This window comes from Ornithinimicrobium jinqii, assembly GCF_045032595.1.
In the GTDB taxonomy this organism is placed as follows: domain Bacteria; phylum Actinomycetota; class Actinomycetes; order Actinomycetales; family Dermatophilaceae; genus Ornithinicoccus.
In genome coordinates this window covers 1-57,202 of record NZ_JBJFZS010000024.1, presented here as the reverse complement: position 1 = coordinate 57,202, position 57,202 = coordinate 1, and the positions used below count along the sequence as shown (strand labels likewise).

General features: G+C 73.1%; 50 protein-coding genes, 1 tRNA gene and 1 pseudogene (1 of these 52 cut by a window edge). 38 read left to right on the top strand and 14 right to left on the bottom strand.

Going from position 1 to position 57,202, the window contains the following annotated elements:
* The 8 genes from ACI3ET_RS11790 to ACI3ET_RS11755 form a co-directional block, all read left to right on the top strand.
* A protein-coding gene (locus ACI3ET_RS11790) for a cellobiose phosphorylase (protein WP_405033247.1) crosses the window boundary here: on the top strand, positions 1–2,137 show its 3' portion. Its footprint begins 1,223 nt before the window's first position; only the last 2,137 of its 3,360 coding nucleotides appear in the window; its start codon lies beyond the left edge, outside the window; the stop codon is at positions 2,135–2,137.
* Between the two features lie 96 nt (positions 2,138–2,233).
* Positions 2,234–4,708 carry a malto-oligosyltrehalose synthase gene (gene treY / locus ACI3ET_RS11785; RefSeq protein WP_405033246.1) on the top strand — a complete coding sequence of 825 codons (2,475 nt, stop codon included), beginning with the start codon at positions 2,234–2,236 and terminating at the stop codon, positions 4,706–4,708.
* Positions 4,705–6,480, top strand: coding sequence for a malto-oligosyltrehalose trehalohydrolase (gene treZ, locus ACI3ET_RS11780; RefSeq protein ID WP_405033245.1), 1,776 nt, complete (start codon positions 4,705–4,707; stop codon positions 6,478–6,480). The genes treY and treZ overlap by 4 nt, the downstream gene beginning before the upstream one ends.
* Complete coding sequence (locus ACI3ET_RS11775) at positions 6,477–7,100, top strand: hypothetical protein (RefSeq protein WP_405033244.1); 624 nt, start codon at positions 6,477–6,479, stop codon at positions 7,098–7,100. Before treZ ends, ACI3ET_RS11775 begins: the two co-directional genes overlap by 4 nt.
* A gap of 72 nt (positions 7,101–7,172) precedes the next feature.
* On the top strand, positions 7,173–9,869 hold the full coding sequence (locus ACI3ET_RS11770; RefSeq protein ID WP_405033243.1) for a cation-translocating P-type ATPase: 2,697 nt from the start codon (positions 7,173–7,175) through the stop codon (positions 9,867–9,869).
* 281 nt (positions 9,870–10,150) lie between these two features.
* Positions 10,151–10,771, top strand: coding sequence for a DUF47 family protein (locus tag ACI3ET_RS11765; protein ID WP_405033242.1), 621 nt, complete (start codon positions 10,151–10,153; stop codon positions 10,769–10,771).
* 4 nt (positions 10,772–10,775) lie between these two features.
* Positions 10,776–11,774, top strand: a complete 999-nt coding sequence (locus tag ACI3ET_RS11760; protein WP_405033241.1) for an inorganic phosphate transporter — start codon at positions 10,776–10,778, stop codon at positions 11,772–11,774.
* A 38-nt stretch (positions 11,775–11,812) separates the two neighbouring features.
* On the top strand, positions 11,813–12,496 hold the full coding sequence (locus tag ACI3ET_RS11755; protein WP_405033240.1) for an SRPBCC family protein: 684 nt from the start codon (positions 11,813–11,815) through the stop codon (positions 12,494–12,496).
* A gap of 12 nt (positions 12,497–12,508) precedes the next feature.
* Here ACI3ET_RS11755 and ACI3ET_RS11750 read toward each other — a convergent pair whose 3' ends face one another.
* The 3 genes from ACI3ET_RS11750 to ACI3ET_RS11740 are packed head-to-tail and all read right to left on the bottom strand — an operon-like array spanning position 12,509 to position 15,172.
* The gene (locus ACI3ET_RS11750; protein ID WP_405033239.1) at positions 12,509–13,456 is read right to left on the bottom strand and encodes an NUDIX hydrolase; all 948 of its coding nucleotides are present in this window, start codon (positions 13,454–13,456) and stop codon (positions 12,509–12,511) included.
* Positions 13,453–14,424: a mycothiol synthase gene (gene mshD, locus ACI3ET_RS11745; protein ID WP_405033238.1), complete on the bottom strand. Its 972-nt coding sequence runs from the start codon at positions 14,422–14,424 to the stop codon at positions 13,453–13,455. The genes ACI3ET_RS11750 and mshD overlap by 4 nt, the downstream gene beginning before the upstream one ends.
* A 22-nt stretch (positions 14,425–14,446) precedes the next feature.
* On the bottom strand, positions 14,447–15,172 hold the full coding sequence (locus ACI3ET_RS11740) for a winged helix-turn-helix transcriptional regulator (RefSeq protein WP_405033237.1): 726 nt from the start codon (positions 15,170–15,172) through the stop codon (positions 14,447–14,449).
* 39 nt (positions 15,173–15,211) lie between these two features.
* On the opposite strand from ACI3ET_RS11740, the gene ACI3ET_RS11735 reads away from it, so the two are divergent.
* A complete protein-coding gene (locus ACI3ET_RS11735) occupies positions 15,212–16,000 on the top strand; it encodes a hypothetical protein (RefSeq protein ID WP_405033236.1) in 789 nt (262 codons plus the stop codon).
* Positions 16,001–16,042: 42 nt separating this feature from the next.
* Complete coding sequence (locus ACI3ET_RS11730) at positions 16,043–16,537, top strand: heme-binding beta-barrel domain-containing protein (protein WP_405033235.1); 495 nt, start codon at positions 16,043–16,045, stop codon at positions 16,535–16,537.
* An 8-nt stretch (positions 16,538–16,545) separates the two neighbouring features.
* On the opposite strand, the gene ACI3ET_RS11725 is transcribed toward ACI3ET_RS11730, so the two are convergent.
* Complete coding sequence (locus tag ACI3ET_RS11725) at positions 16,546–17,820, bottom strand: LCP family protein (RefSeq protein ID WP_405033234.1); 1,275 nt, start codon at positions 17,818–17,820, stop codon at positions 16,546–16,548.
* A 69-nt stretch (positions 17,821–17,889) separates the two neighbouring features.
* Between ACI3ET_RS11725 and ygfZ the strand changes: the two genes are divergently transcribed.
* The 6 genes from ygfZ (at position 17,890) to ACI3ET_RS11695 (ending at position 22,195) form a co-directional block, all read left to right on the top strand.
* Positions 17,890–18,906, top strand: a complete 1,017-nt coding sequence (gene ygfZ / locus ACI3ET_RS11720) for a CAF17-like 4Fe-4S cluster assembly/insertion protein YgfZ (RefSeq protein ID WP_405033233.1) — start codon at positions 17,890–17,892, stop codon at positions 18,904–18,906.
* Positions 18,907–18,989: 83 nt separating this feature from the next.
* A complete protein-coding gene (locus tag ACI3ET_RS11715) occupies positions 18,990–19,835 on the top strand; it encodes a beta-keto acid cleavage family enzyme (protein WP_405033231.1) in 846 nt (281 codons plus the stop codon).
* Positions 19,832–20,857, top strand: a complete 1,026-nt coding sequence (locus ACI3ET_RS11710; RefSeq protein WP_405033230.1) for an asparaginase — start codon at positions 19,832–19,834, stop codon at positions 20,855–20,857. Before ACI3ET_RS11715 ends, ACI3ET_RS11710 begins: the two co-directional genes overlap by 4 nt.
* Complete coding sequence (gene dtd, locus ACI3ET_RS11705) at positions 20,854–21,279, top strand: D-aminoacyl-tRNA deacylase (RefSeq protein WP_405033229.1); 426 nt, start codon at positions 20,854–20,856, stop codon at positions 21,277–21,279. The genes ACI3ET_RS11710 and dtd overlap by 4 nt, the downstream gene beginning before the upstream one ends.
* Before the next feature lie 30 nt (positions 21,280–21,309).
* Positions 21,310–21,639, top strand: coding sequence for a DUF2516 family protein (locus ACI3ET_RS11700; RefSeq protein ID WP_405033228.1), 330 nt, complete (start codon positions 21,310–21,312; stop codon positions 21,637–21,639).
* A 172-nt stretch (positions 21,640–21,811) separates the two neighbouring features.
* Positions 21,812–22,195 (top strand): phosphomannose isomerase type II C-terminal cupin domain, encoded by a 384-nt coding sequence (locus ACI3ET_RS11695; RefSeq protein WP_405033227.1) that lies wholly within the window; start codon positions 21,812–21,814, stop codon positions 22,193–22,195.
* On the opposite strand, the gene ACI3ET_RS11690 is transcribed toward ACI3ET_RS11695, so the two are convergent.
* A complete protein-coding gene (locus ACI3ET_RS11690; RefSeq protein WP_405033226.1) occupies positions 22,183–23,013 on the bottom strand; it encodes a class I SAM-dependent methyltransferase in 831 nt (276 codons plus the stop codon). The two genes, ACI3ET_RS11695 and ACI3ET_RS11690, sit on opposite strands and share 13 nt — an antisense overlap.
* A gap of 34 nt (positions 23,014–23,047) precedes the next feature.
* Here ACI3ET_RS11690 and mshA point away from each other — a divergent pair, with 34 nt between their 5' ends.
* The 3 genes from mshA (at position 23,048) to ACI3ET_RS11675 (ending at position 25,740) form a co-directional block, all read left to right on the top strand.
* Positions 23,048–24,352, top strand: coding sequence for a D-inositol-3-phosphate glycosyltransferase (gene mshA / locus ACI3ET_RS11685; RefSeq protein WP_405033225.1), 1,305 nt, complete (start codon positions 23,048–23,050; stop codon positions 24,350–24,352).
* On the top strand, positions 24,349–24,918 hold the full coding sequence (locus ACI3ET_RS11680; protein WP_405033224.1) for a YbjN domain-containing protein: 570 nt from the start codon (positions 24,349–24,351) through the stop codon (positions 24,916–24,918). The genes mshA and ACI3ET_RS11680 overlap by 4 nt, the downstream gene beginning before the upstream one ends.
* Before the next feature lie 66 nt (positions 24,919–24,984).
* Complete coding sequence (locus ACI3ET_RS11675; protein WP_405033223.1) at positions 24,985–25,740, top strand: phosphoglyceromutase; 756 nt, start codon at positions 24,985–24,987, stop codon at positions 25,738–25,740.
* Between the two features lie 7 nt (positions 25,741–25,747).
* Here the strand turns inward: ACI3ET_RS11675 and ACI3ET_RS11670 are convergent, their stop codons facing one another.
* Both ACI3ET_RS11670 and ACI3ET_RS11665 read right to left on the bottom strand, forming a co-directional pair.
* Positions 25,748–26,431, bottom strand: coding sequence for a winged helix-turn-helix domain-containing protein (locus tag ACI3ET_RS11670; protein WP_405033222.1), 684 nt, complete (start codon positions 26,429–26,431; stop codon positions 25,748–25,750).
* Between the two features lie 4 nt (positions 26,432–26,435).
* A complete protein-coding gene (locus ACI3ET_RS11665; RefSeq protein ID WP_405033221.1) occupies positions 26,436–27,722 on the bottom strand; it encodes a sensor histidine kinase in 1,287 nt (428 codons plus the stop codon).
* A 200-nt stretch (positions 27,723–27,922) separates the two neighbouring features.
* Between ACI3ET_RS11665 and phoU the strand changes: the two genes are divergently transcribed.
* Positions 27,923–28,621 (top strand): phosphate signaling complex protein PhoU, encoded by a 699-nt coding sequence (phoU, locus tag ACI3ET_RS11660; RefSeq protein WP_405033220.1) that lies wholly within the window; start codon positions 27,923–27,925, stop codon positions 28,619–28,621.
* A 93-nt stretch (positions 28,622–28,714) separates the two neighbouring features.
* On the opposite strand, the gene ACI3ET_RS11655 is transcribed toward phoU, so the two are convergent.
* Entirely contained in the window at positions 28,715–29,257 is a 543-nt protein-coding gene (locus tag ACI3ET_RS11655) for a hypothetical protein (protein ID WP_405033219.1), read from the bottom strand.
* A gap of 221 nt (positions 29,258–29,478) precedes the next feature.
* Here ACI3ET_RS11655 and ACI3ET_RS11650 point away from each other — a divergent pair, with 221 nt between their 5' ends.
* The 6 genes from ACI3ET_RS11650 to ACI3ET_RS11625 all read left to right on the top strand — a co-directional run bounded on the left by ACI3ET_RS11650 (position 29,479) and on the right by ACI3ET_RS11625 (position 34,685).
* Entirely contained in the window at positions 29,479–29,961 is a 483-nt protein-coding gene (locus ACI3ET_RS11650) for a CarD family transcriptional regulator (protein WP_158061934.1), read from the top strand.
* A 123-nt stretch (positions 29,962–30,084) separates the two neighbouring features.
* On the top strand, positions 30,085–30,801 hold the full coding sequence (locus tag ACI3ET_RS11645; RefSeq protein WP_405033218.1) for an IspD/TarI family cytidylyltransferase: 717 nt from the start codon (positions 30,085–30,087) through the stop codon (positions 30,799–30,801).
* 65 nt (positions 30,802–30,866) lie between these two features.
* Positions 30,867–31,361 carry a 2-C-methyl-D-erythritol 2,4-cyclodiphosphate synthase gene (gene ispF, locus ACI3ET_RS11640; protein WP_405033350.1) on the top strand — a complete coding sequence of 165 codons (495 nt, stop codon included), beginning with the start codon at positions 30,867–30,869 and terminating at the stop codon, positions 31,359–31,361.
* 158 nt (positions 31,362–31,519) lie between these two features.
* Positions 31,520–32,707: a hypothetical protein gene (locus tag ACI3ET_RS11635; RefSeq protein ID WP_405033217.1), complete on the top strand. Its 1,188-nt coding sequence runs from the start codon at positions 31,520–31,522 to the stop codon at positions 32,705–32,707.
* A 212-nt stretch (positions 32,708–32,919) separates the two neighbouring features.
* A complete protein-coding gene (locus ACI3ET_RS11630; RefSeq protein ID WP_405033215.1) occupies positions 32,920–34,026 on the top strand; it encodes an S-(hydroxymethyl)mycothiol dehydrogenase in 1,107 nt (368 codons plus the stop codon).
* The gene (locus ACI3ET_RS11625) at positions 34,023–34,685 is read left to right on the top strand and encodes an MBL fold metallo-hydrolase (protein WP_405033214.1); all 663 of its coding nucleotides are present in this window, start codon (positions 34,023–34,025) and stop codon (positions 34,683–34,685) included. Before ACI3ET_RS11630 ends, ACI3ET_RS11625 begins: the two co-directional genes overlap by 4 nt.
* Positions 34,686–34,700: 15 nt before the next feature.
* Here ACI3ET_RS11625 and ACI3ET_RS11620 read toward each other — a convergent pair whose 3' ends face one another.
* Together ACI3ET_RS11620 and ACI3ET_RS11615 are read right to left on the bottom strand one after the other, a co-directional pair.
* A complete protein-coding gene (locus tag ACI3ET_RS11620; protein ID WP_405033213.1) occupies positions 34,701–36,998 on the bottom strand; it encodes a TIM-barrel domain-containing protein in 2,298 nt (765 codons plus the stop codon).
* A 52-nt stretch (positions 36,999–37,050) separates the two neighbouring features.
* Complete coding sequence (locus ACI3ET_RS11615; protein ID WP_405033212.1) at positions 37,051–37,710, bottom strand: GOLPH3/VPS74 family protein; 660 nt, start codon at positions 37,708–37,710, stop codon at positions 37,051–37,053.
* A gap of 62 nt (positions 37,711–37,772) precedes the next feature.
* On the opposite strand from ACI3ET_RS11615, the gene cysS reads away from it, so the two are divergent.
* Positions 37,773–39,245: a cysteine--tRNA ligase gene (cysS, locus tag ACI3ET_RS11610; protein WP_405033211.1), complete on the top strand. Its 1,473-nt coding sequence runs from the start codon at positions 37,773–37,775 to the stop codon at positions 39,243–39,245.
* A 3-nt stretch (positions 39,246–39,248) separates the two neighbouring features.
* On the top strand, positions 39,249–40,211 hold the full coding sequence (rlmB, locus tag ACI3ET_RS11605; protein WP_405033210.1) for a 23S rRNA (guanosine(2251)-2'-O)-methyltransferase RlmB: 963 nt from the start codon (positions 39,249–39,251) through the stop codon (positions 40,209–40,211).
* 25 nt (positions 40,212–40,236) lie between these two features.
* Here the strand turns inward: rlmB and ACI3ET_RS11600 are convergent, their stop codons facing one another.
* Complete coding sequence (locus tag ACI3ET_RS11600; RefSeq protein ID WP_405033209.1) at positions 40,237–41,484, bottom strand: DUF4032 domain-containing protein; 1,248 nt, start codon at positions 41,482–41,484, stop codon at positions 40,237–40,239.
* A 72-nt stretch (positions 41,485–41,556) separates the two neighbouring features.
* Positions 41,557–42,639 (bottom strand): ABC transporter ATP-binding protein, encoded by a 1,083-nt coding sequence (locus ACI3ET_RS11595; RefSeq protein ID WP_405033208.1) that lies wholly within the window; start codon positions 42,637–42,639, stop codon positions 41,557–41,559.
* Positions 42,640–42,953: 314 nt separating this feature from the next.
* Here ACI3ET_RS11595 and ACI3ET_RS11590 point away from each other — a divergent pair, with 314 nt between their 5' ends.
* The 5 genes from ACI3ET_RS11590 to ACI3ET_RS11570 all read left to right on the top strand — a co-directional run bounded on the left by ACI3ET_RS11590 (position 42,954) and on the right by ACI3ET_RS11570 (position 50,078).
* Positions 42,954–44,300, top strand: a complete 1,347-nt coding sequence (locus tag ACI3ET_RS11590) for a sugar ABC transporter substrate-binding protein (protein ID WP_405033207.1) — start codon at positions 42,954–42,956, stop codon at positions 44,298–44,300.
* 136 nt (positions 44,301–44,436) lie between these two features.
* Positions 44,437–46,077: an ABC transporter permease subunit gene (locus ACI3ET_RS11585; RefSeq protein WP_405033205.1), complete on the top strand. Its 1,641-nt coding sequence runs from the start codon at positions 44,437–44,439 to the stop codon at positions 46,075–46,077.
* A 1-nt stretch (position 46,078) separates the two neighbouring features.
* The gene (locus ACI3ET_RS11580; RefSeq protein ID WP_405033204.1) at positions 46,079–47,047 is read left to right on the top strand and encodes a sugar ABC transporter permease; all 969 of its coding nucleotides are present in this window, start codon (positions 46,079–46,081) and stop codon (positions 47,045–47,047) included.
* Positions 47,044–48,999 (top strand): glycoside hydrolase family 13 protein, encoded by a 1,956-nt coding sequence (locus ACI3ET_RS11575; protein ID WP_405033203.1) that lies wholly within the window; start codon positions 47,044–47,046, stop codon positions 48,997–48,999. Before ACI3ET_RS11580 ends, ACI3ET_RS11575 begins: the two co-directional genes overlap by 4 nt.
* Positions 48,996–50,078: a LacI family DNA-binding transcriptional regulator gene (locus tag ACI3ET_RS11570; RefSeq protein WP_405033201.1), complete on the top strand. Its 1,083-nt coding sequence runs from the start codon at positions 48,996–48,998 to the stop codon at positions 50,076–50,078. Before ACI3ET_RS11575 ends, ACI3ET_RS11570 begins: the two co-directional genes overlap by 4 nt.
* 23 nt (positions 50,079–50,101) lie before the next feature.
* Here the strand turns inward: ACI3ET_RS11570 and otsB are convergent, their stop codons facing one another.
* Together otsB and ACI3ET_RS11560 are read right to left on the bottom strand one after the other, a co-directional pair.
* Positions 50,102–50,884, bottom strand: a complete 783-nt coding sequence (otsB, locus tag ACI3ET_RS11565) for a trehalose-phosphatase (RefSeq protein WP_405033200.1) — start codon at positions 50,882–50,884, stop codon at positions 50,102–50,104.
* 83 nt (positions 50,885–50,967) lie between these two features.
* On the bottom strand, positions 50,968–52,431 hold the full coding sequence (locus ACI3ET_RS11560) for an alpha,alpha-trehalose-phosphate synthase (UDP-forming) (protein WP_405033199.1): 1,464 nt from the start codon (positions 52,429–52,431) through the stop codon (positions 50,968–50,970).
* Between the two features lie 112 nt (positions 52,432–52,543).
* Between ACI3ET_RS11560 and ACI3ET_RS11555 the strand changes: the two genes are divergently transcribed.
* From ACI3ET_RS11555 to ACI3ET_RS11535, 5 genes and pseudogenes are all read left to right on the top strand, one after another.
* A complete protein-coding gene (locus ACI3ET_RS11555) occupies positions 52,544–54,277 on the top strand; it encodes a serine/threonine-protein kinase (protein ID WP_405033198.1) in 1,734 nt (577 codons plus the stop codon).
* 213 nt (positions 54,278–54,490) lie between these two features.
* Positions 54,491–55,636, top strand: a complete 1,146-nt coding sequence (locus ACI3ET_RS11550; RefSeq protein WP_405033197.1) for a transglycosylase family protein — start codon at positions 54,491–54,493, stop codon at positions 55,634–55,636.
* Positions 55,637–55,687: 51 nt separating this feature from the next.
* Positions 55,688–55,760 (top strand) — tRNA-Thr (locus ACI3ET_RS11545).
* Between the two features lie 140 nt (positions 55,761–55,900).
* Positions 55,901–56,269, top strand: a pseudogene (locus ACI3ET_RS11540) (tyrosine-type recombinase/integrase); the annotation flags it as partial.
* A gap of 36 nt (positions 56,270–56,305) precedes the next feature.
* On the top strand, positions 56,306–57,142 hold the full coding sequence (locus tag ACI3ET_RS11535; RefSeq protein ID WP_405033349.1) for a tyrosine-type recombinase/integrase: 837 nt from the start codon (positions 56,306–56,308) through the stop codon (positions 57,140–57,142).
* Positions 57,143–57,202 lie beyond the last annotated feature (60 nt).

The following is a 57,202-nucleotide window of genomic DNA, read 5'->3' as shown; positions in this document are numbered from 1 at the left end:
GCGCGTGCACGGGCTGCGGGTCGCCGTGGACCTCGGGCGCGGCTGGCAGCTGCTCGGGACGCCCTCCTTGTGGCGCAGCGCCCTGAACTCCGCCACCTGGTGGTACGCGGTGGACGACCACCTGCTGCGCGTGCAGGCCGACGGACCGACCGCGCAGGGCCGCTGCCGGGTCGAGGTCGAGACGCTGCGGGGGGAGCCGGTCCCGTCGCTGCTGCTCCTCGCCCTCGACTGGAGCGGTGCCCCGGGCTCGACGGGTCGGGTCGACGTCGCCGACGGGACGCTCACCGTCCATGCCCCGGAGGGGGCGCTCCCCCGCTCGGACGGCGACGACTCTCGCCTGCAGGTGCGCGTCGACGGGTGCGACGTGGCGGAGGTGGGCGACGACTCGCTGATCTTCGCCGACGGGGGGACCCGGGGCGAGCCGGTGGTGACGCTGCGGCTCGGTACCTCCGGGTCGTGGTCGGTGGAGGTGACGCCGGGGACGACCGGACCGACGGCCGAGGCCGGCGGCTCGGACGCGGACGGCTGGGCCGAGGTCGACTCCGTCGTCGCGGTCGCGTCCGACGCCCCCGGGGAGGCGGGTCGCCTGCTGTCCCGCGTGGACGCCATCACCGGCTGGTACGCCCACGACGCGCTCGTCCACTACCTGTCGCCGCGTGGTCTGGAGCAGCACACCGGCGGGGCGTGGGGCACCCGCGACGTCTGCCAGGGGCCGGTCGGGCTGCTGAGGTCCTGGGGCGCGCACCGGGAGTGGCGCGAGCTGCTGCTGCTGATCTTCCGCGCGCAGCACGAGCGGGGAGACTGGCCCCAGTCCTTCGACTTCCTGCCGGCGTACCGCGTCGACCGTGTCGACACCGCCCACGGCGACGTCGTCTACTGGCCGCTGCTGGCGCTCGGGCAGTACCTCCTCGCCAGCGGGGACGCCTCCGTCCTCGACGTCGACGTCGCGTTCACCGGTGACGGGGCACCCGGCGCGTCGGCGCCGGTGGTGGGGCACGTGAGCCGGGCCCTGGACGCGGTCGAGGCCAGCTTCGTCGCCGGGCGCGCGCTGCCGGCCTACGGGCACGGCGACTGGAACGACTCCCTGCAGCCGGCCGACCCGGACCTCGCCCGACGGATGGTGTCCACGTGGACGGTCGTCCTGCAGGCAGAGGCCCTCCAGCGGCTGGCCGACGGCGTGGCGCCGAGCCTGCCGGAGCTGGCCGGGCGGGCCCGGACGCTGGCGGAGGCCGGGGTCCGGGACCTTCGGGCCCACCTGCTCGTGGACGGCGTCCTCAGCGGCTACGGCGTCGTGGGAGAGGACGGCGTGGCACCCCTGATCCACCCCCGCGACCACCGCACCGGGCTGCACTACTCGCTCCTGCCGATGATCCACGCCGTGGCCGGCGACCTGCTCACGCCCGAGGAGGCGCGCCACCACCTCTCGGTCGTCGCCGAGCACCTCACCGGACCGGACGGTGCCCGGCTCTTCGACCGCCCGGTCGCCTACCGGGGCGGTCCTGTCGAGGTGTTCCAACGGGCGGAGGCCAGCACCTTCTTCGGGCGTGAGATCGGCATCATGTACGTCCACGCCCACCTGCGGTACGCGGAGGCGCTGGCCCGGGTAGGCGAGGGCCCGGGACTGCTCCGGGCACTGGCGCAGGCGGTGCCGATCGGGATCGAGGACGTCGTGCCGAGCGCCGCCCCCCGGCAGGCCAACACCTACTCCTCGTCGTCCGACGCCGCGTTCGCCGACCGCTACGAGGCCTCGCGGGACTACGAGCGGGTGCTCAGCGGGGACGTGGCGCTGGAGGCCGGGTGGCGTGTCTACTCCAGCGGCCCCGGCCTGTTCCTCGAGATCCTGACCCAGCGGATGCTCGGCGTGCGGCACGCCGGCGAGGAGCTGGAGATCGACCCGGTCCTCGACCCGTCGCTGGGCACGGTGTCGGCGACCGTGCCGACGGCAGTGGGTCGAGTTCAGCTGCAGTTCCACTGCGGGACAGCGGGTGTCGGTCCGCTGTCCGTCGCGGTCGCCGGTCGGGAGCTGCCCGTCCGACGGCTGGACAACCCCTATCGCACCGGCGGCGTCGCCGTGCCGATGGGCGACATCGCGCAGGCCGTCGCGGACGGCGAGGTCGTCGGCGTCCAGCTCGCGTGACCGCAGCACCCGTGCTGTGGGTCGGTGCCCGGCCGCACCGCGGCGCGTCGCCACGAATGGTGGTCCGTCGGTCCTTGCTGGGACACTGGTGCTGCCATGAGCAACCACGCGCACAGTCTCGACCGCCGTCCCCTGACCGCCACCTACCGCATGCAGCTGCACGCCGGGTTCACCCTGACCGACGCGCTGCAGGTGCTGCCCTACGTGGAGGCGCTGGGGGTCAGCCACGTCTACCTGTCCCCGGTGCTGACGGCCGTGCCGGGGTCCGAGCACGGCTACGACGTGCTGGACCACACCACGGTCAGCGCCGAGCTCGGCGGCCGTGAGGCGCTCGTGGCCCTCGCCGCCGCCGCGCACGGTCGCGGCATGGGCGTGATCGTCGACGTCGTCCCCAACCACATGGCGCTGGTCGCCCAGCTGTGGCGCAACGCCCCCCTGTGGGAGGTGCTGCGCGAGGGTCGCAACGCCGCGCGCGCCCACTGGTTCGACGTCGACTGGGACCACCTCGGCGGCCGGTTCGGCCTCCCGGTCCTCGGTCAGCCGCTCGACGACGTCCTCGCGGCGGGGGAGATCACCGTCGGCACCGGCCGTGACGACGAGGGGCCGGCGGCGGGTCGGCCCGTCGTCCGCTACTACGAGCACGTCCTGCCGCTGGCCCCCGGCTCGCAGCACCTCGCCGACGACCTCCCGGCGATGCTCGCCGCCCAGCACTGGTTGCTCGGCCACTGGCAGGACGCCGCCGACGTCCTCAACTACCGCCGGTTCTTCGAGGTCGACGGCCTCATCGGCGTCCGCGTCGAGGAGACCGACGTCTTCGAGGCCACCCACGTCGAGCTGCTCGACCTGCACCACCGCGGCGTGGTCGACGGCTTCCGCATCGACCACCCGGACGGTCTGGCCGACCCGGCCGGCTACCTGGCGATGCTGCGCGACCGCCTGCGCCCCGACGCCCCGGTCTGGGTCGAGAAGATCCTGGAGGGTCCCGAGCGTCTTCCGTCCTCGTGGGCGTGCGAGGGCACCACGGGGTATGACGCCAACGCCGCCGTGCTCGGCGCCCTCGTCGACCCCACCACGGCCGAGGCCGTGAGCACCGCGTGGTTCGCCACCGGCGGCGAGCCGGACCTCGAGGTCGAGGTCGAGCGCTGCAAGCGGCAGGCCGTCGCCGCGCTCCTCCAGCCCGAGGTCGCCCGCCTCGTGCGCCGTGCCCGGGAGTCGCTGCCGCACGCCGACGAGCACCGGCTGCGCGCAGCGCTCGCCGAGCTGCTCGTCAACGTGCACGTCTACCGGGCCTACGTCCGGCCCGGCGACAGCAACCCCGGGGCCGAGGAGGCCGACCTCCAGCAGCCGCTGCTCGACGCGATCGAGCGCGCCCGCTCGACCCGCCCCGACCTGCACGCGGACCTCGACCAGCTCGGCGAGGTGCTGCTGCGCCCCGACTCCAACGCCGCCGACGCCGGCGCGGCCGCCGACCTGTGCGTCCGCTTCCAGCAGACCACGGGGCCGGTGATGGCCAAGGGGATCGAGGACACCGCCTTCTACCGCTGGCACCGTCTCGTCGCCCTCAACGAGGTCGGCGCCGACCCCTCCGTCGGCGAGCGGCCCGAGGAGGCCCCGGGCGCACTGCACACGTGGGCCTCGCACCAGGCCGAGCACTGGCCGCTGGGCCTGACCACCCTGTCCACCCACGACACGAAGCGCAGCGAGGACGTGCGGGCGCGCATCCTGGCCGTGGCCGGCGACGCCGACGCGTGGCGAGCGCTCTCCGCCGCCGGTGCCGCGGCCGCCCAGCGGCACGGCGTCGACGCCCCCACCGCCCACCTCGTCTGGCAGACGCTCGTCGGAGCCGGGCGGGTGTCGGAGGAGCGGCTCCACGACTACCTCACGAAGGCGATGCGCGAGGCCAAGCTGCACACCACCTGGGTCGAGCCGGACGAGGACTACGAGGGACGGGTGCTCGCGCTCGCGCAGGAGATGGTCACCGAGGGCGAGGTCAGCGAGGCCATCGGGGCGGCCGTGCGCGACAACGCGATGACGATCCGGACCCTGACCGTGACCCAGAAGCTCGTCCAGCTGACGCTGCCGGGCGTCCCGGACACCTACCAGGGCTCCGGCGTCGTCGACCTCTCGCTCGTGGACCCGGACAACCGGCGCCCTGTCGACTACGAGGAGCGGGTCGAGCGGCTCCGCCGGCTCGACGCCGAGGGCTGGCCGCAGGACCTGTCCGACGAGGTGCTGTGGGTGACCTCGCGCGTGCTCCGGCTGCGCGGCTGGCTGCCGCAGGCCTACGGGCCCGGCGGCTCCTACGAGCCGGTCGAGGCCGGACCGCACGTGCTCGGCTTCGTCCGGGGCGGGGTCGCGGCGACGCTGTCGATCCGCGCGCCGCGCGCGCTCGGCGCCGCCGGCGGGCTCGGGGACACCCGCATCCCGCTGCCGCAGGACCACTGGAGGGACGCCCTGTCCGGGGCCGACCACCACGTGGGGGAGGCCGGCGCGCTCGCCGTCGACGTCTTCGCGTCCGCGCCCGTCGCCCTGCTGGTGCGCGCCCGCGACCTGGAGGAAGGACCACGATGAGCCACACCTACCGTCTCTGGGCGCCGGACGCCTCCCGCGTCGAGCTGCGCCTCGGTGCCGACGGGTCGACGGCCGTGCCCATGCAGCAGGCCGACGGCGGCTGGTGGGAGACCGCGGCCGCACCCGGCGACGGCCGCTACGCCTACGCGGTCGACGGCGGCTCACCCGTCCCCGACCCCCGCTCCCGCTGGCAGCCCGACGGGGTCCACGGACCCAGCGCGCTCGTCGACACGTCAACGTTCGCCTGGACCGACCAGGACTGGCGCGGCGTGCCGCTCGAAGGGGCCGCCGTGTACGAGCTGCACGTCGGCACCTTCTCCCCGACCGGCACCTTCGACGGCGTCGTCGAGCACCTCGACCACCTCGTCGACCTCGGCGTCTCCGTGGTCGAGCTGATGCCCGTCTCCGCCTTCCCCGGCCGGCACGGCTGGGGTTACGACGGCGTCGCGCTGTATGCCGTGCACGAGCCCTACGGGGGCCCGGCCGGTCTGGCCCGTCTCGTGGACGCCGCCCACGCGCGGGGCCTGGCCGTCTGGCTCGACGTCGTCTACAACCACCTCGGCCCCAGCGGCAACTACCTGTCGCAGGCCGGCCCCTACTTCACCGACCGCCACCACACGCCGTGGGGCGAGGCGGTCAACCTCGACGGCCCCGGCAGCGACGAGGTCCGTGCGTTCCTGAGCGACAACGTCCGGATGTGGCTGCAGGACTACCACCTCGACGGCCTGCGCCTCGACGCCGTCCACGCCCTCCACGACGAGCGCGCCACCCACCTCCTCGAGGAGCTCGCCACCCTCGCGGACCAGATCTCCGGGCGCAGCGGCATACCCCGCACGCTCGTCGCCGAGTCCGACCGCAACGACCCCGGGACCGTCGCCCCGCGCGGACCCGGGGGGTCCGGCGGGACCGGGCTGCACGGGCAGTGGGCCGACGACGTGCACCACGCCCTCCACGTCGCGCTGACCGGGGAGACCGACGGCTACTACGCCGACTTCGCCGACCCCGGCGCGCTCCCCAAGGTGCTGGGTGCCACGCCGTTCTTCCACGACGGGACCTTCTCGACCTTCCGTGGTCGTGGGCACGGGCGTCCGGTCGACCCCGACGTCACGCCGGGCTGGCGCTTCGTCGCCTCCCTGCAGACCCACGACCAGGTCGGCAACCGCGCGACCGGCGACCGGATCGGGCACGGCCTCCCGGCCGGACGGGCCGCGGCCGGTGCGGCGCTGCTGCTCACCTCGCCCTGGACGCCGATGCTCTTCATGGGGGAGGAGTTCGCGGCGTCGACGCCGTGGCAGTACTTCACCGACCACGACGAGGACTGGCTCGCCGAGGCCATCCGCGACGGCCGTCGCCGCGAGTTCGCCGAGCACGGCTGGGCCGGCGACGTCCCGGACCCGCAGGACGAGGGGACCGTCAGCGCCTCGACGCTGCGCTGGGAGGAGGTGCACGAGGGGGAGCACGCGCGGATGCTCGACTGGTACCGCACCCTCCTGCGCCTGCGCCGCCAGGTCCCCGGCCTGCGCGACACCCCGCTCGGGCAGGGCGAGGTATGGCGTCAGCCCGCCGGGTCGGGCGAGCTGCTGACGGTCGTGCGGGGGGACGTGCGGGTCGTGGCGCTCCTGGGTGGCGACAGCGGGCGGGGTGACGCGCTGCCGGTCTCCGTGGAGCTGGGTGGCGGCGAGGTGCTCGCGTCGTTCGGTGACGTGCAGGTCGCTGCCGGCACGGTGGGCCTGGCGCCGGACACCGTCGCGGTCCTCCGGGGTGGTGCGTGAGCGGGCCGGGGGAGGGGCGCCCGTTCCACCGTCCCACGCTCCGGCCACCGTCCGCGCTGGAGGAGGCCGCGGGCGGCTACGACCCGCTCGAGCTGGCCGAGGCGGCGCACCGCACGGCCGAGCTGGTGGTCGGCCGCGGTCGGCACACCGACGACCCGGCGGTGACGGCGCGGCTGGTCGGACTCGTGGAGGAGCTCGGCCTGTCCACGATCGCCGAGATGTGGGCCGACCGGCCACCCCGCAGTCTCCCCGGGGCGCTGTGGAGGCTCTACCTGCTGCACGAGTGGGTGCGGCGCACCCCCCAGGAGGTCGCGCGCCTGTTCTCCGCGGGCGTCGGGCACGCCGAGGTGTACGGCGCGATCGTCGGCGTCCAGCAGCCGCCCGACCCGCAGGCCCTGCGTCGGCTCACCGAGGCGATCCTCACCGGCATCTTCACCGGTGACCTTGCCATCGCACTGGAGCGTGCGAGCGCCTTCTGCCAGGTGATGGCGGTCGGGCTGGTCGAGCCCGGCGTCGAGGACATCCCGGCCGACCAGGCGCAGCGCGCGGCGCGCATGCGCGACACCGCCGACGACCTCGTGGCGTGCGCCCGACTGTGGAGGATGGGCTCCCTGCACTGAGGGCGATGAGGCCGAGATCACGGCCCACGGGCCGCTCCCGGCTGGAAGAATGGTCCTGAGGAGCTGATCCCCGTGACCGACGCCCCCCGGTCTGCCGCACCCCCCGCCCCGGCAGGAGGATGGCACGGTGCCCCTGCCTCCGAGCTTCTCGAGCACCTCGACAGCACGCTCGCAGGGCTCAGCGACACCGAGGCGGACCTGCGTGGCCGCAGGTGGGGTGCCAACCGGATCGACGTGGCCGGCGCCACCCCGTGGTGGCGCGTGCTGCTGCGGCAGTTCCTCAGCCCGCTGATCGGCATCCTCGTCATCGCGACCGTCGTCACCACGGTCCTGCGGGAGTGGGTCGACGCCACGGCCATCCTGTTCATCCTCGTGCTGAACGCCGGCATCGGCTACTGGCAGGAGCGCAGGGCCGAGACGGCCGTGCTGGCCCTCCGCGAGCTCGCCGTCCCGAGCTGCAGGGTCGTCCGCGACGGCACGACGCGCCGCATCGACGCGGCCGGACTGGTTCCTGGTGACGTCGTCCCGCTCGAGAGCGGGGAGCGGGTGCCCGCAGACCTGCGCATGCTCGAGGTCGCCGACCTGCGGGTCGACGAGTCGCTGCTGACCGGGGAGGTTCTCCCGGTCGGGAAGACCGCCGGCCCGCTGCCCGGCAGCGACGCCACGGAACGCACCAACCTCGCCTTCAGCGGCACGCTCGTCACCTCGGGCCGGGGGCAGGGTCTCGTCGTCGCGACCGGGGACCAGACGGAGATCGGCGAGATCAGCGAGCTGGTGCAGAGAACCCGGAGCGACTCCCCCCTGCAGATCATCACCAACCGCCTGGAACGGCGCATCGGGATCGTCGTCGCCGTCGCCTCGCTGACGATCTTCGCCCTCGGCGTCCTCCTCGGTCACAGCCCGTCGGAGATGTTCCGCACGGCGGTCGCGCTGGCGGTGGCCTCGGTGCCGGAGTCGCTGCCGATCGTGCTGACCGTGGCGATGAGCCTGGGGGTGGCGAGGATGGCCCACCACCACGCGATCGTGCGGTCGCTGCCTGCGGTGGAGACGCTGGGGTCCACCACCCTGATCGGCTCGGACAAGACCGGCACCCTCACCCTCAACCGCCTCACGGTCCAGGTCGTCTGGTCCCCCGTCGGGGTGGTCGACCGCAGGCAGGGTGGCGACGAGGCCAGGGACGGATGGGCCGTCGAGGCCCACGAGGTCCTCCGCAGCGGTGCCCTGACCAACGAGGCCGTGCCGGACCCGCACGACGAGGGGCGGCTCCACGGTGACGCGGTCGACGTCGCGTTCGCCCTGGCCGCCCTGGATGCAGGCGCCGTCACCGCGGAGGAACGGGCCCGTCCCCCCGTGGCAGACCTGCCCTACGAGCCGCACCTGCGGCTGTCGCAGACGGTGCGCCGCGAACGGGACGGCACCCTGGTCCTGCACGTCAAGGGATCCCCCGACGTCCTCGCCGGGCTCTCCACGCACCTGCGCGGCCAGGGGGGTGCCCTGCGGGCGATGGACCTCGACCTCGTCGAGCGGGCCAACGAGGAGATGGCATGCGAGGGGCTGCGGGTCATCGCCACCGCGACCCGGGTCCTGGCTCCGGACGAGCCGGCCCCTTCCACGCTCGACTGGCCCGCCGGCCTCACCTTCCTCGGCCTGGCCGGCCTGGAGGACCCCCCGAGGGAGGGTGTCCTCGAGGCGGTCGAGGAGTGCCGCCGGGCGGGGGTGCGGGTCACGATGATCACCGGGGACCACCCGGCCACCGCCAGCGCGATCGCCGGCCGCCTCGGCCTGGACACCAGCGGCGAGCCGGTCACGGGTCGAGAGCTCGCCGAGCTCGACGACGCCGCGCTCAGCCGGCGCCTCGCCACCAGCGACGTCGCGGCGCGGGTCACCCCCCAGGACAAGCTGCGGATCACCCGGTCGCACGAGGCCCGCGGCGAGGTGGTGGCGGTGACCGGGGACGGTGTCAACGACGCGCCCGCGCTCAAGGCCGCCTCGATCGGGGTGGCGATGGGACGATCCGGCACGGACGTCGCCCGTGAGGCGGCGGACATCGTCCTCACTGACGACAACTTCGTCACGATCGTCGAGGCGATCCGGCAGGGTCGCGTGACCTTCGCGGCGATCCGCAACGCGACCTTCTTCCTGCTCGCCAGCGGCCTCGCCTCGTTGGTCGCGGTCTCCACCAACGTCGTCGTCGGCGGGCCGCTGCTGTTCCTGCCCGTGCAGCTGCTGTTCATCAACGTGGTCACCAACGGCCTGCAGGACATCGCCCTGGCCTTCGAGCCCGCGGAGGCCAACGTGCTGTCGCACCCGCCGCGACCCCGGGGGGAGGGCATCTTGTCAGGCGCGCTGTGGTGGCGGCTGGTCATCACCGGGCTGTGGCTGGCGGCCTCGATCCTGATGACCTTCCAGTGGGCCCTGGCTCAGGACCACGACCTCCAGCACGCCCGGACCCTGGCCATCACGATGTTCGTCTGGATGAACTTCTACCTGGTCGGGACCGCCCGCTCGGAGCACCGTGCGGTCCTGGGGATGAGCCCCGTCAGCAACCGGCTGCTCATCTTGAGCGCCCTCGGTGCCCTGTTCCTGCACTGGGGCGCGACGGTGTGGTCCCCCGCGGCCCACGTGCTCGGCTTCGTCCCGCTGACCCTCGACGAGTGGCTCGCCTGCGCGGTCCTGGGCGCCACGGCGATGATCATGCCGGAGACGCACAAGCTTCTGCTGTGGTGGCGGCACGGTCGTCGGCAGCCCGGCGCCCCACCTGCGTCCTGAGACCCGGACCCGGACCCGACGGAGGGCGGGAGAGCCCCGACAGGGAACAATCCCGCCCCATCCCTCGTTGGACCCCAACGCGTGCCGGACCGCGGCAGCCCCGGGCTCCACCCTTCGCCGCTCCGAGCGGCCCCGCGCCGAGAGGCGCTCCCGGTCCGGCACGCACCTTCTCCTGGAGCGTGGACCCGCGGGGCGTCGTGCCGCCGCGGTGCCGCCGCGGTGCCGCCCGGGTGAACGGGGCGTGGCGCGGACCCGACCACCAGGTTGCGTATCCTTCAGCCGTGCCCTGGCGTCTCACTCCCCGCAGCCGCAGCTTCGGCGCACCGCTGCACCGTCTGACCTCCCTCACCTCGGCCGCGGCCGGGGGGCTGCGGGACGTGGTCGGGCTCGCGCCGCACGAACGGCTCGCGACGCTCATCGACCTCAAGGAGGTGGAGCGGGAGTCCGTCGAGCTGAGGCGCAGCATCCTGGCCACGGTGGACGACACCTTCGTCACCCCGGTCGACCGCCGCGACCTCGTCGCGATCGTCACCGAGATCGACCGGTGCACCGGTCGCCTCGAGCTGGCCGGTGACCTGACCGCGCGGCTCGGCCTCCTGCCCGGCCCGCCGGAGCTGGCGCGCCACGTCGACCTGCTCGTGCTGCTCTCCGACCTCGTCTCACGACGCGGCAGCGACATCCTGCACCTCCGCAGCAACGCCGAGCTTGTCGCCGAGACCCACCGTCTCGTGGATGCCGCCGACCTGGCCTACCGCGAGTCGGCGACGGCACTGCTGCGCACCGGGTCCGAGCCGCTCACCGCCGTGCGGTCGATGACCGTCCTCGACCGCCTGGACGAGGCGGTGCAGGGGTTCGCCGCGCTCGCCGCCGTCCTGGACAGCGCGGCCCGGTCGGAGTTCTGAGCCGGTGGACCCGCTCACGGCCGGTGTGGTCGCGGTGGTGGTGCTGGCGCTCCTCTTCGCGCTCACCAACGGCTTCCACGACACCGCCAACGCGATCGCGACCTCGGTCGCCACGCGTGCGCTCACCCCCGCGATCGCGGTGCGGATGGCCGCGGTCGCCAACCTGGTCGGCGCCTTCCTCGGCATCGACATCGCCCTGCGCGTGGGTCAGGACATCGTCGCCCTGCCCCCCGGCTCCGGCGGACTGTCCGTGCTGGTGGCGGCCCTCGTCGCCGCCATCAGCTGGAACGTCCTGACCTGGTGGATGGGCATGCCGACCAGCTCGACCCACGCGCTGATCGGGGGCCTCCTGGGCGCCGCCGTCGTGGGCGAGGGGCAGGTGCTGTGGGGGACCTTCGGCGCGATGGTGGTGCTGCCGCTCCTGATCTCCCCGCTGGTGGGCTTCGGGCTGGCGTATGTCGTGCTCCTCGCGGTGCTCTGGTGGTGCCGCCGGATGCGCCCGGACCGGGTCGAGCGGGCGTTCCGCGTCATGCAGACCGGCTCGGCCACGGCGCTCGCGCTGGGTCACGGGCTCCAGGACGCCCCGAAGGCCATGGCCGTCGTCGTCCTCGGTCTCGGGGCCGCAGGGATGGCCGACGGGTCGTCGGTGCCGCTGTGGGTCGCGGTCGCGTGCGCGGTCGCGATGTCCCTGGGGACGGCCATGGGCGGCTGGCGGATCGTCCGCACCCTCGGTGCCGGGCTGGTCCGTCTGGACGCGCCGCGGGGCTTCGCCGCCGAGTCGACGGCCGCGGTGGTCCTCTACCTGGGTGGGCTGGCCTTCTCCGCACCGCTGTCGACGACGCACACGATCGCCTCTGCGCTCGCGGGTGTCGGTGTCACGCGCGGGTGGCGCGGCGTGCGCTGGCGGATCGCCCTCGACGTCGTCGCCGCCTGGTTGCTGACGGTACCGGCCACGGCGGCGCTCGCCGCGCTCGTGGTGCTCGCCCTCGGCGCCGCCGGCTGAGGCACCCGCGGGCCTACGATGGCGGTGGAGGTCGAACGATGGTGTCCACGACGATGCGGGTGAGCGAGGCGGTCCGTGGCGCGGCGGAGGTCCTGGTGACCCTGCTCGCCTCCCCGCTGGTGCGCAGTCGCTACAACCGATGGGGTGCCGACGACGCCGAGGTCCGCGCGTCGATGCCCGGCGACGACCTCGTGCCCCGGCCGCGGCTGACCTCCACGCGCGCGGTGACCGTCGACGCGCCACCGGAGGCCGTCTGGCCCTGGCTCGCGCAGATCGGACAGGGACGTGGCGGGCTCTACAGCTACGACGCCCTGGAGAACCTCGTCGGCCTCGACATCCACAGCGCCGACGAGATCCTGCCCGAGCACCAGCAGCTCTCGGCCGGTGACGTGGTGCGGCTCGGACGGGAGGGATCACCGTGCTTCCGGGTGGTGTCCGTGGACGCCGGCCGGTCGCTGGTCATGGTCGCGGCGGACCCCACGACCCAGCAGGCCGTGCAGACGCCGGTGCTCGACGGGCCGGGCGCCACGTGGCAGTGGCTGCTGCAGCCCCTGGACGACGGACGGTCGACCCGGGTGATCAGCCGGCAGCGCAACGCCCACCCGCGGCGCCAGCACCTGCTGTGGCGGCTCGTGGAGCCGGTCGGTTTCGTGATGGAGCGACGCATGCTGCTCGGGGTCCAGGAGCGGGCCGAGCGCTCGGTCGCCGCGCACGACGACTGAGGGCCCACGGTCTCAGGACGGCGGCCGGTGCCGCTCGACGGCCACCACCCGTGCGTCCTCGCCCCGGCCGGTCATCGTGCAGGCCAGCACCTCACCCTTGTCGAGCAGGACCTCCGCCAGCCGCGCGAGCATCCCGCGCGGGCGTCGTCCTGGCTCGGGGTCCGCGCGTGCGGCGAGGGTCTGCAGCAGGCCGGGCAGCACCGGTCCCTGGGTGCAGACCGCGATCGGCTCGCCGACGGCGAGCACCTTCTCCAGGTGCTTGCGCGACTTCGCCGGGTCCTCGGCGAAGCCCTCCTCCGAGAGCCCCTTCTTGGTGGTCAGCGGGACGCCGGTGGCGGCGGTGAAGGGCAGGACCGTGTCGACGCACCGCACCGACGGGCTCGAAAGCACCCGCAGCGGGGCGTAGGCCTGCAGGACCTGGACCATCCGCTCGGCCCGGCGCCGCCCCACCTCGACGAGGGGCCGCTGCGGGTCCGGCCCGTCCCAGTTGCCCCGGGCCAGCGCCCGGGCGTGCCGCACCAGCAGCAGGGGCCAGGTGTCCAGCCGCCCCGAGGTGTGCAGCGCCACGAGGGCCTCGAGCTGGGAACGGTCGCGCTCGTAGCTGAACCGTCGGGCGGCCAGCGTGGGGGAGAGCCAGACCACCTCGTCGACCTCGTGCTCGAGCTCGCCGTCCCCGCCGAGGACGTGCCCGGCCCAGTAGCGGACGACCTTGGTCGAGCCGTCCCGCAACGGGTAGGTGGCCTCGGGCAACGGCATACCGAGCCGGACCCGCAGCCCGGTCTCCTCGCGGGTCTCCCGCGCAGCGGCGGTGGACCAGTCCTCCCCGGGGTCGAGCTTGCCCTTGGGCCAGGACCAGTCGTCGTAGCGGGGGCGGTGGACCAGGGCGACCTGGAGCGCGCCCGCCTGCAGCCGGTAGGGCAGAGCCCCTGCGGCCCTGACCGTGCGCGGCCCTGAGCTCACGACCGGGTGGACCCTGCGGCATACATGACGTCGATCGCGGACCGCTCGAACCCGAGGCGGCCGTAGGTGGCGATCGCGGAGGCATTGTCCCCGTCGACGTAGAGGGTGGCGGTCTCCATCCCGACGGCCTTGAGGTGCTGCAGGCCGAGCAGGGTGACCGCACGGCCCAGCCCACGGCCCTGGTAGTCGGGGTCGACGCCGACCACGTAGACCTCGCCGGCCGGTGCCCCGCCCGAGTGGTCGACCTTGGTCCAGTGGAAGGCGGCGATCCGGGCGCGACCCTCGGCGTCCACGTCCTGCCGGTCCTCGATGAGCAGGAAGCCGTGGGGGTCGAACCACGGCTCGTGCTCTCGCTCGAGGAGGTCGGTCATGGTCATCCGCCCCTGCTCGGCGTGCGCGGCGAAGGAGCGGGCGTTGACCACCAGCCAGGCCTCCTCGTCCTGCCCGACGACGAACGGCCGCACCGCGAGGCCCTCCGGCAGGTCGACGTGGTCGGGGAGCTCGGACCACTCGCCGACGATCGGCCGGCTCATCTGCCACAGCTCGCGGACGACCTGGAGCTGACGCGAGGTGTAGAGCCGCCGCGCGTCCTGCAGGTCGCCGTGCGACCAGAGCCGGGCGGTGGGCCAGCGGCGGAGCACGTGGTCGAGCAGCTGCCCGCCGAGGCCGCGCCGACGCTGCTCGGGGTCCACGACCAGCTCGGCGGAGGGCGCGTCGGGGTCACCGGTCTCGACGTGCCCGTAGGCCAGCACGCGCGGCGCGTCCTCCGGCCCTTCCAGGACCAGCAGGTGCGTCGACGTCGCGGAGGTCTCCTCCTCGGGGAGCCGACGGGCCTGGAGCACGGTCTGCTCCGACAGCGGGCGCACCCCGTCGTGCCTCGCAGCGCGGACGGCAAGGGCGAGCACGTCGCCGGAGAGGCGCGGCGGCAGCGCGGGCAGCTCCTCGACGGTGGCGGTCTGGCCAGGCATGGGGGTCAGTGTGGCACGAGCCTCACCGGTCGGCCCCCCGTGGGCCGCTGAAGCGGTAGCCGACGCCCCGGATGGTCCCGATGAGGGACTCGCGCTCGGGCCCGAGCTTGGCGCGCAGCCGCCGGATGTGCACGTCGACGGTGCGTGTCCCCCCGTAGTAGTCCATCCCCCAGACCTCCTGGAGCAGGATGTCGCGGGTGACGACACGCCCGGGCCGCTGCACGAGGTAGCGCAGGAGCTCGAACTCCTTGAAGGTCAGGTCCAGCGGCTGCCCGCCGGCCCGCACCGACCAGCCGGCCTCGTCGACGACCACGTCCGCGACCCGGATCTCCTCGGGCGCGGGGATGCCGTCAGAGGGGGGTACGGGGTGCGCGCCGGCCCCGTGCGGTCGCGGCCTGCCGAGCAGGATCCGCAGCCGGGCCGAGACCTCGGGTGCCCCTGCGCCGGTCAGCACCAGGTCGTCCAGCGGCCACGCGGCGTCGAGCACGGCCAGGCCGGCGTCCGCGACGACGGCGAGCACCGGACGGTCCAGACCGACGGTGGCCAGCGTGCGGAGGAAGCCGTGAGCCATCGCGAGGTCGCTCACGGCGTCCACGACGAAGGCGTCCGGCTCCCCGGTGCCCAGGAGGGGGCCGAGGTCCATCGGGCGGACGGTGACGCGGTGCGGGAGGAGGGTCAGCCCGGGCAGCACCACGGACACCGCGGCGGTGGCCGGGGTGTGCGGGGTGAGCAGGACCAGGTCGGCCACCGACACAGGATAGGTGCTGCGGTGGACATAATGAGGGGCATGTCGGTGACGCGGGTGCCCAGCGTCCGCCTCGTGCCCGCCCTCAACGTGGCCGTGGCGGTGGCGCTCGTGGTCGCCGTGCTCGGCACGGCGACCCTCGCCTCGCCGCTCGTGCTGTCGCTGGCCCTCGCCGCCGGGGCCGTCGTGCTGGCCTGGGGCTGGGCCGGGACCCTCGCGCTGCCGACGCCGCGGGGGACCGTCGGCGTGATCGTCGTGGGAGGGCTCGCGCTCGTGCTCTCGGTCGCGTCCCGCGAGGAGTCGCCGTGGCTGGCCTGGGTCCCTGCCGCCCTGTCCCTGGCGATGATCGCCGCGTTCACCCACCAGCTGCTCCGCCGCGACGGCCGCCCCCGCGTGGTGCAGTCGGTCAGCTCGGTGGTGCTGGGTCTGGCGCTCGTCGCGTGCGGGGTGCTGATGGTCCCGGTCAGCCACAGCGACGACGGCGTCGCGCTCGTGATCGGGGCGCTGGGGGCGGCGCTCGCGTCCTCCGTCACCGACCTGCTGGGGCGCTGGCCGGCGCTGGCGCCGTGGCTCTCGGCGCTGGCGATGACCGCCGGCGGTCTGGTCGGGGTGCTCGTGGCGGTGGTGCTCGGGGTGCCGTGGACGACCGGGCTGCTCGTCGGCGTGGTGAGCGGGGCGCTGAGCCACGCCGCGCGCGCGCTGATGGCCCCGCTGCCGACGCTGGCCCACGCCCGGCCGCGGCTCATCTCCGCGCTGGCCTCGGTGCTGGTCGTCGGGGTGGTCCCCTATCTCGTGGCGCAGGTCCTCGTGGCGACGGCGCTCCCCGGCTGACGCGCTCCCGCTTCCGGCGAGCGTGCGCCCTACGATGGTGGGGTGCCCATCGAGATCGATCCCACCATGCACCCCGACTGCGCCCCCCTGGCCTGGATGATCGGCTCGTGGGCCGGCGCCGGTGTGGTGGGCTACCCGACCATCGAGTCCCGTCACTTCGGCCAGGAGGTCGAGGTGACGCACGACGGCCGGCCGTTCCTGATGTGGACCTCCCGCGCCTGGATCCTGGACGCCGACGGCAACAAGGAGCGCCCGGCCGCCGTCGAGACCGGGTTCTGGCGCCCGCAGCCCGACGGTGAGGTCGAGCTCCTGCTCACCCACCCCACGGGCATCGTGGAGATGTACGTCGGCGAGACGAGCCCGGCCAAGGTCGAGGTGCGCACCGACGGCGTGCTCCGCAGCCCGCACGCCAAGGACTACGCCGCGGCGCACCGTCTCTACGGCTACGTCAACGGCACGATGATGTGGGTCATGGACATGGCCGCCGTCGGTCAGCCCCTGCAGTCCCACCTGTCGGCGGAGCTCAGGCGGGTCTGAGCTCCTTCCTAGCCCCCGAAGCCGCTGCGCGGTGACACGTTGTCGGCGTAGGACTCCATCGTGTCCGTGCGCAGGTGCTCGCTGAGCAGGGTCATCTGGTCCGGCGCCATGAGCACGATGGAGCCGGCGACGGGGTGCATGTCGATGCCGTTCCACGGGCCCTGCCAGAAGTGGATGTCACCGCCGCGTACGTCGCGCATCGAGAAGCCCAGGTCGCGCATCTCGCCGACCTGCAGGTTCTGGTCCACCGTGAGGTTGGTGGTCGCCGCGTCGACGAAGTTGGCCAGCCGCACCGGGTTGGTGAGGGTGTCGCGCGACAGGGCCTTGAGCATGATCGCCTTGACGAACTGCATCTGGCGCTCGCCGCGGGAGATGTCGCCCTGGCTCAGCGAGTAGCGCTCCCGGACGAACCGCAGACCCTGCTCGCCGTCCATGTGCTGGGTGCCCACGTCGAACCCGCCCCCCGCCTCGGTCACCTGGACCTCGACCCCGCCGATCGCGTCGGTCATCGACCGGAAGCTCTCGAAGTTGACGATGACGACGTGGTCGATGGGGACGTCGACCAGCGGCTGGAGGGTCTGGACGAGCAGCGGCGCCCCGCCGTAGGCGTAGGCGGCGTTGATCTTGGAGCTGCCGCCGGTGCCGGCGATCGGCACGAAGAGGTCCCGGGGGAAGTGGACGAGGTCCACCCGGTCGCGCTCGTCGTTGACGTGCATGAGCACGATGACGTCGGAGCGGCCGCGCTCGACCGAGAGGTCACGGCTGTCGCTGCCGATGATGAGGAAGTTCATCGCGTCGCCGGCGTCGGTGGAGCGGCTGGGCGTGGTGGCCGTGACCTCGACGCCCGTGGTGTCCAGGGGCTGACCGTCCTCGCCGACGATGGGCGCGGTCTCGTCCTCGTCGACGGCGTCGACGCCCTCGCCGGCGGTGGTCGAGCCGTCGCCCTCCGCACCGTCCTGACCCTCCGCGCCCCCCTGACCCTCCGCGCCCCCCTGACCGGCCCCGCCCCCCTGACCGGTCCCGCCGTCGGTCTGGCCGGGCTGGTTGCCGCCGGTGAGCGAGGGGGAGATGGTGATGACCGACTCGTCCTCGGCCATCAGGTCCTCGTGCTCGATGTTGTTGGCGACCGTGCGCTGCAGGTAGAACGCGTAGCCGCCGAGCACGAGCACCCCGAGCAGGGCCAGCAGCGCCACGGCGCCGGTCGCGGCCCGGAGCGGACGACGACGGCGCCGACCGCGAGCCTCGGAGCGCCTGCCTGTGGACCCGGTGTCGTCATACCCCATGGCGCCGGAGTCTACGGCGTCCGACTGCGCGTCGAGGGTCGGTCAGCACCGTGACGTACGGTGGCCGCCATGAGCGCCCTCCTCGCCCGTCCCGGCGCCGTCGAGGGCACCGGTCCCGACGCTGGGGTCGCGTCCCACTACGGCGGCCCGCACCGCGAGCAGGTCCTGCTTGAGCAGGGGCTGGCGGTCGTCGACCTCTCCCACCGCGGCGTCGTCACGGTCAGCGGCGCGGACCGGCTGACCTGGCTGCACTCGCTGACCAGCCAGCAGCTCGCCGACCTCGCACCCCGCACCTCTGCCGAGACGCTCGTCCTCTCTCCCAAGGGCCACGTCGAGCACGCGCTGCACGTCGTCGACGACGGGCAGACCACCTGGCTCACCACGGAGCCCGGCGCCGCCCCCGCGCTCGTGGCGTGGCTGGACTCGATGCGGTTCATGCTGCGGGTGGAGGTCACGGACGTCAGCGACCGGTATGCCGTGCTCGGGGAGCCGATCCGGCGCGAGTCCGCCCCTGGCGAGCCGGTGGCCTGGGTCGACCCGTGGCCGGGACCGGTGGGCGACACCTTCGCCTACGGGCCGCCGAGCGAGGAGCACCCGGGCCGCGACCGAGCCTGGCGCGAGCTCGTCGTCCCCGTCGAGGACCTCGAGGCGGCCGTGGGCGACCGACCGCTCGCCGGCACCTGGGCCTCCGAGGCGCTGCGGGTCGCGGCGTGGCGTCCCCGCGCGGGCGTCGACACCGACCACCGCACGATCCCGCACGAGCTCGACTGGCTGCGCACGGCGGTCCACCTGCACAAGGGCTGCTACCGCGGGCAGGAGACGATCGCCCGCGTGAAGAACCTCGGCCGTCCGCCCCGCCGCCTCGTCTTCCTCCACCTCGACGGCTCCGGCCACGTCGAGCCCGGGCCCGGCACCGAGCTGGTCCCGGTCGAGGGTGGCCGCTCGGTCGGCCACCTGACCAGCGTCGCCCGCCACCACGAGGAGGGCCCGATCGCCCTCGCCGTGGTCAAGCGCAGCACCGACCCGGCGGCGGTGCTCCTCGCGGACACCACCAGCGCCGCGCAGACGGTCGTCGTCGCCCCCTGACCGGCCGCGCCGCAGCCACGCCATACCCGTGGCGGTGGACCTCGCCGCGCACCCGCTCGGGTCCGGCTGACAAGATCGGCCCCATGCCCGTTCCGACGTTGATCACCGTGGCACCGACGGGTGCCGAGACCGCCAAGGCCGACTTCCCCCAGCTGCCGACCACGCTCGAGGAGCTCGTCGAGACCGCCCGTCGGTGCGAGGCGGCGGGGGCCGGCCTGGTGCACGTGCACGTCCGCGACCCCGAGGCCGGGCACGCCCCCACGCTCGACCCTGTCCGGCTCCGCGACACCGTCCAGGCGCTGCGCGGGGCGACGGACCTCGTCGTCCAGCTCTCCACCGGCGGCTCGGTCCACGACCCGCTCGAGCGGCGCCTCACCGTGCTGGACGCCGAGCCCGACTCCTGCTCGCTGACCTGCGGCACCGTCAACTTCGGCGACGACGTCTTCCTCAACCCGCACGGGTTCATGAGCGACCTCTACGTCCAGGCCCAGGAGCGTGAGGTGGTGCCCGAGTTCGAGCTCTTCGAGCTGGGGCACGTCACGGCGCTGCGCCGGCTGATCGACCAGCACGGACTGCCCTACGGCGGCAGGGTCCACGTCGACTTCGTCACCGGTGTCCCCGGCGGCATGCCCGGCACCGTCGAGGCGCTGGTCGCCGGTGTCCAGATGCTGCCCCCCGAGGTCACGAGCTGGTCCGCCACCGGCATCGGCCGCGCGCACCTCCCGATCGCCGCCGCGGCCCTGGCGATGGGCGGCCACCTGCGCGTCGGCATGGAGGACAACCTCATGTATGCCCGCGGCCAGCAGGTGCAGCACAACGCCGAGCTCGTCGAGCGGGCCGCGCACCTCGCCACCACCCTGCAACGACCACCCATGACGACCGCCGAGGCGCGCGAGCTCCTCGGCGTGAAGGAGCGCCGCGCCCGATGAGCACCGACGTCTCTCCCAGCAGTGCCCGCCCGCGCGGCAGTGCCAGCCCGCTCGGTTCTGCACCCGTCGTCGCCGAGGTGGTGCGCAGCGGCTTCGTCGAGTCGGTCCACCACGGCATCGTCGCGGCCACGGCCCCCGACGGCGCCCCCGTCCTCACGGTCGGCCCCGCCGACGCCACGATCCTGCCGCGGTCCTCGCTCAAGCCGCTCCAGGCCGTGGCGATGCTCCGCGCGGGGGCCCGCCTCGAGGGCGAGCTGCTCGCGCTCGCCTGCGCCAGCCACTCGGGAGAGGACCGCCACGTCGACGGGGCCCGGCGGATCCTCGAGTCGGTCGGCCTCGACCCGTCCGCCCTGCAGAACACCCCGAGCCTGCCGCTCGACGAGGCCACCCGCACCCGCTGGGTCCGCGAGCAGCGACCGCCGTCCGCCCTGGGGCAGAACTGTTCCGGCAAGCACGCCGGCATGCTCGCCGCGTGCGTCGCGGCGGGCTGGGACACCGCGTCCTACCGCGACCCCGGGCACCCCCTCCAGAAGCTGACCGTCGAGGTCGTCGAGGAGCTCACGGGAGAGGCGGTGACCGTGACGACCGTCGACGGCTGCGGCGCGCCGGCGCTCGGCGTCAGCACCCTCGGCCTCGCCCGCGCGTTCGGCCGGCTCGCCTCGGCAGGCCCCGCCACCCCGGAGCGCCGCGTGGCCGCAGCCATCCGCGCCCATCCCGGCATGCTCGGCGGCGAGGGCCGCGACGTGACGCGTCTGGTCGCCGGCGTCCCGGGCCTCGTCGCCAAGGACGGGGCCGAGTCCGTGTATGCCGTGGGCCTGGCGGACGGGCACGGCGTCGGCGTGAAGATCACCGACGGCTACGACCGGGCCCGGGTGGTGGTCGCGACCGCGGTCCTGCGCCGGCTGGGTGCCGGCTCCCTCGGCGAGGGGGTGGACGCGCTGCTCGACGACCTCGACGCGGACGCGGTCGTGCGGGGTCACGGCGCGCCCGTGGGTGAGGTGCGCGCGGTGCCGCTCCCGTGAGGGCGGTCCTGCAGCGCGTGACCCGGGCCAGCGTGACCGTGGAGGGCGAGGTCGTGGGGCGGCTCGACCGGCCCGGCCTCGTCGCGCTCGTGGCCGCGACCCACGACGACGGTCCGGCCGACGTGGAGACCCTGGCTCGCAAGATCGCCGAGCTGCGGGTGCTGCGCGACGAGCGGTCGGTGGCCGAGACCGGAGCACCCGTGCTGGTGGTCAGTCAGTTCACGCTCTACGGCGAGACCCGCAAGGGGAGAAGGCCCTCGTGGTCGCGTGCTGCTCCGGGCGAGGTCGCCGAGCCGCTGGTGGAGGCCGTCGTGGACGCGCTGCGGGCCCGGGGGGTGGAGGTCGCGACCGGCCGGTTCGGGGCGATGATGAGCGTTGACATCGTCAACGACGGTCCGTTCACGCTCCTGGTCGACACGTAGGCACCCAGCGTCACCGCATACCCTGGACCCATGCCGGCGATCTTCCAAGTCCAGAGCCTCCTCCAGAGCGTGGTCGGCGTGGCGCTGCTCGCGATGATGGTGTGGGCCCTCGTCGACTGCCTGCGGACCCGGGCCGACGCCTTCCCGGCCGCGGGCAAGCGCACCAAGAACTTCTGGCTCCTGCTCACCGGCATCGCCTCCGTCGTGGGCTTCATCTTCATGTTCTCCCCGTTCAACATCTTCAACGTCGCGGCGGTCGTGGTCGCGGCGGTCTACCACGCCGACGTCAAGCCGGCCGTGAAGACGGTGCGGGGCGGCGGTGCTCAGGGCACCCACATGGGCCCCTACGGGCCGTGGTGAACGACCACCGCTGACGCCGGTCTGCTGCGCGGGAACGGCGCAGATGACATCATGGTGGGGGCGCCGCGCCGGAGCCCGTGACCCCGTGGGTGCGTCCTCCACGAGGACGCGGGGCGCAGCTGGGCGGAGGGCGCGTGCAGGGCGGGCCCGATCAGGAGGAGCAGTGACTCAGGTGGCGCAGGAATCCCAGGACAGGCTGCAGCGGGACCGCACCGACGAGATCTTCGTCGTCGAGCGGCCGTGGGGGCGCTTCCAGCAGTTCGTCGGCAACGAGAGGGTGACGGTCAAGACGATCACCGTCGAGCCCGGGCACCGGCTCTCGCTGCAGACCCACGGCCACCGCGCCGAGATGTGGCACGTCCTCGACGGTCAGGTGGACGTGCGCGTGGACGACCGGTCGTGGGCCGCGCGCGCCGGCGAGATGGTCTGGGTACCGTCCGGCGCCCTGCACAGGCTCGGCAACTCCGGGGAGACGACCGCGCGGGTCCTGGAGATCGCCTTCGGCGACTTCGACGAGGCCGACATCACGCGCGTCGAGGACGACTACGCGCGCTGAGGCGCCACGGCGGCCCACTCGACGCCGAGCTCGCCGAGCCGCCACCGGGACGGGCCGTGCAGCACCGGCCACCCGTCCGCGCGCAGGTCGTGCGCGCACGCGACCAGCCGCTGCCGAGCGCCCCAGCCCGCGAGCGGCGCGTGGCGGGCCCACGCCGCGTCGAGCGCCTGCATCAGCGCGTGGACGCCCTCGCCCGGGACGTTGCGGTGGATCAGCACCTTGGGCAGCCGCTCGGCCACCACGGACGGGCGCTCCAGCCCCGCCAGGCGCCACGCCAGCGTGAGGCTGCGCGGGGCCGGGGCCCCGTCGGCGCCCCGCCGCACGTCCACCCACGTCGCCAGCCGCCCCACCTCGTCGCAGGTGCCTTCGACGAGCACGCCACCCGGCGCCAGCCGGTCCACCACCTGCCGCCACGCCTCCGCGGTGTCCTCCTCGGCATACTGGCGCAGCACGTTGAAGGCCCGCACGACCAGCGGGTCGCCTCCCCCCGGCAGCGGCACCTCGAACCCGCCCAGCGCGAAGTCCACCCGCGGCGGGTCCGCGACCGCCCGACCCCGGGCCACCCGCTCGGGGTCGATCTCGACCCCCACCACGCGCACGTCCGGCCGCACCCCGGACAGGCGGGCGGCGAGCTCGAGCACCGTGACGGGCGAGGCGCCGTACCCGAGGTCGACGACGACGGGTGGGTCCACCGGGCCGCGCAGCACCTCCCTCAGCGCCCACGCCATCCACCGGTCGACGCGGCGCAGGCGGTTCGGGTTGGTCGTGCCGCGGGTGATCGTGCCGACCGGTCGGCGGGGGGCCGGGCGCGGGGTCACGACCGCCAGCCTAGGGCCGTGCCAGACTGGACCGATGACCTCGTCCGGTGCCCCGCTCCGCCACGTCGCGATGGTCACCGTCCACACCTCCCCGCTCGAGCGCCCGGGGACCGGTGACGCCGGGGGCCTCAACGTGTATGTCGTGGAGACCGCCACGCGCCTGGCGCGCCGGGGGGTGGAGGTCGACATCTTCACCCGCGCGACCACCTCCTCCCAGGGCGACACGGTCACCCTGGAGCCGGGGGTGCGCGTCCACCACGTGGTCGCCGGCCCGCTGGAGGGACTGGGCAAGGACGACCTTCCGGGGCAGCTGTGCGCCTTCGCCGCCGACATGTCGCACCACGTGGCGCGGCGGGCGGAGGGGCACTTCGACCTCATCCACGCCCACTACTGGCTCTCGGGGCAGGTGGGGTGGCTGGCCTCGGACCGCTTCGACGTGCCGCTGGTGCACACGATGCACACGATGGCCAAGGTCAAGAACCTCGCGCTCGCGGCCGACGACGACCCGGAGCCGCGGGGCCGGGAGATCGGCGAGGAGCAGGTGGTCGCGGCGGCCGACGCCCTCGTCGCCAACACGCCGGAGGAGGCGCGGCAGCTCGTCGAGCTCTACGGTGCCGACCCGGATTCCGTGCACGTCGTCGCGCCCGGCGTGGCGCTCGAGACCTTCCGGCCCGGTCCGCCGGACGAGGCCCGCCGAGAGCTCGGTCTCGACCCCGACGCCGACGTGCTGCTGTTCGTCGGGCGCATCCAGCCGCTCAAGGCCCCCGACGTCCTCGTCCGGGCCGCGGGCGAGATGGTGCGCCGCGATCCCGGGCGCCGTTCGCGTCTGGTCGTGGCGGTGCTCGGCGGGCTGTCGGGGTCGGGGATCTCCCGGCCGGAGGCGCTCACGCGGGTGGTGGCGGAGGAGGGGTTGGACGACGTGGTGCAGTTCGGTCCCGCAGTGTCGCGCGAGGACCTGGCGCGGTGGTTCCGTGCCGCCGACGTCGTGGCCGTGCCCTCGCACAACGAGTCGTTCGGGCTGGTCGCCATCGAGGCGCTGGCCAGCGGGACGCCGGTGGTGGCGGCGCGCGTCGGCGGGCTCCCGGTCGCGGTGGGCGACGCCGGCGTTCTGGTCGACGGGCACGACCCCGCGACCTGGGCGACGGTCCTCACGCAGGTCCTCGACCGGCTCCGAGACCCGGACGAGCGCGCGGCGTGGTCACGGCGCGCGGCCAGCCACGCCGAGCAGTTCTCCTGGGAGCACACGGTCGACGGGCTGCTCGACGTCTACACGTCCGCGGTGGCGGCGCGACGGGGTGGCCTCGCGAGCCGCCGGTCGGTCCGGCGGGCGACCGCATGACGGCGGCTCGGCGCGACCTCTTCGAGGACCCCGCCTCCGACGCCGTCACCTGGCTGCGAGCCCGGCTCGACGACCTCGAGCTCCACTGGGAGGCGGGCACGCGCCCGGGCGAGACCGTGGTCACGCTGCCGGGAGAGCGCAAGCTGCAGACCGGCGTCTCGCTCGTCGTGGGGAAGCGCGCGCTCGACGTCGGCGCCTTCGTCGTGCGCAACCCCGACGAGAACCACGCCGAGTTCTACCGCTACCTCCTGCGCCGCGGGCTCCGGCTGCCCTGGCTCGGGTATGCCGTGGACGTGTCCGGGGACGTCTACGTCACCGGGAGGGTGCCGCTGGCCGGGCTCGACGAGGCGCTGCTGGACGAGCTGCTGGGCGCGGTGCTGGTGGCCTGCGACGACCCGTTCAACGCACTGCTGCGGCTGGGTTTCTGGAGCTCGATCCGCCGTGAGTGGGCGTGGCGGCTGTCGCGGGGCGAGCCGACCGTCAACCTCGAGGCGTTCCGGGCCGAGCTGGAGGCGGACCCCGACCCGGTCGTGGTGGGGGAGCCCCCGGCGCAGGCGCACGGGTAGCGCCCCCCGCGCGCCCGGTCGCCCCCGCGAGCGCCACGCGACGCGTCCGGTCGGTAGGGTCGGGGCATGAGCGACGCCCCGCACACCCTGATCCTGCTCCGTCACGGCGAGAGCGAGTGGAACGCCAAGAACCTCTTCACGGGCTGGGTCGACGTCGACCTCACCGACAAGGGCCGCGCGGAGGCCCGCCGGGCCGGGGAGCTCATGGCCGCCGAGGACCTGCACCCCGACATCCTGCACACCTCCCTGCTCCGCCGGGCGATCACCACCGCCAACATGGCGCTCGACGTCGCGGACCGCCACTGGATCCCGGTGCGCCGCTCCTGGCGCCTGAACGAGCGGCACTACGGCGCGCTGCAGGGCCTGGACAAGGCGGCCACCCGGGACCGCTACGGCGAGGAGCAGTTCATGCTGTGGCGCCGCAGCTTCGACACCCCGCCCCCGCCCATCGACCCCGACGACGAGTACTCGCAGGCGGGCGACCCGCGCTACGCCGACGCCGACGGCCCCATGCCGCTGACCGAGTGCCTCAAGGACGTCATCGAGCGGATGCTGCCCTACTGGGAGTCCTCGATCGTGCCGGACCTGCAGGCGGGGCACACGGTCGTCGTCGCGGCCCACGGCAACAGCCTGCGGGCGCTGGTCAAGCACCTCGACGGCATCAGCGACGAGGACATCGCCGGCCTCAACATCCCCACCGGCATCCCGCTGCACTACGAGCTGGACGCGGACCTCAGGCCGGTCACCGTCGGGGGTCGCTACCTCGACGCGGACGCCGCCGAGGCCGCCATCCAGCAGGTCGCCGACCAGGGCAAGCACTGACCCCGGCTCAGGTGGTCTCGAACTTGTAGCCGAGTCCGCGCACGGTGATGATGAGCGTCGGCGAGGAGGGGTCGGGCTCGATCTTGGCCCGCAGCCTCTTGACGTGGACGTCGAGCGTCTTGGTGTCGCCGACGTAGTCACTGCCCCACACGCGGTCGATGAGCTGACCGCGTGTCAGCACCCGGCCGGCGTTGCGCAGCAGCATCTCCAGCAGCTCGAACTCCTTGAGCGGCAACGAGACCGGCTCCCCGTCGACCTGCACGGTGTGCCGCTCGACGTCCATGCGCACCGGCCCGGACTCGACCGTCGAGGGCATCAGCTCCTCGGGCTCGGACAGCCGCCGGAGGACCGCCTTGATGCGGGCGAGCAGCTCGCGTGCGGAGTAGGGCTTGGTGACGTAGTCGTCGGCCCCGATCTCCAGCCCGACGACCTTGTCCACCTCGGAGTCCTTGGCGGTCAGCATGATCACCGGCACGCTCGAGCGCTGGCGCAGGGCCCGGCACACGTCGACGCCGGACAGGCCAGGGAGCATGAGGTCGAGCAGCACCAGGTCGGCCCCGTTGCGGTCGAACTCGGCGAGCCCGTCGGGACCGGTGGCGGTGACGGCCACGTCATACCCCTCCTTCTCCAGGAGGTAGGACAGCGGGTCGGAGAAGGACTCCTCGTCCTCGACCACCAGGATGCGGGTCATCTGCTCACCTTTCCTTGCGCGTGCGGGACGGGGCGCGGGACGCCCCTGAGGGTACTGCGTCACCGAGCGCGGGATCGTCACCGTGCGCGGGATCGGCCACCCGGGGCCGCTGCCCGGGGCGGTGCGGTGCGAGCGCGCCGACGGGTCTGTCGTCGTCCACCACCGCAGGCAGCCGCACGGTGAACGTGGCGCCCTGGCCCTCCTGGCTCCACACCGTCACCTCGCCGCCGTGGTTGGCGCAGATGTGCTTGACGATGGACAGCCCCAGACCCGTGCCGCCGGTGCTGCGCGAGCGGGCGGCGTCGACGCGGTAGAAGCGCTCGAAGATCCGCTCCTGGTCGGCCACCGAGATGCCGCGGCCCTGGTCGGTCACCGAGACCTCGACCACGTCGCCGACGCGGCGGGTGACCACGGTGACCTTCGTGCCGTCCTCGGAGTAGGAGATCGCGTTGGTGACGAGGTTGCGGATCGCCGTCGTGATGAGCTCCTGGTCGCCGTAGACGCGCAGCCCCGCCGGGTCCTGGGTGCTGACCGCCAAGAGCTCACGCTGGCCGGCGAGCAGCCGGGTGTGGTCGACAGCCTCGGCCGCGCAGGCCGCGACGTCGACGATCACCATGTCGGCGTGCAGGTCGTTCGTCTGCAGACGAGAGAGGTCCACGATCTCGCTGACCAGCCTCGTGAGGCGACGGGTCTCGCCCTTCATCCGGCCGGCGAAGCGGGCCACCGCCTCGGGGTCGTCGGCGGCGTCCTCGACGGCCTCGGCCAGAAGCGCCAGGCCCCCGACGGGCGTCTTGAGCTCGTGGCTGACGTTGACGACGAAGTCGCGACGGACCTCCTCGACCCGGCGGGCCTGGGTTCGGTCCTCGACGAGGATGACGACCATGTCGTCACCGATCGGGGCGACACGGCAGGCGACCAGGACGATGCCGGCGCCCAGAGGGCCCCGCGCGATCTCGTACTCGCCCTCGCGGATCACGCCGTCGCGCTGCACGGCCGACACCAGGCTGCGCAGGCCCTCGTGCAGCAGGTCCTGCCCCCGCACGAGACCGAAGGCGACCGACGACGAGCTGGCGGTGAGCACCCGACCGCTGCGGTCCACGACGATGCCGCCGGCGCGCAGCACCGACAGCACGTCCTGGACACCGCGCGGCAGCACGGTGGCGTCCGGGGCGGCGGTCGGGGCCGTCTCCGCGGCCTGCCGTCGCTCCGAGAGCCGGACCAGCCACCAGGCCAGCGCGGCGAGCAGGACGCCCACGGCCACGCCGAGGGCACCTGCGCTGAGGGGGGTCACGGGTCCAGACTAGGCTGATGGGAGGGGATGCTCGGTGCCAGACAGGACCCCGGCAGCCTCGTGGTCGGGCAGTGTTCACCGTGGCGTCGTACGTTGTTCATGCCGTGGTGCGACGGTGTGGCCCGGCCCGGCCCGGCCCGGGCAGGGGGCGGGCCGGTCGAGACCCTGACGGTATGACGTAGAGAGGACGGTTCGTCGCGATGCGCAGTCTCTTCCAGGAGGAGCTCGCCTTCACCTCCGACCAGCTGGTGGAGATGAGCCGGCTCTCGGCGCGTGCCCTCGACCGTGCCACGCAGTCGCTCATGGAGGCGGACCTCGCCCTGGCCGAGCAGGTGATCACCGACGACGAGCAGATCGACGCGTTGCGCCGAGACCTGGACAACCGCTCGATCGACATCCTCGCCCGCCAGCAGCCGGTCGCCACCGACCTGCGCCAGCTGGTGACCGCCCTGCGGATGAGCTCGGACCTCGAGCGCAGCGGGGACCTCGCCAGGCACGTCGCCAAGCTCGCACGACTGCGCTACCCGCACGGGGCCGTGCCCGAGGAGCTGCGCGGGGTCTTCGCCGAGATGGCCGTCGTGGCCCGCGAGATGGTGCTGCGGGCCGGCGAGATCGTGGCTGCGCACGACCCCAACGGGGCCCGCGAGCTGCAGCTGCGCGACGACACGATGGACCGCCTGCACCGTGAGGTCTTCCGCGTCCTCCTCGACCCCGAGCAGCCGGTCGACACCCAGAGTGCGATCGACGCCACCCTGCTCTCCCGCTACTACGAGCGGTTCGCCGACCACGCCGTCTCGGTGGCGATCCGCGTCGTCTACCTGGTCACCGGCATGTGGCACGACGAGCAGGTGCCCGGCGCCTACGAGAGCGCGGTCCGCGTGCCGCCGGCGCGCGACTAAGCCGACAGCTCCCATCCCCCGAACGACAGAGCGCCGGCGTCCCTCAGGGGACACCGGCGCTCTCGCGTGATCGGATCAGCCCGGGGGCGACCTTCAGTGGTCGCTCTCCTCCGACGCGGGCGGCTCGACCGTGCCGCCCGCGTCGTCGGCGAACTGCTCGTAGGGGCCCCGCGGCAGGAGCACCGGGGCGTTGCCGACGAGGGTCTCGTCACCGGCCTGCACGCGGACCTCGACGCCCTGGCCGGCCGGGGTGTCCAGCGCCGGGACGACGAGCCGGTCGCCGGCCGTTCCGTCGGGGGCGGTGCCGTCCATGCGGGCGGCGCCGTTCGGCTCGACCGTGATCTCGGGGGTGAGGACCTCGCCGTTGACGGAGACCGAGACGGTCAGCGCCTCGTCGGTCGCGTTGACGAGCGAGCCGGACACGACGCCCGGGGCGCCGTTGCCCTGGCTGACCACCAGCAGGTCGCGGACCGCGAGCGTCTCACCGTCGAGCTCGATGCCGTCGGCGGGGGCGTAGCGGAGCGTGGTCGTCGTCGGGTTCGTCACCGAGCAGCCGGCCAGTGCCAGCGTGCCCACGGCGACGGTGGTCAGGAGCAGGGCGCGGCGGCGCGGGCGCGCGGAGGATGCAGTGATCACGCTGTCCAGCGTAGCGGTCCGGGGCCGTCGAGGGTCCGTGCCACCCGCGTGATCAGGGTCGACAGGGGCGGTTGACCCAACGTCCGGCGGGGGGTGCCGCGCGTGCACGACATACCCCCTGGGGCACGGCACCGACCTGACCAGCACAAATGCCAGAGGTGAGATTCCGTGACCTGCGCCACGCGTGGTATTCTGGGGCTCCGCGAAAGGGGCTTTCTTACATGATGTTCAAGGTCGGCGAGACGGTCGTGTACCCGCACCACGGAGCCGCTCTCATCGAAGAGATGAAGACACGAACCATCAAGGGCGAGGAGAAGCTCTACCTCAAGCTGAAGGTCGCCCAGGGCGACCTGACGATCGAGGTGCCGGCCGAGAACTGCGATCTCGTCGGTGTGCGCGACGTCGTCGGCAAGGAGGGCCTGGACAAGGTCTTCGCCGTCCTGCGCGCCGAGCACACCGAGGAGCCGACGAACTGGTCGCGCCGCTACAAGGCCAACCTCGAGAAGCTCGCCTCCGGCGACGTGATCAAGGTGGCCGAGGTCGTGCGCGACCTGTGGCGCCGCGACAAGGACCGGGGTCTGTCCACCGGTGAGAAGCGGCTGCTGAGCAAGGCCCGCCAGATCCTGGTCTCCGAGCTCGCGCTGGCGGAGAAGACCAACGAGGACACCGCCGAGGCCACCCTCGACGAGGTCCTCGCTTCCTAGAGCGTTCCGCACCTGAGCGCGTATCAGCCCGAGGCGTCCCGTGCCGAGCACGGCCGCGTCGGGCTGATCCTCGTCGCGGCCGGCGAGGGCGCTCGGCTGCGTGCCGGTCGACCCAAGGCGCTGGTGCCGCTGGGTCGTGGTGGTGCCTCCGAGCCGATCGTCGCGCACGCGCTGCGCCGGGTGCTCGAGTGCCGAGCGGTCACCGACGTGGTGGTGGTGGGTCCGCGTGATCCCGAGCTGCTGCGCGAGCTCCAGGCCTCGGTCTCGAGGGTGCAGGGGGTCTTGGCGGTGGCGGAGGTGTCGGAAAGGGCTGTCGGGCGCGCCCTGCGCCCAGGCGCCGTCAACCTCGCCGTGGTGCCGGGGGGTGCCGCGCGTTCGGACTCCGTGGCGCGGGGCCTGGCTGCTCTTCCTCCCGCGGTCGGGGTCGTGCTGGTGCACGACGCGGCCCGGGCCCTGACCCCTGTCGAGGTGTTCGACCGGGTCGTCGACGCGGTCCATCGCGGGCACTCCGCCGTGACGCCGGCGCTCCCGGTGGTGGACACGATCAAGCAGGTCGTCGTCGGCCCCACGGGCGAGGAGACGGTGGTGGCGACCGTCGACCGGTCCTCCCTGCGCGCGGTGCAGACCCCCCAGGGCTTCCTGCGTGAGACGCTCGAGCGTGCCCATGCGGAGCGGGGCCCGGGTCGTGACGGGGAGTCCGGCGCCCCGGCCACCGACGACTGCGGCATGGTCGAGGCCCACGGCGGCCGGGTCACCGTCGTCGCGGGATCGCCGCGCGCGATGAAGATCACCACCCCCCACGACCTCGAAGTCGCAGCGGGCTGGTTGGAGGAGCGATGATCGGCAACAGCGAGGCGTCTCCCGGCCAGGGTTCCCCCGGCCAGGCTCCGCACACCAAGCGCGCGATGCCCCTCCCTCGCGTGGGCATCGGCGTCGACGTCCACGCCTACGCCGACGCGGCGTCGCCACGAGTCCTGATGCTGGGGTGCGTGGCCTGGCCCGGCGAACGAGGGATCGAGGGTCACTCCGACGGAGACGTCGCGGCCCACGCCGCCTGCAACGCCCTGCTCTCGGCCGCCGGCCTGGGAGACCTGGGCTCCGTGTTCGGCACCGACCGGCCGGAGATGGTCGACGCGTCCGGGACCGAGATGCTCCAGCACGTCCACGGACTCGTGGAGGGTGCCGGACTGGTCGTCGGCAACGTGGCTGTCCAGCTGGTCGGAAGTCGCCCGCGCGTTGGCCTCCGCCGCGAGGAGATGCAGGCCGCCATGTCTGCTGCCCTGGGCGGGGCCGCGGTCTCGGTGAGTGCCGCCACGACCGACGGGCTGGGGTTCACCGGCCGGGGAGAGGGTCTGACCGGCATCGCCACCGCCCTCGTCGTCCCCGAACCTGACGGCTGATCCCTCGAGGGAAGGCCCAGAAGCTCATCTACAGGGCTTGTGCAGCGTGCCGCTGCGTGACGTGCGCAATGGTGCGAATCTCGCAGCGTGCGCCGTGCACGTGCGGGTTGTCCACAGGGTCGGAGCGGGCGCAGCACTGTGTGCGCAAGGCTCGGGCGGTGGACAGCATCGCATCCCCGCAAGTAGCTACCTCGGCCAGCGCTCCCGAGTGGGCGGAGGCCTCCGCCACGAGCGGCCCGCCCACGCCGGGGGGCGTGCCCACGCCCGCGTCGGGCGACGCGTTCGAAGGCAGCGACGCCAGCGAAGGGAGCGAGGGCTGCGACGACGGGACCCACACCGACGGCCGGCCGCGCAGCACTGCACGACAGCGCGCGGAACGAGTCTTCCCCGACGTCGCGGGCCAGCGGTCGCTGGCGACCTCGGCCCAGGTCAGGGAGGCCGGCTGGACCCACTCGGCGATGCGTCACGCGGTGCGCCGCATCTGGCAGATGCCCTTCCCCGGCGTCTACGCCGCTCGGCGGGGCGAGCTGGACGAGGCCACGCTCCTCGTGGGTGCCGCGCTGTGGGCGGGACCACGTGCTGCCCTGACCGGACTCATCGCGCTCCGCGAGCTGGGTCTGGCGGTCACCGGAACGTGCGAGGCCATCTTCCTCGTGCCCGAGAGGTGCCGAGCCCGCCGGGCCACGTGCGCCGGACGCGGGGTCAGGGTCGTCCGCACGTCACGGACTCTTCGAGCGGCACGTCGGGACGGACCAGTCACCGTCGCTGACGCGGCGCGAGCCCTCGCCGACGCTGCCGTCCTGCAGCCACAGCCGGCCGGGGAGATCGAGGCACTGACGATCGCGGCGCTGCAACGAGGTCTGTGCTCGCCGGAAGACGTCGCGACGGAGCTGCGGCGCCGACCGCGCACGGGTGTCGCGGGTGTCCACGAGATCCACCGGGGTCTCGACGCCTTCCCCGGTGGTGCGTGGTCGCGACCCGAGGCCGTGCTGCGCCAGCACGTCGACGCGGCGTCCGACCTGCCCGAGATGCTGTCCAACGTCCAACTCTTCACCCTCGATGGTGCCCTCGTCGGGACGCCGGACGGCTACTTCCCGAGCGCGGGCGTCGTGGCGCAGGTCCACTCGCGTGCTCACCATCAGGGCACCGACGCACAGGGCGGGAGCAAGTGGGCCTCGACGGTCGAGAAGGACTCCGACTACGCCGCCTCCGGCCTCGTCGGCGTCGCACCGTGGACCTTGCACCAGAGACCGGGTGTCTTTCTCCGACGACTTCGGGAGACCATCAGGCAGGGCACGCAGCGTCCACTGCCGCCCATCGACGTCCGGCCCCGACCGACGAACTGACCATGCGTCGTGACGGCACGGTGCCGTGACAGGCGACGGTCGCGCGGAGGAGAGCCTCGTGCACGACGCACGCTGCGTGAGGTGCGCAATAGCGGACGATGCGCAGCGTGCCGCGTGCACGACCAGCACCAGGGCCAGGGTGACGACCAGGTGGGAGGCCGACCGCACCCCACTAGGCTGACGACAGACCCAGCCCACCACCAGGAGGACACATGCCCAGCACCGTCAAGGGGGTCGTCGCCCGCAGCAAGGGTGCCGACGTCGAGGTCGTCGACATCGTCGTGCCAGACCCGGGACCCGGCGAGGCCGTCGTGAGGGTCGAGGCGTGCGGCGTCTGCCACACGGACCTGCACTACCGCGAGGGCGGCATCAACGACGACTTCCCGTTCCTGCTGGGCCACGAGGCGGCGGGCACCGTCGAGGCGGTCGGCGAGGGGGTCACGGACCTCGCACCCGGTGACTACGTCATCCTCAACTGGCGTGCGGTCTGCGGGCAGTGCCGCGCGTGCGCCAAGGGCGAGCCGTGGTACTGCTTCAGCACGCACAACGCCACCCAGAAGATGACTCTCGCGGACACGGGCGAGGAGCTCAGCCCGGCGCTGGGCATCGGGGCGTTCATCGAGAAGACCCTGGTCCACGCCGGACAGTGCACCAAGGTCGACCGCGAGGCGTCCCCGGTCGCTGCGGGCCTCCTCGGCTGCGGCGTGATGGCCGGCTTCGGCGCCGCCGTGAACACCGGCAACGTCTCCCGCGGCGACTCGGTCGCGGTGATCGGCTGCGGCGGTGTCGGCAGCGCCGCGATCGCGGGCGCGGTCCTGGCCGGAGCGACCACGGTCATCGCGGTCGACGTGGACGACCGCAAGCTCGAGGGCGCGAAGCGATTCGGCGCCACCCACACCGTCAACTCCCGCGACACCGATCCGGTCGAGGCGATCCAGGAGCTCACCGGCGGTCACGGGGCGGACGTCGTCATCGACGCGGTCGGCCGCCCGGAGACCTACAAGCAGGCCTTCTACTCCCGCGACCTCGCCGGCACCGTCGTCCTCGTCGGGGTCCCCACGCCCGACATGGAGATCACGCTGCCGCTGCTCGACGTCTTCGGCCGCGGCGGGGCGCTCAAGTCCAGCTGGTACGGCGACTGCCTCCCCAGCCGCGACTTCCCGATGCTGATCGACCTCTACCGCCAGGGCCGCTTCGACCTCGACGGCTTCGTCACCGAGACGATCGCGTTGGACCAGGTCGAGCAGGCCTTCGACAAGATGCACGCCGGCGAGGTCCTCCGCTCGGTCGTCGTCCTCGACCAGGAGGCGGGGGTATGACGCCCTCCGGCACCTCGCGCGCCCGCATCGACCACGGCGTCACCACCGGCATCTTCGAGCTGGACGGCGGCACCTGGGAGGTCGACAACAACGTCTGGGTGCTCGGCGACGACCACGAGTGCGTGGTCTTCGACGCCCCCCACGACGCCGACGCGATCATGCAGGTCGTCGGCGACCGCACGGTCCGGGCCATCCTGCTCACGCACGCGCACTCCGACCACGTCGACGCCGTCTTCGAGCTCAAGGAGCGCACCGGCGCCCCGATCTACCTCAACCCCGACGACAGGGTCCTGTGGGACCTGCGCCACCAGGGTCGTTCCTGGGACGAGGACCTGGCCGACGGACAGACGATCGAGGTCGCCGGCGTGCAGGTGCGCGTCCTGCACACCCCGGGCCACGCCCCGGGCGCCTGCTGCTTCTCCGTCCCCGAGCTCGGGGTGGTCTTCACCGGCGACACCCTCTTCGAGGGCGGGCCCGGCGCGACGGGTCGTTCGTACAGCAGCTTCGAGACGATCGTCGACTCGATCACCCGGGCCCTGCTCCCGCTGTCCGACGACACCGTCGTGCACACCGGCCACGGCGGCGACACGACGATCGGGGCCGAGAGGGCCGACCGCCAGCGCTGGCTCGACGAGCACGAGGCGTCGGCCGACGACTGACCCTCGCGTGCCGGTTCAGCCCTCGGCGTCGGCCGTCAGCACCTCGACCAGGGCGCCGAGGAGCGACTCGTCCAGGCCCATCGTCATCAGCTCGGCCACGAGGGCAGACCTGCCGCCCGCGGAGCCGCGCCCGGTGGAACGGGTCAGCACGCCCCATACCTCGTCCTTGGCCGCGTGCTCGACCTGCGCAGCGTCGAGGAGGGCGAAGCACTCCGGCAGGACGGAGGGCCCGACGCCCGCGCCGACCTCGACCTGACGTGCCTCACCCACCGGCACGTCCGCGAGCACGACGGGGTCCGCGCCGACCACCGAGACGGTCCAGGTCCGGACCGCCGGCAGCACGTCCACGTCGCCCTCGGCCGGCCCGACCGTCAGGGTCCCCGACGTCAGCCGCAGCGGCGTGCGCGCGACCCGCCGCGTCGACTCCGGCCCGTCGTCGTCCTCGACGAGCACGTGCTCGCCGTCAGCGCCGGGGAAGACCCGCAGTTCGAGGTGCTCCGGCAGGGCCACCCCGTTGCCGATCTCGTCCTCGGCGACCAGCGGCAGCACCGTGCCGGCGGCAGCGAACACCGCCGTGTGCGCCAGGTCGCGCCAGGCGGCGAGCGTCCGCCCCTCCTCGCCCGCGCGGTAGCGGCGCCCGGTCTCCAGGTCGAACCAGGTGCCCGGAGGCAGCCAGACGTCCACCCGCGCCAGGCCGGTACGCGGGTCGCGCGGCTGGACCACCGGCGCGCAGAGCAGGTCGGCGCCGAAGAAGTAGGTCCCGCGGTGGGCGTAGGCCTCGTCGCGCTGGGAGTGCCGGTGGTAGACCGGCTCGACCAGGGGTATGCCGTCGGCGCTGGCCCGCTCCGCCATCGTCGCAAGGTAGGGCACCAGCTGGTGCCGCAGGCGCAGCGCCTGCCCCATCAGCCGCTCGGCCTCGGGGCCGAACCGCCACGGCTCCTTGCCCTGGAACGGGCTGGCCGTCGCGTGCAGCCGGTTGACCGGCGACCACACGCCGAGCTGGACCCAGCGCACCGTGAGCTCGACGTCCTTGCGCCCGTGCCAGTGGCCGCCGATGTCGTGGCTCCACCAGCCGTAGCCGATGTTGCTCGCGCTGGCGGTGAACTCCGGCTGGAAGCGCAGCGAGTCCCAGCTGATCATCGTGTCGCCGGAGAAGCCGATCGGCGTGCGGTGGCTGCCGGGCCCGGCATAGCGCGAGAAGACCAGCGGCCGCCGCCCGGTCGAGGCCAGCTCGGCGAAGTGCCGTTCGTTGAGGACCCACAACGGGTCCAGCCCGGGGACGGCGCAGCGCTGCCCCTGCTGCCAGTCGACCCACCAGAAGTCCACGCCGTCCCGCTCCATCGGGTGGGCCACGTGCTCGAAGAAGGCGGCGAGGAAGCGCTCGGACGTCGCGTCGAAGGGGACCGGTACCTCGCTCGCCGGGTCGACGCCCATCGCCTCGGCCATGGCCGGGTAGGCCGTCTCGAAGGCGCGCACGCCGTCGGCCGGGTGGTCGTTGAGGGTGACGCGCAGCCCGCGCCCGTGCAGCTCGTCGAGGAAGCGCTGCGGGTCGGGGAAGAGCCGGGGGTCCCAGGTGTAGCCGGTCCAGCCCGAGCCGAAGCGGGGGTCCACGTCGGTCAGGTGCCAGTCCATGTCGACGACGGCGACCGAGAACGGGAGCCGGTCGGCCGCGAAGCGGTCGAGCAGCGCGACGTACTCCTCCTGCGAGTAGGGGTGGTAGCGGCTCCACCAGTTGCCGAGCACGAAGCGCGGGACCCGCGGCACCGGCCCGGTCAGCGCGTAGAAGTCGCGCAGCGCCCCGCGGAAGTCGAGGCCGTGGGCGAAGACGTAGAGGTCGATCGCGCCCGGCTCGCGCTGGCCGACCTCGGTGACGCCGGGGCCGGTGCGGGTGAGGCTGCGCGAGTCGTCGAGGACGGCATACCCGTCCCGGGAGACGATGCCCGGCTCGAGCTCGCAGCGCCCGTCGACGTTGTCGAGGGTGCGCGCCGTGCCGTCCAGGGCACGGTGGGGGCGGAGGGGCTCGCCATACCGCCAGGTCGAGTGGTATGACGTGACGCCGCCCCTGACCTGCAGGAACAGTCCTGAGGGGGTGGGCTCGCCCCCGTCGTAGCCGAGCTCGAAGCCGGCGGTGACGACGTGCACACCGTCGCGCCACGGCGTGACCTCGACGGCGACGTCTTCAGCGAGGTCACGGTCGAGGACGACCTGGGTGGGCGCGTCGGAGAAAGCGCCCGTGGGCGACCACTCGACGCGGACGACGTGCGGGCTGAGCACGGTGAGACGGGCGTGGTCGCTCTCGTGGACGATGCGCATGCGAGCGACTGAACCACATCGCGCCGGGTCGGTGGGACGGCCGGAGAGGGCCTCAGCCGTCACCCCCGGACACGGCGGTGGTCGCGGTGATCGCCGCGACGGCCGCCGCCGCCTCCTGGACGGCCTTCGCCACGGCCTCCGGTGCCCAGCGGCCGGCCGTGACCTCCTTGCCCCGGCGGCGGACGTCACCGTTGCTCAGGCCGGGGCGGAGGTCGCGGGAGACCACCTTGGGCAGCACCTCGATCGCGTGGAGCAGCGACACGAGGGCGCCGGTGCGGGCATCGGGCTCGGCGCCGGCGACCACGCGGGCCAGGTCGGTGAGGACGGCGTCCCGGGGCGGACTGCTGACGAGCAGCCACCGGGAGCCCAGCGACAGCCCGGCGAGCGTGCGCGGCTCCCGGCGCACCAGCTCGCGGCGCGAGAGGCTCTCCAGCACGGGCTCGACGAGGTGCTTGCCCACTCGCTGGAGCCCGTCCTTGGGCTTCTTCCCCTCGACCTCGCCGAACCGGACGAGCGCCTCGTCGAGCAGGGGGTCGCCGGTCGACCCGGCGTCGAGGACCCGGAGCCGTCGAAGCTCGTCGACCGTCACGCGCTCGGTGAGGGCGAGCTCGGTGAGCAGCGCGCCCGCGACGGCGAGCGTGCGGTTGCTGCCGAGCAGGTTGCGGCCCTCCGCGTCGGTCCCGGCCAGGACGAGCTCCTCGGCGATCAGCATGGTGCGAGGCTATCCGTCCTCGTGGGGGAGAGGTGGGGTGCGGGGCCGGTAACCTTGAGCGAGTGAGCCTGCACCTCTTCGACACCGCCACGCGGACCTTGCGGCCCTTCGAGCCGCTCGAGCCCGGTCGGGTCGGTCTCTACATCTGCGGGCTCACGACCCAGGGCAGCCCGCACATCGGGCACGTGCGCTTCGCCGTGGCCTTCGACATCCTGCGGCGCTGGCTGGTGCGGGGGCACGGCTACGACGTCACCCTCGTGCGCAACGTCACCGACATCGACGACAAGATCCTGACGAAGTCCGCCGAGGCCGGCCAGCCGTGGTGGGCCTGGTCCTACGCGCACGAGCGCGAGACGACGCGGGCGCTGGACCTGCTCGGTGTCCTGCCGCCCACGTACGAGCCGCGGGCCACCGGCCACATCACCGAGCAGGTCGAGCTCATCGACACCCTGGTCGCCAGGGGTCACGCCTACGCGGCGGAGGACGGCTCCGGCGACGTCTACTTCGACGTGCGCTCCTGGCCGGAGTACGGGTCGTTGACCCGGCAGCGGCTCGAGGACATGGAACCGGCCGGGGACGCCGACCCCCGCGGCAAGCGCGACCCCCACGACTTCGCGCTGTGGAAGGGTCACAAGGCGGGGGAGCCGGAGACGGCGTCGTGGCCGACCCCCTACGGCCGCGGCCGCCCGGGCTGGCACCTGGAGTGCTCGGCGATGGCGCGCAAGTACCTCGGTGACGCCTTCGACATCCACGGCGGCGGCGTCGACCTGCGCTTCCCGCACCACGAGAACGAGCAGGCCCAGTCGCGCGCCGCCGGCCTCGACTTCGCCAACTACTGGCTGCACAACGCCTGGGTCACGGTCAGGGGCGCCAAGATGGGCAAGTCCCTCGGCAACGCCCTGGCCGTCACCGAGCTCACGAAGACGGTGCGGCCGCTCGTGCTGCGCCACTACCTCGGGGCTGCGCACTACCGCTCCACGATCGAGTACGGCGACGACTCCCTCGCCGAGGCGCTCGCCGCCGTCGAGCGGATCGAGGGGTATGTGGCCCGCGCGCAGGAGGTGGTCGGCGCCTCCTCCGACGAGCTGCGCGCCGAGGCCGCAGGGCTGACCGTGGCCGAGCTGCCGGCCGACCTCGTCGCCGCGCTCGACGACGACCTCAACGTGCCCGGCGCGCTCGCCGTCGTCTTCGGCCTCGTCCGCGACGGCAACAAGGCGCTCGAGGCGCAGGACGGCGGGACCGACCGGGCCGGCGCACGGCATACCCTGGTCCAGGTCCTGGCCGCGCTCGACGTGCTCGGCATCGACCCGCTCGACCCCCGCTGGGGCGGCGCAGCCGAGAACGACACGGCGGCGCAGGTGCTCGGCGCGCTCGTGCAGGACCGGCTCGACGCGCGGGCCCGGGCCCGCGCGGACAAGGACTTTTCCACCGCTGACGCGATCCGCGATCAGCTGACGACCCTCGGGGTCGTCATCGAGGACACCCCTGCCGGCGCCCGTTGGGCGCTGCGCCGAGGTCCTGACCAGGAGGTATGACGTATGGCCGGGAACCAGCAACGGCGCAACGCACGCACGAGCAACAAGAAGGGCATGGTCGTCGGCTCCGGCGGCCAGCGCCGCAAGCAGCTGAAGGGCAAGGGTCCGACGCCGCGCGCCGAGGACCGCGTGGGACACGTCTCGTCGCGCCGCGCAGCTCAGGACCCCAAGGCCGAGCGACGCACCGGCTCCGGCCCCCGACGCCCGCGCACCGGGCCGCCGCGCGCGTCCTCGGAGATGGTGGCCGGGCGCAACAGCGTGCTCGAGGCGCTGCGGACCTGGGTCCCGGCGACGACGCTCTTCGTCGGCAACCGGATGGAGAGCGACGACCGGGTGCGCGAGGCCGTGACGCTGGCGACCCAGCGCGGGATCGCGGTGCTCGAGGCGCCGCGGACCGAGATGGACCGCCTCACCGACGGTGCGGTGCACCAGGGGCTGGCGCTGCAGGTGCCGCCCTACGACTACAAGCACCCCGACGACCTGATGGACGTCGAGCTGCCCGGGACGCCCCTGATCGTGGCGCTCGACGGCATCACCGACCCCCGCAACCTCGGCGCCATCATCCGCTCGGTGGGCGCCTTCGGGGGTCACGGGGTCGTCGTGCCGTCCCGCCGCTCGGTCGGGATGACGGCCTCCGCGTGGAAGACGTCGGCCGGTGCGGCCGCGCGGATCCCGGTGGCGCAGGCGACCAACCTGACGCGGACGCTGGAGGCCTACCGCAAGGCGGGGTTCTTCGTGATCGGGCTGGACGCCGACGGCGACGTCGAGCTGCCCGGCCTGGCGCTCGCCGACCAGCCGCTCGTGGTCGTCGTCGGCTCGGAGGGCAAGGGTCTGTCACGGCTCGTGCGCGAGACCTGCGACCAGATCGTGTCGATCCCGATGACAGGCGTGACCGAGTCGCTGAACGCCGGCATCGCCACGGCCGTGACGCTCTACGAGGTGGCGCAGGCGCGCAAGCGCGGCTGAGGGTCCACCCCACCCGCGCGGCGCATCAGTCGTCCAGGCGCGCCTGGATGGGGATCTCCTCGGTGTCGACCCCGAGGATGGCGAGCTCGTCGGGGCGGCTGGGCAGCACCGAGTCGACGTAGTCGCGCACGGCGTCCTCGATGGGGGTGTCGTGCCCGGCACGCTCGGAGAGGTACCAGCGGTGCTCCAGGATCTCGTGGAAGAGCTCGGCGGGCTCCAGCTTGTGGCGCAGCTCGGGCGGGACGGTGCGGGTGATGGGCGCGTAGATGCGCGACATCCAGTCGTGCGCCACCAGCGCCTCGTCCTCCCCCTGGCGGGCGGTGGCGGCACGGTAGGCGTCGAGGTCGTTGAGGAGGCGCCGGGCCTGGTTCTCCTCGACGTCCAGCCCGGTGAGGTGCATGAGGCGGCGGGAGTGGTGCCCGGCGTCGACGACCTTGGGCTGGATGCGGACGTGCGTGCCGTCCACGTCGGTGGTCATCTCCAGCTCGTCGACGTCGAAGCCGAGGTTGTTCAGACGACGGATGCGCTCGTCCACGCGCCAGCGGTCGCCGCGCTCGAAGCGCTCCTCGCTGGTCAGCTCGTTCCACAGCAGGTCGTAGCGGTGCATGATCCGGTTGGCGATCTCGATCGGGTCCTCGCCCTCGTCGAGCTGGCCGCCCGCCTCGAGGTCCATGAGCTCGCCGGCGATGTTGCCGTGGGCGATGAAGAGGTCGTGCTCGCGCTGCCCGCGCGAGAGCGTCGGGTGGAGCTCGGCGGTCTCGGCGTCGACGAGGTAGGCGGCGAACTCACCGGCGTCGCGGCGGAAGAGGGTGTTGGACAGGGACACGTCGCCCCAGAAGCAGCCGGCCAGGTGCAGGCGGACGAGCAGCACGGCGAGCGCGTCGAGGGTGCGCCGGGCGGTGTCGGGACGCAGCCGCTGGGAGAAGACGGCGCGGTAGGGCAGCGAGAACCGCAGGTGGCGGGTGATGAGGCAGGCGTCGAGCGGGTTGCCCTCGCGGTCGACGCGGCCGGAGACGACCGCGAGCGGCTCGACCGCCGGCTGGTCGAGGCGGCGCAGGTTGCGCAGCGTCTGGAACTCGCGGCGGGCCAGCGGCTCGCTGATCTCCTTGACCGCGATGACCTGCCCGGACAGCCGCACGAAGCGGACGACGTGCCGGGAGATGCCTCGCGGTAGCGCCGCCAGGTGGTGCTCCGGCCACTCCTCGAGCGGGACCTCCCACGGCAGGTCCAGCAGCGCCGGATCGGGGTTGAGCGCCGTGAGGTCGAGGGGCATGCCGGACAGCCTACGGGCGAACGGCCGCCCCGTGGAGGCCACGGGACGGCCGTTCGTCGAGCAGCGGAGCGGTCAGCCGCTGATGCGCTCGCCGGACTCCAGGTTGAACAGGTGGAGGTGCTCACCCTTGGGCTGGAAGTGGACGATCTCGCCCTTCTTCGGCGGGGTGCGGCCGTCGACGCGGGCGATGAACGGCTTGTCCGTCACGCCGGCGCCCGGCAGCTCGCCGTAGATGTAGGCGTCGGCGCCGAGCTCCTCGACGACGTCGACCTCGATCGGCAGGCCGCGGCCGGAGTCGGAGATCTCCAGGTCCTCCGGGCGGACCCCGAGGACGACCTCGCGGCCACCCTTGGCCAGGATCTCCCGGTCGATCGGGTGCACGTAGTCGCCGAGCTTGACCCCTCCGTCGGCGACCGGGACCGTCATCAGGTTCATGGCGGGGGAGCCGATGAAGCCGGCGACGAAGACGTTGACCGGGTGGTCGTACATGTGCCGCGGGGCGTCGCACTGCTGCAGGATGCCGTCCTTGAGGACCGCCACGCGGTCGCCCATCGTCATCGCCTCGACCTGGTCGTGGGTGACGTAGACGGTCGTGACGCCCAGGCGCCGCTGCAGCGAGGCGATCTGGGTGCGGGTCTGCACGCGCAGCTTGGCGTCCAGGTTGGACAGCGGCTCGTCCATGAGGAACACCTGCGGCTGGCGGACGATCGCGCGGCCCATCGCGACGCGCTGGCGCTGACCGCCGGAGAGGGCCTTGGGCTTGCGCTCGAGGTAGTCGGTCAGGTCGAGGATCTTGGCCGCCTCCTCGACGCGCTCGCGGATGTCCGTCTTGGACTTGCCGGCGATCTTCAGGGCGAAGCCCATGTTGTCGGCGACGGTCATGTGCGGGTAGAGCGCGTAGTTCTGGAAGACCATCGCCACGTCGCGGTCCTTGGGGGGCATGTGGGTGACGTCGCGGTCGCCGATGAGGATGCGGCCGCCGTTCACCTCCTCCAGCCCGGCGAGCATGCGCAGGGAAGTGGACTTCCCGCAGCCGGAGGGCCCGACGAGCACGAGGAACTCGCCGTCGGCGATCTCGATGTCCAGCTGGTCCACGGAGGGGGAGTCGGCCCCGGGGTAGATGCGGGTGGCCTTGTCGAAAGTCACAGTTGCCATGTTCGAGCCTTTCCTTCACCGGCAGGTACGTGCCGGACGATCCGTTGTAAAGGAGCCCGACCGCGGCGCGGTCGGGCGTGCTGCAGCGCCCACGAAGACGACGGAGCGGACGAGGTTCGGCGTTCGCGGCGTCGTTGCCGGTGACAGACGTCACGCTAGCACGGGGGGCAAGGACACGCTGCAAGATCTTGCAGGATCTTGCGGACGACTGCATACTGATCCCACCACGTGATAGTCGCCCTCCCTGGGTGACCACCCCTCACCGGCGACGGGCCCAGTCTCGCTCTCCGGGAACACGGTTCGAAGGAGAACGAATGAAGCGCACCACTCGTGCGGTCGCGATTGCGAGCGCCGCGGCCCTGCTGCTGTCCGCCTGCGGCGGCGACACCGACACCGCCGACGAGCCCACCTCGGCAGCCGAGGAGACCACTGCCGACACCGAGGAAGAGACCGGCGACGCGGCCGAGGAGACCGAGGAGGAGGAGGCTCCGGCCGACGACGCGGCCAGCACCGAGGCCCCCGTCCGTGACGCCAACGCCGAGCTCGTCATCTGGTCCGACGACGTCCGCGCCCCCATCCTCACCGAGTGGGCCGAGCAGTTCGGCGAGGAGTACGGCATCACCACCCAGGTCCAGATCGCCACGGACGTGCGCCAGCAGTTCAAGGACGCCTCCAACGTCGACCAGGGCCCGGACATCGTCGTCGGCGCGCACGACTGGCTGGGCGAGTTCGTCCAGGACGGCATCGTCGCCCCGGTCCAGATGTCAGCCGACACCCAGGGTCTGTTCGCCGAGGAGGCCCTCGAGGCCACCAAGTACGACGGCCAGATCTACGGCGTGCCCTACGCCACCGAGTCGGTGGGCCTGATCCGCAACACCGACCTGGCGCCCGACGAGCCCGCCACGATGGAGGCGCTGGTCGAGGCCGGCAAGGCTCTGGTCGACGCCGGCGACGCCGAGCAGGTCATGGTCACCCCCGTCGGGCAGCAGGGCGACGCCTACCACGCCTTCCCCTGGCTGTCCGCCTACGGCGGCGGCATCTTCGGCACCAACGCCGACGGTGGCTGGGACCCGGCCAACGTAATCGTCGGCTCGGAGGAGACCATCCTGGGCGGCGAGAAGATCGCCTGGCTCGCCGAGGAGGGTGCGCTCAACGTCAACGTCGACTACGCCACGATGGAGGCGCAGTTCAACGACGGCGCGTCCGCGTTCATGGTCTCCGGACCGTGGGCCGTCCCGAACGCCGAGGCCGCGGGCATCAACTACGCGATCTCGCCGGTGCCGGACTTCGAGGACGGTGGCGAGACCGTGCCGTTCCTGGGTGTCCAGATGTTCTACGTCTCGGCCAAGGCCAAGAACGCCCAGCTGGCCCAGGAGTTCGTCAACACCTACGTGACGAACGAGGACTTCCAGCTCGCGCTCTTCGAGGCCGGGCAGCGTCCGCCGGCACTGACCTCCGCACTGGAGCAGGTCGCCGGTGAGGACGCGGACATCGAGGCGTGGGCTGCCGCTGGTGAGGGCGCATCGCCGATGCCGAACATCCCCGCGATGAACGCCGTCTGGGGCCCGCTGGGCCAGGCGACGGCCGACATCATCTCCGGGGACGACCCCGCCGAGCGCCTCGCGGCCGCTCAGGACGAGATCGTCGCCAACATCGAGTGACGACGGTCCCCGACCGTCATCCGGTCAGCCCGGCGCCGCACCTGCGTCGCCGGGCTGACCGCCCTCGGGAGCATCTCCCGGCGCACCATCCCCTCCTCCCGGCCCCCTGCGCGGCCCGACCGACCCGGAGACGACGATGTCCCAACCCCGCTCCACCCACGACGAGGTCGCCGAGGCGATCCGCGCGATGGAACCCACCGGCGAGAGCCTCGAGTTCAAGCAGTCGACCCCGCTGTGGGTCCAGGTCGTCAAGTGGGGCCTGATCCTGTTCTCGATCGTGGTGCTGGCCTACATCTCCCAGCAGCTCATCGAGGCGGGCTACTGGCTGATGGTGAGCCTGACCGCCTTCGTGGCCATCTGCATCCTCGCGATCTACGCGACCCGCCGGGCGATCCCGCTGAAGTACCTCTTCCCCGGCGTCCTGCTCATGCTGGCCCTGCAGATCTGGCCGCTGGTCTACACGGTGAGCATGTCGTTCACCAACTACGGCGCCGGGCACCTGTTCAGCAAGGAGGAGGCGATCGCCTCGATCGAGGCCAACTCCGTGCGGGAGGTGGAGGGGGCCCAGCGCTACGCGCTGAACATCGCGGTGCCCGACGGCGCCGACGTCGCCACCGGTGACCTCGCCTACCTGCTGACGAACCCCGACGGCGAGTTCTTCGTCGGCACCCTCGACGGTCTGGAGCCCCTGGACGCCGAGGGCGTCGAGGCCGGCCCGACGGGGCGCATCATCTCGGCCCCCGGCTGGATCACGCTCACCCCGCAGCAGATCAACGCCCGCTCCGCGGACCTGGCCGAGTTCGGCGTCCCCCTCACCAACGAGGCGGGCGAGACCACGGGCGGGGTGCGTCAGGTCGGCCTGTCGGAGGCGTTCGTCGGTTCTCCCACCCGGGTCTACGACGAAGAGACCGACACCATCACCGACCAGGTGACCGGCACCGTCTACGTAGCCCAGGACGCCCAGTGGGTGCCCCAGGACGGGGCAGGCGCCGCGCTGCCGCAGGGGTGGCGGGAGAACGTCGGGTTCGACAACTACACGACCGCCTTCACCGACCCGGTGCTCCGCGAGGGCCTGACGAAGATCTTCCTCTGGAACGTCTTCTTCGCCGCGTTCACGGTCGCGAGCACCTTCCTCCTCGGGATGGCGATCGCCCTCCTCATGAACGACGACCGCCTCAAGGGCAAGGCCATCTACCGGTCCCTGCTGATCCTTCCCTACGCGCTGCCGGTCTACGTGACCGCGCTGGTCTGGGCCTCGATGTTCAACCAGGAGTTCGGGCTCATCAACAACCTCACCGGGCTGAACATCAACTGGCTCGGTGACCAGACCTGGGCGCGCACGGCCGTGCTCATCACCAACCTGTGGCTGGGCTTCCCCTACTGGTTCATCGTCTGCACGGGTGCCCTCCAGGCCATCCCCGGCGACGTGCGCGAGGCGGCCGCCATCGACGGGGCCGGTGCCTTCCGCACCGTGCGCTCGGTGATCATGCCGCTGCTGCTGGTCGCCGTCGGGCCGCTGATGATCGCCTCGTTCTCCTTCAACTTCAACAACTTCGGCCTGATCTGGCTGCTCACCGAGGGTGGTCCCTTCGAGGGCGGCCAGTCGCAGATCGGCTCCACCGACCTGCTCATCACGCTGGCCTTCCGGCTGGCCCTGGGCGGCGTCACCCCGAACTTCGGGTTCGCCTCCGCCATCTCCGTCATCATCTTCTTCTTGGTGGCGGGCATCAGCTACATCGGCTTCCGCCAGACCAAGGCCCTCGAGGACGTGAACTGACATGACCATGCCCGGAGACACCGACCCCACCCTGGCCTCCGTCGACGCGCACGGGTCCGACCGTGCCCGCGACGGCAAGCTGGACACCAAGGCCTCGAACTACCGCGTCCTGACGAGCTCGAGCCGCACCTCGTTCAGGGCGGTGTGGTGGCGGCACGCGCTGGCCCTCCTCGCCCTGGCCTTCGCCCTCTTCCCGATCCTGTTCATCGTGTCCTCGGCCTTCAACGAGGCCGGCACGCTGTCCACCTCGGGCCTGCTCCCGACCCGGTTCGGCCTGCGCAACTTCGACGCCCTGTTCAGCGACCCGGCCCGGCCCTACTGGACGTGGTACCGCAACTCGCTGATCATCTGCCTGGTCGCCACCGCGTCCACGTTGATGCTGGGTGCCGCCGCCGCCTACGCCTTCTCCCGGCTGCGCTGGACCGGCCGCCGTTTTGGGCTGCTCTTCATCCTGCTCGTCCAGATGTTCCCGGGCGTCCTGGCCTTCGTCGCGCTCTACATCACCTTCGCCAACGTCGGCACGGTCATCCCGCAGATCGGTCTGAACACCCTGTGGGGCCTGCTCCTGGTCTACCTGGGCGGGGCCATGGGCGGCAACATCTGGCTGTTCAAGGGCTACTTCGACACGATCCCCAAGGAGCTGGACGAGGCCGCGAAGATCGACGGTGCCAGCCACGCCCGCGTCTTCTTCACGATCATCCTGCCGCTGGTCACCCCGATCCTCGCGACCGTGGCGATGCTCGCCTTCGTCAGCCTGTGGGGCGAGTTCCTGCTCGCCAGCATCTTCCTCACCTCCGCCGACAACCAGACGCTCGCGGTCGGCCTCTACGCGACCCGCAACGCCGACGTGAACCGCTACTTCGGCCAGTTCGTCGCCGGGGCCGTCCTCGCCTCGCTGCCGGTGGTCCTGGTCTACCTCGCGCTGCAGAGGCAGCTCATCGGTGGGATGACCCAGGGCGCCGTGAAGTGATCCGGGCGGCCGATCCCCACCACGACGGGTCGCCGCTCTACGTCTCGGACCCGACGCCCACCCCGGGGTCGGTGGTCTCCGTCCGGGTGCGCGTGCCGCACGAGGCCCGGGTCACCGGCGTCCACGTGCGGACCACCCCCGACGGCGAGCAGTTCTTCACCGACGCCCGCGTCGTCGCCACCGACGCCGTGGAGACCTGGTGGCAGGCCGACCTGACCTGCCACAACCCGGTGACGAACTACCGGTTCCTCCTGGACTCGGTGGGCGACGCGGAAGGCGAGGCCGAGCACCCGGACCGGCCCCCGGCCTACCGGTGGTTGAACGGGACGGGCGTGCACCTGCGCGACGTCCCCGACGCCGCGGACTTCCGCGTCGTCACCTACCCCGCCCCGCCGGCATGGGCGCGCGGGGCGGTCGTCTACCAGGTGTTCCCGGACCGTTTCGCCCGTGACGCGACCGTGGAGCCGGCCGGTGACGTCGGCGGTCCGCGCACGGACCTGCCCGACTGGGCGGCACCGGCCCGCTGGGACGAGGGCGTGGACATCGACCGGGACAGCGGCCCGGTGCAGGTCTGCGGCGGCACCCTCGACGGGGTCCGTGAGCGGCTGGACCACCTCGTCGACCTCGGCGTCACCGTGCTCTACCTCACGCCCGTCTTCCCGGGCCGCTCCAACCACCGCTACGACGCCACGACCTTCGACCGCGTCGACCCCCTGCTCGGTGGTGACGAGGCACTGGTCCGGCTGCAGGAGGCTGCGCACGAGCGGGGGCTGAAGGTGATGGGGGACATCACCACCAACCACACCGGGGACCAGCACGACTGGTTCCGCGCCGCGCAGGCGGACCCCGACGGACCCGCTGGCGACCGCTACGTGCGCGACCCCGACCGGCCGGGGGAGTGGGTCAGCTGGCTGGGGGTGAAGACCCTGCCCAAGCTCGACCACCGCGACCCCGGGCTCCGCGAGGCGCTCACCGGGGGGCCTGGCTCGGTCATCGAGCGCTGGCTCGGACCGGGTCACGGGTTCGACGGCTGGCGTGTGGACGTGGCCAACATGACCGGCCGGTACCGCGACGTCGACCTCGCCCACGACGTCGCACGCGACACCCGTGCGGCCGTCGACCGGGCCACCGGTGGAGAGGGCCTGCTCGTGGCCGAGCACACCCACGACCACAGCGCCGACGCCCTCGGTGACGGGTGGCACGGCGTCATGAACTACTCCGGCTTCACCCGGCCGGCGTGGACCTGGCTGCGCGCGCCCGGCTTCGCGCCGAAGTTCCTCGGCAGCCCGCTGAGGGTGCCCCGACTGGGCGCCGACCTGGTCGCCGAGACCATGCGGGAGTTCTCGGCGCTGGTGCCCTGGCGCTCCCTCGCGCACAGCATGACGCTGGTCGGCTCGCACGACACCACCCGCGTGCGCACGCTCGTCGGCGGCGACCTCGGCCAGGTCGTCGTCGCGGCAGCGATGCTCCTGACGATGCCGGGGATCCCGATGATCACCTACGGCGACGAGGTCGGGATGCAGGGCGACTTCGGCGAGGACGGTCGCCGCCAGATGCCGTGGGCCGACCGCGGCCGACCCGGTGGGGCCTGGGACGAGGACCTGCTCGAGACCTACCGCTCGCTCGTCCGTCTCCGGCGCGGCTCCCCGGCCCTGTCCGAGGGGGGTATGCGGTGGCTGCACGCGGACGACGACGCGATGGTCTTCCTTCGCGAGCACCCGGACCAGACCGTGCTCGTGCACGTCGCCCGCGCCGCCCACGGCGGGGTCGAGGTGCCGGCGCACGCCATACCCGGCAGCGCGGCCGGACGGTCCCTGCACGGGACCGGCCTGTGCGTCGACGAGACCGGGGCCCGAGCCCACGCCGACGGGCCGGGACTGGACGTCTGGTCCTGGACGACCGCAGCCCCGGACTGGGACCCCGTCCCCGCGGACCACCGGGGTGGCTGGTGACCACGACGCCGTCCGCCCCCTCCCGGCGCCCCGCGGAGCAGGGCAGCAGCAGGGCCCGGCTCGCCGACCTCGCGACCTACACGGGCGTCAGCGAAGCGACCGTCAGCCGCGTCCTCAACGACAAGCCCGGCGTCGCGGCGACCACCCGGCAGGCGGTGCTCACCGCGCTCGACGTCCTGGGGTACGAGCGCCCGAGTCGCCTGCGGCGCAACAGCGCCGGGCTCATCGGCCTCGTGGTGCCCGAACTGTCCAACCCGGTCTTCCCGCTGTTCGCGCAGGGGATCGAGACCCAGCTGGCCGCCGCCGGGTTCACGCCCGTGCTGTGCACGCAGACGCCGGGCGGTGTGCACGAGGACGAGTACGTGCAGATGCTGCTCGACCGCGGCGTCTCGGCGATCGTCTTCGTCAGCGGCTACCACGCGGACAGCAAGGCCAGCATCGAGCGCTACACCAAGCTGCGGGACCGTGGCCTGCCGATCGTGCTGGTCAACGGCTTCCGCGAGGGCATCGACGCGACCTTCATCTCCCACGACGACATCGCCACGATGCACCTCGCCGTGCGCCACCTGCGCGACCTCGGCCACACGCGCATCGGCTTCGCCACCGGGCCCGGGCGCTACGTTCCGGTGCAGCGGCGCATCGCGGGCTTCCGGGAGGCCATGCGCGAGGTCGAGGGCGTCGACCTCGACGAGCTCGTCTGCACCACGCTGTTCACGATCGAGGGCGGCGCCGCCGCGGCCCGGCAGCTGGTCGGGGCCGGTGCGACGGGGATCATCGCGGCCTCCGACGTGATGGCGCTCGGGGTGCTGCGGGCCGCCGGGCAGCTGGGCCTGCGCGTGCCCGAGGACCTGTCCGTCGTCGGCGGCGACGACACGACCTTCATGGCGTTCGTCGACCCGCCGCTGACCACGGTGCGGATGGACGTCGGCGGCATGGCCGAGGCGGCCGTCACCGCCGTGCTCGAGGAGATCGCGGGGGAGAAGGTCGCCCACCGCGAGTACACCTTCGAGCCCGAGCTGATCCTGCGACGCTCGACGGCGCGCGTGCGTGCGTCTGACCCGAGCGTGTCGGGAGGCTGACGCGCGCGAGCGGGGAGGTCGGGTCAGCGGCCGCCGCGCGCCGCCAGCATCGCCTGGAACACCTCGACCAGCTCGTGCTCGTCGGCCACGCGGTGCTGGGCGGCGGTCCCGCCCTCGCCGACCCGCACGGTGAGCCGGTGCGCCGCGTGGCCATGGTCCTCCGCCAGCGCGACGAAGGCCTGCTCGTCCGTCGTGTCGTCGCCAGCGTAGAAGACGGCGTCCACGCCGAGCTCCTCGGCCAGGCGCACGAGCGCGACGCCCTTGCCCACGTGCGCGACCGCCAGCTCGACGACCTCCTTGCCCGGGGTCAGGACCACCCCGGTATGCCGTGCGCCGAGGGCGGTGGCGGCGTCGAGGGCGGCGGTGCTCGCCTCCGGCGCCAGGCCGCGCGCGTGCACGACCCGGCCGGCCGGCTTCACCTCGACCCGGGTCCCCGGGTGGTCGGCGGCCAGGTCGACGAGCTCGGCGTCGAGATCGTGCAGGAGGGCGCGCTGCGTGTCGTCGAGGGCGAGCCCGTCCGGCAGCCAGGACTCCTCGGCCCCGTGGCTGCCGATGAGGAGCAGCGGGTCCTCGGCGCCCGTCAGCTGACGCAGCGGCTCGAGCGCCCGGCCCGAGACGAGGGCCACGACGGTGCCCGGCAGGGCGGCCAGGGCGACGAGCGACTCCATACCTCCCTGGACCGGGCGGGACTCCATCGGGTCGAGCACGAGCGGGGCGAGGGCACCGTCGAAGTCGGTGGCGACGAGGATCGAGGGCAGTGCCGCGAAGCGGTGGACGGCGTCGGACAGCTGGGCCGGAAGGGGCATGACTCTCCTGGGTGGTGGGGTCGTGTCGGGTGGTTCGGGGCGGGCGAGGTACGCGGGTGGGAGAGGGCCCGGCACGGGTCCGGTCAGGGCCCGTCGCGACGGCGGGGTCGGGCGGGGGCGGCGGCGAGGGCGGCGAGGAAGTCGTCGGCCCAGGCCTGGACGTCGTGGGTGCGCACGCGCCGGCGCAGGGACCGCATCCGACGCTGCTTCTCGGCCGGGTCGTCCCGGATCGCGCGGAGGATCGTCTCCTTGATGCCGGCAATGTCGTGGGGGTTGCAGAGGTAGGCGGCCCGCATCTCCTCGGCCGCACCGGTGAACTCCGACAGCACGAGGGCCCCGCCCCCGTCGTGCCGGGCCGTGACGTACTCCTTGGCGACGAGGTTCATCCCGTCGCGCAACGGCGTGACGAGCATGATGTCGGCGACCTGGAAGAGCGCGGCCATCTCCTCGCGCGGGTAGGACTGGTGCAGGTAGTGGACGGCGGTGTCGCCGAGGTGGGAGTAGTCGCCGTTGATCCGCCCCACCGTGGACTCGATCTGCTCCCGCAGCGTCCGGTAGGCCTCGACGCGCTCCCGGCTCGGCGTGGCGACCTGCACGAAGGTGACCTGGGGAGGGGCGATCTCCCCGTCGGCGAGCAGCTCCTCGATGGCCCGCAGACGGTGCCGGATGCCCTTGGTGTAGTCGAGCCGGTCGACCCCGAGGAGGACCACCTCGGGGTTGCCCAGCGACGCGCGGATCTCCGCGGCGCGCTCGCGCACCTCCGGCCGGTCGGCCAGCTCGCGGAACCCGGCGGCGTCGATCGAGATGGGCACCGAGGCTGCGCGCACCGAGCGAGGGGCCGAGCCGGGGTGCCCGTCGTCGGAGCCCTGCCAGGTCACGACGTCGCCCTTGGCCGTCGCGCCGAGCACGGAGCGGCAGGAGCGGATGAAGTTGCGTGCGTCGTCGGGTCGCTGGAAACCCACGAAGTCAGCACCGATGAGGCCGCGCAGGAGAGGCGCGCGCCAGGGCAGCTGGGCGAAGAGCTCGACGGGCGGGAACGGGATGTGGTCGAACCACCCGATGCGCAGGTCGGGACGCTGGTCGCGCAGGAGGGCAGGCACCAGCTGCAGCTGGTAGTCGTGCACCCAGACGGTCGCCCCGGGGGCCGCGACCTCCGCGACGGCGTCGGCGAACCGCTCGTTGACGGCGCGGTAGCAGTGCCACCAGGACCGGTGGAAGGTCGGCGGGACGATGACGTCGTGGTAGAGCGGCCAGAGCGTGTCGTTGGAGAAGCCCTCGTAGTAGTCGGTGACCTCCTCGGCCGACAGCGGCACCGGGTGCAGCCGCAGCGCCCCGTCGTCGAAGGCCTCGGGCGCCTCGCCGGGGAAGCCGGCCCACCCCACCCAGGCCGCCTCGCGCTCGTGCATCACCGACTCCATCGCGGTCACCAGGCCGCCCGGGCTGGTGCGCCACGTCGTGGTGCCGTCCGGGTCGACGTGCCGGTCCACCGGGAGCCGGTTGGCGGCGATGACGAGGTCGAAGGTGCGCGCCGCCGCTGCGGAAACCATCTGCCCTCCTCGCTCGTTGGTCCTGCCGGACCCCACCCTAGAGGCCCTGCACGGACCCCGCGCTGCCAGGCGCGTCCGCCGTGGGCGAGGAGAACCGCATACCGTGGAACCCGTGACGAGCGAGCTGCCCCGCACCCCCGGTGCCGACGCGACGCGTCCGGTGCCGGTCGCCGCGCACCGGCAGCTGGGCGACTACGCGCTGCGCGAGCGCCTCGGCGAGGGCGGTATGGGGGTGGTCTGGAGGGCCTCTGCGGGCGACGGTCGCGACGTCGCGGTCAAGGTGCTGCGCGAGCACCTCGCGCACGACGAGACCGTCCGCGCCCGCCTCCGGAGGGAGGTGCACACGCTGGCGCAGGTGCACCACCCGCGGGTCGCGGCCGTCATCGACGCAGACGTCGATGGACCCACCCCCTACATCGTCACCGAGTTCGTCCCCGGACCCCCGCTCGACAGGGTCGTGGAGGAGCGGGGGCCGCTGCGCGGCGAGCGCCTGGTCCGGCTCGCCCGCGGACTGGCCGAGGCGCTCCGGGCCATCCACGCGGTCGGCATCGTGCACCGCGACCTCAAGCCCGGCAACGTGCTGCTCGTCGGGGACGACCCGGTCGTCATCGACTTCGGCATCGCGCAGGTCGCCGACGACGCGCGGCTGACGATGACCGGGATGGTGATGGGCACGCCGGGCTACCTCTCGCCCGAGGTGGTCGAGGGGGGTCGCGTCGGCGAGGCCACCGACTGGTGGGGGTGGGCGGCCACCCTGGCGTATGCCGCGAGCGGCCAGCCGCCCTTCGGTCGCGGCCCGCTGACCGTCGTCCTGGACCGGGTCGCGCGCGGCCGGGTGCAGCTCGACGGCGTCGACCCCGCCCTGCGGCCGCTGCTCGCCGCGGCGCTCGAGCCCGACCCGGCGCGCCGCCCGACGCAGGCGCAGGTGCTCGACGGGCTGGAGCGCTACGCCCGGCACGAGGACGTCACCGGTGCGCTGCCGACGTGGGCGGCGCAGACCGGTGGGGTGGGCGCCGACGCCACCCAGCTGCACGGTGCCGGTCCGCACACCCGCGTCGCGCCGCAGCGCCCCGACCGGTCCCGCGTGGCACCCCCGGCCCCGGTACGGCGTGAGCCCGCACCCGTGAACGGGGCACCTCCCACGGCATACCCAGACCCGGTCGCCCCCGCTCCCCTCGGCGGCGGGGCCGACCCCGCGTCGCCCCCGCCCGGGGCGCAGGGCGGGCCCGACCCCCGCATCGGCCGGAGCCCGCGCAGCGGCACCCTGGCCGCGATGCTGGTGGCCTTCGTCGGGCTGGCGGCCGCCGCGCCCCTGCTGGCCTGGGGGCTCTACCTCGTGTGGGGCGTCACCACGCGGACCGTGGACCGGTCCTTGACAGGGCTGGTCCTGCGACGGCACGAAGCCGGGAAGCGACGCAGCGACGTGCCGGTGCTCGTCGTGACCTCGCCGTGGCACCTGCTCGGTGGGGCGTTGACGACGATGTTCTCGCTGATCCTGCCGCTCGGGCTGGCGGTGGTGGTGGCCCTCGTCCTCGCCGGGCTCGTGACGTCGACCGAGGTGATGACCGGCGTCGGTGCCGACCACCCCGTGGCCGTCGCCGCCGGGTCCTTGGTCGGTGGGTGGGTCGGCTGGTGGGGGCTGGGGTCGCGGTCGATGCGCCGTGGGTCGCGCACCGTCGTGCGCACGCTGGTGCCGTTGGGGACCGCGACGCTGGTGGTGGTGACCTTCCTGGTCGTGGGCGGGCTGGCGCTTGCGGGGTGGAGCTATCTGGACGGCGGGTCGGTGTCGTGGTGGCCGCTGGGGCCGGACTTCGACCCACGGGTCTACCTGCCGTTCGAGCTGTGACCCAGCTCCTCGGGGGGCGCTCTTCCAAAGCGTCCATATCAGCCCCACCCGCCACTTCCGTGGCAATGCGTCACGTGAGTCTCGTCACACAGGTCTTCCGCTGAGGCGCTCCGTGGCCTAGCGTGGGTCGGGCTGTCCCTCTTGTCCCTGGTGTCACAGCACCGGACCTGTCCCGGTCCACCCGCCCTGTCCCCGCCGGAAGGTCCCCACCCGATGCCCACCCGAGCCAAGCACCGCACCGTCCGTGGAGCCCTCTTGCTGCGTCGAGCCGGCAGCGCCGGCCTGGCGGGCGCGGCCTCCATCGCCGGTGTCGGCCTCACCGCTCAGACCGCCGTCGCCGACGACCACAACGTGTGGGACCGCGTCGCGCAGTGCGAGTCGACCGGCAACTGGAGCATCAACACCGGCAACGGCTTCTACGGCGGGCTGCAGTTCTGGCACCCGACCTGGCAGAGCTTCGGCGGCGGGGAGTTCGCCGGCTACGCCCACCAGGCGACCAAGCTGCAGCAGATCACGGTGGCCCAGCGTGTCCTGCAGGTCCAGGGTCCGGGCGCCTGGCCGGTGTGCTCGGTCCGCGCCGGACTGACGATGGCGAACGGGTCGCAGCCCTACCCCGGTGAGGCGGCGCCCACGCCCGACCCGGGCACCCAGGGGACGTGGTGGGTGAGCGCCTCCGCAGGGGCCAACATCCGCTCCGGGCCGAGCACCTCGTATGCCGTGGTCGGCGGGGCCGCGCGCGGCGCCAAGATCACCGGCTCGCTGAGCAGCGGGTGGGTGAAGCTGGCCGACGGGCGGGGCTGGGTCAGCGCAGCCACCCTCACCACGTCGGACCCCGGCGCCCCCGAGCCGGCGCCCCAGCCGCCGCCCGCCGCGGCCTCGACCTGGAAGGTGACCGCGACCGGGGGCGCGAACCTCCGCTCCGGGCCGGGCACGTCGTACGCGGTGGTGGGTGGGTTCGCGCACGGCGCCACCTTCTCCGGCAGCCTGAGCGGGGGGTGGGTGAAGCTGGCCGACGGCCGCGGCTGGGTCAGCGGCAGCATCGTCGCGGCGGTCACCGCGGGCGGTGGCGGCGGCGGGAGCAGCGACATGGCACCGCTCGTCGTCGACGGCAGCCGCGGGCCCCTGACCGTCAAGGCCGTCCAGCGCTGGGCCGGCGTCGCAGAGACGGGTCGGTGGGACAGCGGCACCCTCAAGGCGCTCCAGCGGACGGTCGGCACCGAGGCAGACGGCGCCTGGGGCCCGAAGTCGCAGGCCGCGCTGCAGGACAAGATCGGCTTGACTCGCGACGGGTCGACCTACATGAACTACCGCACGATCGTCGGCCTGCAGAAGTGGCTCAACGCCAACGTCATCGGCTGATCGCTCCCGCACGGCTTATCATCGTGGCGACCCGGCACTCGCCGGGTCGCTGCTGGCGTGGCGCAATTGGTAGCGCACCTGTCTTGTAAACAGGTGGTTGAGGGTTCGAGTCCCTTCGCCAGCTCTCCCCTTGACCAGGCGTTTTAACCCCCTGACCTGCGGAAACGTGAGTTCGACGGAGTCGGTAGCGGTGGGCGCACATTGACAGAAGTGGGCAGAGAGTCGCACTCTTAGTGCACGTATGATGCACGAAATGGGGACGTGATGACGACGAGACGGGGCTTCGGGACGCTGAGGCGGCTACCCTCCAAGCGGTGGCAGGCGACATACGTGGGGCCGGATCTCGGTCGGCACACCGCTCCGTACACCTTCGTCGCGAAGGCAGACGCTGAGGCGTGGTTGGCCCACGAGCGTGCGATGGCGAGCGGGGACGACTGGGTCGCCCCAAAGCGGCGGGCAGAGCTGGCCGAGCGTCTGGCACCACCCAGGTTCGACGAGTACGCCGGCCAGTGGCTCACCGACCGGTCCCTCAAGCCGCGGACCCGCGAGGGCTACGAGCACCTGCTGCGGCGCTACCTCGAGCCAACATTTGGTGAGCTCCTGGTCTCCGACCTCACGCCGGCCCTCGTACGTCGGTGGTGGGCAGGACTGTCACCGGAGCACCCGACCGTGAACGCCCGCGCCTACGCGCTGCTGCGGGCCATCCTCAGCACCGCGGTCACTGACGAGCTCCTCGCGAGCAACCCGTGCCGGATTCGGTCTGCCTCGAACCCTCCGACCAAGAAGGAGATCCACCCGGCGACCATCACGGAGCTCGACGTGCTCGTGCGGGAGATGCCGAACCACCTTGGCGCGCTCGTCCTGCTGTGTGCCTGGTGCGCGCTGCGGGTGGGGGAGGTGCTCGAGCTCCGCCGACGCGACCTCGACCTGAACCGCGGCGTCGTCAAGGTCACCCGCGCCGTGTCATGGGTGCGCGGCCAACCGATCGTCGGCACCCCGAAGTCGGCCGCCGGTACCCGCGAGGTGAGCGTGCCGCCGCACATCGTCCCGGCCCTGCAGCAGCACCTGGAGAAGCACGTGCGGCCCGGAGCGGACGCACTGCTCTTCCCTTCCATGCGCGACCGCCAGCGCCATCTGCAGCCGACGGTGCTTCACACTGCTTGGCGTAAGGCCCGCGCTGCTGCCGGCCGTGAAGACTTGAGGATCCACGACCTGCGGCACACCGGCGCCACCCTGGCTGCCATGACGGGCGCCACGCTCGCCGAGCTGCAGGCGCGTCTCGGTCACTCGACCGTTGCCGCGGCGCTGCGCTACCAGCACGCCGCGCAAGGCCGCGACGCCGAGATCGCCGCGAAGCTCTCCGAACTAGCTAGCCCGCCCTCCTCAGGAATGAGCAGCGACGCGAGGTCGCGGACTGGGGAGGTTCGTGACATCACGACTCCGCTTGATATGTGGGTGATCTTCGGATCATCGGCGCCTGTACTTTGCAGGTGTCCGTCTCGCTGAGGAGGCGCCTGATGTCAGCTCTGTCGTTGAGGTTCGTTCCGGGCGATGAGCGGTTGCCTG

Coding starts and splice junctions, on each gene's coding strand:
- ACI3ET_RS11600 (WP_405033209.1), bottom strand. CDS start 41,484: ATGCCCCTCGACCTCACGGCGCTCAACCCCGATCCGGCGCTGCTGGAC.
- ACI3ET_RS11615 (WP_405033212.1), bottom strand. CDS start 37,710: ATGCTGATCGCCGAGGAGCTCGTCCTGGCCGGGACCGACGCGGAGGGC.
- ACI3ET_RS11710 (WP_405033230.1), top strand. CDS start 19,832: ATGAGCACCGACGTCTCTCCCAGCAGTGCCCGCCCGCGCGGCAGTGCC.
- mshD (WP_405033238.1), bottom strand. CDS start 14,424: ATGCCTGGCCAGACCGCCACCGTCGAGGAGCTGCCCGCGCTGCCGCCG.
- treY (WP_405033246.1), top strand. CDS start 2,234: ATGAGCAACCACGCGCACAGTCTCGACCGCCGTCCCCTGACCGCCACC.
- rlmB (WP_405033210.1), top strand. CDS start 39,249: ATGGCCGGGAACCAGCAACGGCGCAACGCACGCACGAGCAACAAGAAG.
- phoU (WP_405033220.1), top strand. CDS start 27,923: ATGCGCAGTCTCTTCCAGGAGGAGCTCGCCTTCACCTCCGACCAGCTG.
- ACI3ET_RS11755 (WP_405033240.1), top strand. CDS start 11,813: ATGGTGTCCACGACGATGCGGGTGAGCGAGGCGGTCCGTGGCGCGGCG.
- ACI3ET_RS11630 (WP_405033215.1), top strand. CDS start 32,920: ATGCCCAGCACCGTCAAGGGGGTCGTCGCCCGCAGCAAGGGTGCCGAC.
- ACI3ET_RS11580 (WP_405033204.1), top strand. CDS start 46,079: ATGACCATGCCCGGAGACACCGACCCCACCCTGGCCTCCGTCGACGCG.
- ACI3ET_RS11680 (WP_405033224.1), top strand. CDS start 24,349: ATGACGGCGGCTCGGCGCGACCTCTTCGAGGACCCCGCCTCCGACGCC.
- ACI3ET_RS11595 (WP_405033208.1), bottom strand. CDS start 42,639: ATGGCAACTGTGACTTTCGACAAGGCCACCCGCATCTACCCCGGGGCC.
- ACI3ET_RS11715 (WP_405033231.1), top strand. CDS start 18,990: ATGCCCGTTCCGACGTTGATCACCGTGGCACCGACGGGTGCCGAGACC.
- ACI3ET_RS11620 (WP_405033213.1), bottom strand. CDS start 36,998: ATGCGCATCGTCCACGAGAGCGACCACGCCCGTCTCACCGTGCTCAGC.
- ACI3ET_RS11650 (WP_158061934.1), top strand. CDS start 29,479: ATGATGTTCAAGGTCGGCGAGACGGTCGTGTACCCGCACCACGGAGCC.
- ACI3ET_RS11725 (WP_405033234.1), bottom strand. CDS start 17,820: ATGGGGTATGACGACACCGGGTCCACAGGCAGGCGCTCCGAGGCTCGC.
- ACI3ET_RS11560 (WP_405033199.1), bottom strand. CDS start 52,431: ATGGTTTCCGCAGCGGCGGCGCGCACCTTCGACCTCGTCATCGCCGCC.
- ACI3ET_RS11550 (WP_405033197.1), top strand. CDS start 54,491: ATGCCCACCCGAGCCAAGCACCGCACCGTCCGTGGAGCCCTCTTGCTG.
- ispF (WP_405033350.1), top strand. CDS start 30,867: ATGCCCCTCCCTCGCGTGGGCATCGGCGTCGACGTCCACGCCTACGCC.
- ACI3ET_RS11590 (WP_405033207.1), top strand. CDS start 42,954: ATGAAGCGCACCACTCGTGCGGTCGCGATTGCGAGCGCCGCGGCCCTG.
- ACI3ET_RS11735 (WP_405033236.1), top strand. CDS start 15,212: ATGTCGGTGACGCGGGTGCCCAGCGTCCGCCTCGTGCCCGCCCTCAAC.
- ACI3ET_RS11625 (WP_405033214.1), top strand. CDS start 34,023: ATGACGCCCTCCGGCACCTCGCGCGCCCGCATCGACCACGGCGTCACC.
- ACI3ET_RS11700 (WP_405033228.1), top strand. CDS start 21,310: ATGCCGGCGATCTTCCAAGTCCAGAGCCTCCTCCAGAGCGTGGTCGGC.
- ygfZ (WP_405033233.1), top strand. CDS start 17,890: ATGAGCGCCCTCCTCGCCCGTCCCGGCGCCGTCGAGGGCACCGGTCCC.
- otsB (WP_405033200.1), bottom strand. CDS start 50,884: ATGCCCCTTCCGGCCCAGCTGTCCGACGCCGTCCACCGCTTCGCGGCA.
- ACI3ET_RS11675 (WP_405033223.1), top strand. CDS start 24,985: ATGAGCGACGCCCCGCACACCCTGATCCTGCTCCGTCACGGCGAGAGC.
- ACI3ET_RS11585 (WP_405033205.1), top strand. CDS start 44,437: ATGTCCCAACCCCGCTCCACCCACGACGAGGTCGCCGAGGCGATCCGC.
- treZ (WP_405033245.1), top strand. CDS start 4,705: ATGAGCCACACCTACCGTCTCTGGGCGCCGGACGCCTCCCGCGTCGAG.
- ACI3ET_RS11670 (WP_405033222.1), bottom strand. CDS start 26,431: ATGACCCGCATCCTGGTGGTCGAGGACGAGGAGTCCTTCTCCGACCCG.
- mshA (WP_405033225.1), top strand. CDS start 23,048: ATGACCTCGTCCGGTGCCCCGCTCCGCCACGTCGCGATGGTCACCGTC.